This window comes from Litoribacter ruber (assembly GCF_018449405.1).
GTDB lineage: Bacteria > Bacteroidota > Bacteroidia > Cytophagales > Cyclobacteriaceae > Litoribacter > Litoribacter ruber.
Genome location: NZ_JAHCMY010000003.1, coordinates 343,677 through 395,385, shown reverse-complemented (window position 1 = coordinate 395,385; position 51,709 = coordinate 343,677). Strand labels below are relative to the sequence as shown.

51 protein-coding genes, 2 tRNA genes and 1 other RNA gene (1 of these 54 running past the window's edge) are annotated in these 51,709 nt (G+C 42.5%); 18 read left to right on the top strand and 36 right to left on the bottom strand.

The window, feature by feature from the left end; all coding sequences use genetic code 11:
* Window positions 1–245: 245 nt before the first annotated feature.
* Window positions 246–319 (bottom strand) — tRNA-Arg (locus tag KI659_RS08870).
* A 183-nt stretch (window positions 320–502) separates the two neighbouring features.
* On the opposite strand from KI659_RS08870, the gene KI659_RS08865 reads away from it, so the two are divergent.
* Window positions 503–1,240: a porin family protein gene (locus tag KI659_RS08865; protein WP_213944970.1), complete on the top strand. Its 738-nt coding sequence runs from the start codon at window positions 503–505 to the stop codon at window positions 1,238–1,240.
* A gap of 51 nt (window positions 1,241–1,291) precedes the next feature.
* Here the strand turns inward: KI659_RS08865 and KI659_RS08860 are convergent, their stop codons facing one another.
* Genes KI659_RS08860 through rpoN form a run of 3 tightly spaced genes read right to left on the bottom strand, consistent with a single transcriptional unit; the run spans window position 1,292 to window position 4,157 of the window.
* A complete protein-coding gene (locus tag KI659_RS08860; RefSeq protein ID WP_213944969.1) occupies window positions 1,292–2,077 on the bottom strand; it encodes an enoyl-CoA hydratase-related protein in 786 nt (261 codons plus the stop codon).
* 5 nt (window positions 2,078–2,082) lie between these two features.
* On the bottom strand, window positions 2,083–2,706 hold the full coding sequence (locus tag KI659_RS08855; RefSeq protein ID WP_213944968.1) for a phosphatase PAP2 family protein: 624 nt from the start codon (window positions 2,704–2,706) through the stop codon (window positions 2,083–2,085).
* A gap of 2 nt (window positions 2,707–2,708) precedes the next feature.
* The gene (rpoN, locus tag KI659_RS08850; protein ID WP_213944967.1) at window positions 2,709–4,157 is read right to left on the bottom strand and encodes an RNA polymerase factor sigma-54; all 1,449 of its coding nucleotides are present in this window, start codon (window positions 4,155–4,157) and stop codon (window positions 2,709–2,711) included.
* A 197-nt stretch (window positions 4,158–4,354) separates the two neighbouring features.
* On the opposite strand from rpoN, the gene asnS reads away from it, so the two are divergent.
* Complete coding sequence (gene asnS / locus KI659_RS08845) at window positions 4,355–5,806, top strand: asparagine--tRNA ligase (protein ID WP_213944966.1); 1,452 nt, start codon at window positions 4,355–4,357, stop codon at window positions 5,804–5,806.
* A gap of 72 nt (window positions 5,807–5,878) precedes the next feature.
* On the top strand, window positions 5,879–6,331 hold the full coding sequence (locus tag KI659_RS08840; protein WP_213944965.1) for a hypothetical protein: 453 nt from the start codon (window positions 5,879–5,881) through the stop codon (window positions 6,329–6,331).
* On the opposite strand, the gene KI659_RS18760 is transcribed toward KI659_RS08840, so the two are convergent.
* The 14 genes from KI659_RS18760 to KI659_RS08770 form a co-directional block, all read right to left on the bottom strand.
* A complete protein-coding gene (locus KI659_RS18760; RefSeq protein ID WP_213944964.1) occupies window positions 6,328–6,660 on the bottom strand; it encodes a T9SS type A sorting domain-containing protein in 333 nt (110 codons plus the stop codon). The genes KI659_RS08840 and KI659_RS18760 overlap by 4 nt on opposite strands.
* 59 nt (window positions 6,661–6,719) lie before the next feature.
* Window positions 6,720–8,219, bottom strand: coding sequence for an NAD(P)H-hydrate dehydratase (locus KI659_RS08830; protein ID WP_213944963.1), 1,500 nt, complete (start codon window positions 8,217–8,219; stop codon window positions 6,720–6,722).
* 113 nt (window positions 8,220–8,332) lie between these two features.
* Entirely contained in the window at window positions 8,333–8,794 is a 462-nt protein-coding gene (locus tag KI659_RS08825; RefSeq protein ID WP_213944962.1) for an ExbD/TolR family protein, read from the bottom strand.
* Window position 8,795: 1 nt separating this feature from the next.
* Entirely contained in the window at window positions 8,796–9,434 is a 639-nt protein-coding gene (locus KI659_RS08820; RefSeq protein WP_213944961.1) for an ExbD/TolR family protein, read from the bottom strand.
* Window positions 9,434–9,763, bottom strand: coding sequence for a hypothetical protein (locus tag KI659_RS08815; RefSeq protein WP_213944960.1), 330 nt, complete (start codon window positions 9,761–9,763; stop codon window positions 9,434–9,436). The genes KI659_RS08820 and KI659_RS08815 overlap by 1 nt, the downstream gene beginning before the upstream one ends.
* Before the next feature lie 56 nt (window positions 9,764–9,819).
* Complete coding sequence (locus tag KI659_RS08810) at window positions 9,820–10,638, bottom strand: MotA/TolQ/ExbB proton channel family protein (RefSeq protein ID WP_213944959.1); 819 nt, start codon at window positions 10,636–10,638, stop codon at window positions 9,820–9,822.
* A 302-nt stretch (window positions 10,639–10,940) separates the two neighbouring features.
* A tRNA-Ser gene (locus KI659_RS08805) sits at window positions 10,941–11,028 on the bottom strand.
* Between the two features lie 188 nt (window positions 11,029–11,216).
* Complete coding sequence (locus KI659_RS08800; protein ID WP_213944958.1) at window positions 11,217–12,293, bottom strand: asparaginase; 1,077 nt, start codon at window positions 12,291–12,293, stop codon at window positions 11,217–11,219.
* Complete coding sequence (locus tag KI659_RS08795) at window positions 12,290–13,066, bottom strand: TatD family hydrolase (protein ID WP_213944957.1); 777 nt, start codon at window positions 13,064–13,066, stop codon at window positions 12,290–12,292. The genes KI659_RS08800 and KI659_RS08795 overlap by 4 nt, the downstream gene beginning before the upstream one ends.
* Window positions 13,067–13,072: 6 nt before the next feature.
* Entirely contained in the window at window positions 13,073–14,194 is a 1,122-nt protein-coding gene (locus tag KI659_RS08790) for a glycosyltransferase (protein WP_213944956.1), read from the bottom strand.
* Window positions 14,191–14,832: a polysaccharide deacetylase family protein gene (locus tag KI659_RS08785; RefSeq protein WP_246535337.1), complete on the bottom strand. Its 642-nt coding sequence runs from the start codon at window positions 14,830–14,832 to the stop codon at window positions 14,191–14,193. The genes KI659_RS08790 and KI659_RS08785 overlap by 4 nt, the downstream gene beginning before the upstream one ends.
* Complete coding sequence (locus tag KI659_RS08780) at window positions 14,832–16,037, bottom strand: PP2C family protein-serine/threonine phosphatase (RefSeq protein ID WP_213944991.1); 1,206 nt, start codon at window positions 16,035–16,037, stop codon at window positions 14,832–14,834. The genes KI659_RS08785 and KI659_RS08780 overlap by 1 nt, the downstream gene beginning before the upstream one ends.
* 13 nt (window positions 16,038–16,050) lie before the next feature.
* Window positions 16,051–16,317: a hypothetical protein gene (locus tag KI659_RS08775; RefSeq protein ID WP_317194932.1), complete on the bottom strand. Its 267-nt coding sequence runs from the start codon at window positions 16,315–16,317 to the stop codon at window positions 16,051–16,053.
* Window positions 16,298–17,335, bottom strand: a complete 1,038-nt coding sequence (locus tag KI659_RS08770; RefSeq protein ID WP_213944955.1) for a glycosyltransferase — start codon at window positions 17,333–17,335, stop codon at window positions 16,298–16,300. The genes KI659_RS08775 and KI659_RS08770 overlap by 20 nt, the downstream gene beginning before the upstream one ends.
* 191 nt (window positions 17,336–17,526) lie before the next feature.
* Between KI659_RS08770 and ruvC the strand changes: the two genes are divergently transcribed.
* Window positions 17,527–18,099, top strand: coding sequence for a crossover junction endodeoxyribonuclease RuvC (ruvC, locus tag KI659_RS08765; RefSeq protein WP_213944954.1), 573 nt, complete (start codon window positions 17,527–17,529; stop codon window positions 18,097–18,099).
* A 78-nt stretch (window positions 18,100–18,177) separates the two neighbouring features.
* Here ruvC and KI659_RS08760 read toward each other — a convergent pair whose 3' ends face one another.
* The 12 genes from KI659_RS08760 to rsmA form a co-directional block, all read right to left on the bottom strand.
* Complete coding sequence (locus tag KI659_RS08760; protein ID WP_213944953.1) at window positions 18,178–18,549, bottom strand: GxxExxY protein; 372 nt, start codon at window positions 18,547–18,549, stop codon at window positions 18,178–18,180.
* 137 nt (window positions 18,550–18,686) lie between these two features.
* Window positions 18,687–19,079 carry an HIT family protein gene (locus KI659_RS08755; RefSeq protein WP_213944952.1) on the bottom strand — a complete coding sequence of 131 codons (393 nt, stop codon included), beginning with the start codon at window positions 19,077–19,079 and terminating at the stop codon, window positions 18,687–18,689.
* 48 nt (window positions 19,080–19,127) lie between these two features.
* Window positions 19,128–19,601: a transcription elongation factor GreA gene (greA, locus tag KI659_RS08750; RefSeq protein ID WP_213944951.1), complete on the bottom strand. Its 474-nt coding sequence runs from the start codon at window positions 19,599–19,601 to the stop codon at window positions 19,128–19,130.
* Between the two features lie 154 nt (window positions 19,602–19,755).
* On the bottom strand, window positions 19,756–20,226 hold the full coding sequence (locus tag KI659_RS08745) for a flavodoxin domain-containing protein (protein WP_213944950.1): 471 nt from the start codon (window positions 20,224–20,226) through the stop codon (window positions 19,756–19,758).
* Window positions 20,227–20,264: 38 nt separating this feature from the next.
* Window positions 20,265–22,931, bottom strand: a complete 2,667-nt coding sequence (locus KI659_RS08740; protein WP_213944949.1) for a peptidase associated/transthyretin-like domain-containing protein — start codon at window positions 22,929–22,931, stop codon at window positions 20,265–20,267.
* Between the two features lie 238 nt (window positions 22,932–23,169).
* A complete protein-coding gene (locus tag KI659_RS08735; RefSeq protein WP_213944948.1) occupies window positions 23,170–23,967 on the bottom strand; it encodes a GLPGLI family protein in 798 nt (265 codons plus the stop codon).
* Between the two features lie 63 nt (window positions 23,968–24,030).
* A complete protein-coding gene (locus KI659_RS08730) occupies window positions 24,031–24,252 on the bottom strand; it encodes a hypothetical protein (RefSeq protein WP_213944947.1) in 222 nt (73 codons plus the stop codon).
* A gap of 624 nt (window positions 24,253–24,876) precedes the next feature.
* On the bottom strand, window positions 24,877–26,718 hold the full coding sequence (locus KI659_RS08725; protein ID WP_213944946.1) for a gamma-glutamyltransferase family protein: 1,842 nt from the start codon (window positions 26,716–26,718) through the stop codon (window positions 24,877–24,879).
* 45 nt (window positions 26,719–26,763) lie between these two features.
* The gene (locus tag KI659_RS08720; RefSeq protein ID WP_213944945.1) at window positions 26,764–27,546 is read right to left on the bottom strand and encodes a hypothetical protein; all 783 of its coding nucleotides are present in this window, start codon (window positions 27,544–27,546) and stop codon (window positions 26,764–26,766) included.
* Window positions 27,547–27,947: 401 nt separating this feature from the next.
* Complete coding sequence (locus KI659_RS08715) at window positions 27,948–28,877, bottom strand: 2-hydroxyacid dehydrogenase (protein WP_213944944.1); 930 nt, start codon at window positions 28,875–28,877, stop codon at window positions 27,948–27,950.
* Window positions 28,878–29,007: 130 nt separating this feature from the next.
* Window positions 29,008–30,375 carry a magnesium transporter gene (gene mgtE / locus KI659_RS08710; protein ID WP_213944943.1) on the bottom strand — a complete coding sequence of 456 codons (1,368 nt, stop codon included), beginning with the start codon at window positions 30,373–30,375 and terminating at the stop codon, window positions 29,008–29,010.
* Window positions 30,363–31,145 (bottom strand): 16S rRNA (adenine(1518)-N(6)/adenine(1519)-N(6))-dimethyltransferase RsmA, encoded by a 783-nt coding sequence (rsmA, locus tag KI659_RS08705; RefSeq protein ID WP_213944942.1) that lies wholly within the window; start codon window positions 31,143–31,145, stop codon window positions 30,363–30,365. Before rsmA ends, mgtE begins: the two co-directional genes overlap by 13 nt.
* A 54-nt stretch (window positions 31,146–31,199) precedes the next feature.
* Between rsmA and KI659_RS08700 the strand changes: the two genes are divergently transcribed.
* From KI659_RS08700 to accC, 8 genes are all read left to right on the top strand, one after another.
* Window positions 31,200–32,639 (top strand): leucyl aminopeptidase family protein, encoded by a 1,440-nt coding sequence (locus tag KI659_RS08700; protein WP_213944941.1) that lies wholly within the window; start codon window positions 31,200–31,202, stop codon window positions 32,637–32,639.
* Window positions 32,636–33,658 carry a 4-hydroxythreonine-4-phosphate dehydrogenase PdxA gene (gene pdxA, locus KI659_RS08695; protein ID WP_213944940.1) on the top strand — a complete coding sequence of 341 codons (1,023 nt, stop codon included), beginning with the start codon at window positions 32,636–32,638 and terminating at the stop codon, window positions 33,656–33,658. The genes KI659_RS08700 and pdxA overlap by 4 nt, the downstream gene beginning before the upstream one ends.
* 73 nt (window positions 33,659–33,731) lie before the next feature.
* A complete protein-coding gene (locus tag KI659_RS08690; protein WP_213944939.1) occupies window positions 33,732–34,304 on the top strand; it encodes a YceD family protein in 573 nt (190 codons plus the stop codon).
* A gap of 18 nt (window positions 34,305–34,322) precedes the next feature.
* Complete coding sequence (rpmF, locus tag KI659_RS08685; RefSeq protein ID WP_143962228.1) at window positions 34,323–34,514, top strand: 50S ribosomal protein L32; 192 nt, start codon at window positions 34,323–34,325, stop codon at window positions 34,512–34,514.
* Window positions 34,515–34,847: 333 nt separating this feature from the next.
* Window positions 34,848–35,846, top strand: coding sequence for a beta-ketoacyl-ACP synthase III (locus KI659_RS08680; protein WP_213944938.1), 999 nt, complete (start codon window positions 34,848–34,850; stop codon window positions 35,844–35,846).
* A 26-nt stretch (window positions 35,847–35,872) separates the two neighbouring features.
* Window positions 35,873–36,436, top strand: coding sequence for an elongation factor P (gene efp / locus KI659_RS08675; RefSeq protein WP_213944937.1), 564 nt, complete (start codon window positions 35,873–35,875; stop codon window positions 36,434–36,436).
* A gap of 102 nt (window positions 36,437–36,538) precedes the next feature.
* Window positions 36,539–37,027, top strand: a complete 489-nt coding sequence (gene accB, locus KI659_RS08670) for an acetyl-CoA carboxylase biotin carboxyl carrier protein (protein WP_213944936.1) — start codon at window positions 36,539–36,541, stop codon at window positions 37,025–37,027.
* 33 nt (window positions 37,028–37,060) lie between these two features.
* On the top strand, window positions 37,061–38,410 hold the full coding sequence (gene accC, locus KI659_RS08665) for an acetyl-CoA carboxylase biotin carboxylase subunit (protein ID WP_213944935.1): 1,350 nt from the start codon (window positions 37,061–37,063) through the stop codon (window positions 38,408–38,410).
* Between the two features lie 59 nt (window positions 38,411–38,469).
* Here the strand turns inward: accC and KI659_RS08660 are convergent, their stop codons facing one another.
* Window positions 38,470–39,042 carry a DUF3109 family protein gene (locus tag KI659_RS08660; protein WP_213944934.1) on the bottom strand — a complete coding sequence of 191 codons (573 nt, stop codon included), beginning with the start codon at window positions 39,040–39,042 and terminating at the stop codon, window positions 38,470–38,472.
* Window positions 39,043–39,193: 151 nt separating this feature from the next.
* Complete coding sequence (locus KI659_RS08655; RefSeq protein ID WP_246535335.1) at window positions 39,194–41,596, bottom strand: TonB-dependent receptor; 2,403 nt, start codon at window positions 41,594–41,596, stop codon at window positions 39,194–39,196.
* Window positions 41,597–41,880: 284 nt separating this feature from the next.
* Between KI659_RS08655 and rnpB the strand changes: the two genes are divergently transcribed.
* The 3 genes from rnpB (at window position 41,881) to KI659_RS08640 (ending at window position 44,014) form a co-directional block, all read left to right on the top strand.
* An RNA gene (gene rnpB, locus KI659_RS08650) (RNase P RNA component class A) lies at window positions 41,881–42,294 on the top strand.
* Between the two features lie 28 nt (window positions 42,295–42,322).
* Entirely contained in the window at window positions 42,323–43,480 is a 1,158-nt protein-coding gene (locus KI659_RS08645; RefSeq protein WP_213944932.1) for a sigma-54-dependent transcriptional regulator, read from the top strand.
* A gap of 357 nt (window positions 43,481–43,837) precedes the next feature.
* Window positions 43,838–44,014, top strand: coding sequence for a Lacal_2735 family protein (locus KI659_RS08640; RefSeq protein ID WP_213944931.1), 177 nt, complete (start codon window positions 43,838–43,840; stop codon window positions 44,012–44,014).
* On the opposite strand, the gene KI659_RS08635 is transcribed toward KI659_RS08640, so the two are convergent.
* Window positions 44,011–44,994: an endonuclease/exonuclease/phosphatase family protein gene (locus tag KI659_RS08635; RefSeq protein WP_213944930.1), complete on the bottom strand. Its 984-nt coding sequence runs from the start codon at window positions 44,992–44,994 to the stop codon at window positions 44,011–44,013. The two genes, KI659_RS08640 and KI659_RS08635, sit on opposite strands and share 4 nt — an antisense overlap.
* A gap of 100 nt (window positions 44,995–45,094) precedes the next feature.
* Window positions 45,095–46,084, bottom strand: coding sequence for an endonuclease/exonuclease/phosphatase family protein (locus KI659_RS08630; RefSeq protein ID WP_213944929.1), 990 nt, complete (start codon window positions 46,082–46,084; stop codon window positions 45,095–45,097).
* Window positions 46,085–46,193: 109 nt separating this feature from the next.
* On the opposite strand from KI659_RS08630, the gene KI659_RS08625 reads away from it, so the two are divergent.
* Entirely contained in the window at window positions 46,194–46,586 is a 393-nt protein-coding gene (locus tag KI659_RS08625) for a Dabb family protein (protein ID WP_213944928.1), read from the top strand.
* On the opposite strand, the gene KI659_RS08620 is transcribed toward KI659_RS08625, so the two are convergent.
* Window positions 46,587–47,582 (bottom strand): acyl-CoA synthetase family protein, encoded by a 996-nt coding sequence (locus KI659_RS08620; RefSeq protein WP_213944927.1) that lies wholly within the window; start codon window positions 47,580–47,582, stop codon window positions 46,587–46,589.
* 76 nt (window positions 47,583–47,658) lie between these two features.
* Here KI659_RS08620 and KI659_RS08615 point away from each other — a divergent pair, with 76 nt between their 5' ends.
* Entirely contained in the window at window positions 47,659–48,336 is a 678-nt protein-coding gene (locus KI659_RS08615) for a hypothetical protein (RefSeq protein ID WP_213944926.1), read from the top strand.
* 107 nt (window positions 48,337–48,443) lie between these two features.
* Here KI659_RS08615 and KI659_RS08610 read toward each other — a convergent pair whose 3' ends face one another.
* Entirely contained in the window at window positions 48,444–50,858 is a 2,415-nt protein-coding gene (locus KI659_RS08610) for an alpha-ketoacid dehydrogenase subunit alpha/beta (protein WP_213944925.1), read from the bottom strand.
* A 444-nt stretch (window positions 50,859–51,302) separates the two neighbouring features.
* Here KI659_RS08610 and ald point away from each other — a divergent pair, with 444 nt between their 5' ends.
* On the top strand, window positions 51,303–51,709 hold the 5' end (the start) of the coding sequence (gene ald, locus KI659_RS08605) for an alanine dehydrogenase (RefSeq protein ID WP_213944924.1). It continues 727 nt past the right edge of the window; the window shows 407 of its 1,134 coding nt (coding positions 1–407); the start codon lies at window positions 51,303–51,305; its stop codon lies beyond the right edge, outside the window.

Sequence of the window (51,709 nt, the reverse complement as noted above, 5' to 3'; positions counted from 1 at the left end):
CTCTTCCGACACCCCTCTTTCCGATTGGGTTTGCAAAGGTGCAACTCTTTTCTGAATCCGCCAAATGTAAAGTGAAATTATTTTACAATTTCTTCATTCAAACTTAACAGTCATTACATTATCGTTATCTCTGTAGAGCTTTATTGTATATTCAACAATAAAGGAGACAATGCATCAGAATTTCAATAGAACGTTTTAGGGATAAAAAAACTCTTACACCATATATATGATGCAAGAGTCTTTTGTGACCTCGTCAGGATTCAAACCTGAAACCTCTTGAGCCGTAATCAAGTGCTCTATTCAGTTGAGCTACGAGGCCATTCCGTTGAATGGGAATGCAAATGTAGCTAATAAAATCATATCTGCAAACAGTGGAGACAAAGTATTGAGAAAAAAACTTGACTATATATAAGCGTTAAGAATAATTAAGATAAAAACAGACTGTTATCCATGAAGTTTTTCTAATTTAGCCCGCTGAAATTTATTAGACTTCAATTCTTTCATGAAAAGACTAACCTTTATTTTATTTGCCCTTCTTTTGACATCTTCTTCATTATATGCTCAGGAAAGAGCTCGTACCCCTATTGGAGGACGACCTGATGTCAGAGGCGATTTGTTTCTCGATTTTGGTTTTAACGTGCTAAATAACAGACCAAGTGATTTCAACACTCGGTTTTTAGCCTCCCGTACCTTTAATGTATATTATCAGAGACCTTTTAATATAGGAGAAAACACCGGCCTTACTTTCAACCCTGGTATAGGCCTAGGTTTGGAGAAGTTTTCCTTCCAAAGGAACAGAATGCTGATCAATGACCCGGAAAAAGGTCCAAATTCAAGCCAACTAGTTGATATCACCAGCGTATATGGCGAAAACATCAATATAAATGGTCATACCACAGCTGCCAACTATATAGATATCCCTATTGAATTCAGATACCATCTTAATAAGACGGACTATAGCAAGGGATTTAGATTTGCTGTAGGTGCCAAGGTAGGGGTTCTGTTTGATGCCCACTCAAAAGTTTCCTTTGAAACAGAAGAGGGCCTTTCAAGAACTGTAAAAGACAAGCAAAATCTAGGATTCAACCCAATTAGATACGGTGTCTATACAAGAGTTGGTTTTGGAGGATTTAACGTCTGGTCCTATTATGGTCTGAATTCCATTTGGAGAAACAACCAGGGCCCATTGAACACTGAGGCAAATCAGTTTAACTTTGGTATCTCAGTGGCACTGTTTTAACATCCACAAACACATTTAAATAAAAAAGGGAGCGAATAACCGCTCCCTTTTTTATTTACCCTGAAAATTAGGTCTTCTCTTCTCCAAAAAGGCCATCACCCCTTCTCTAAAGTCATGGGAATTGCCTGCCTTCTGCTGATAGACGCTTTCCATTTCCAAAACCTCTTCCAATTTCATCCCATTCGATTCATTTAGCATTTCTTTGATCAAGCCAATCGCATAGGTAGGTGCCGTGGTATAGTAGTTAACCATTTTTTGAACCTCATCATCCAGCTCAAGGGCAGGGACTGACTTATTGACCAAACCCAAGCTCTCGGCTTCTTTTCCGTATACCTTAGCCCCAGTGGTAGCAATTTCAAAAGCTTTGAACGATCCCAATGCTCTAGGCAAAAAGAAAGTGGAGCCCGCATCCATGATTAACCCGATGTTAACAAAAATCTCTGCCAGGTAAGCATCATCTGAACTGATGATCATGTCACATGCCAAAGCCAAAGAACAGCCTGCTCCCGCAGCCACCCCATTAAGCTTACAGATTATGGGTTTGTTGAGTGACCGCATTTTCAGTATGAGTGGATTATAAAAATCTTTGATAATGGACTCAAAAGGAACGTTGCTAAGATCCCCTCCTACCGATTTGAGATCCTGTCCACTGCTGAAAGCCTTGTCAGTACCAGTTAACACGACGCATCGGATGCGATCATCGCTTTCGATGGCTTTAAACGCTTCAAGCAATTCTGAAAGCATTTCTTGATTCAAGGCGTTGTAAACAGTCGGTCTATTAAGCTTTAACTCGACATATTGCTCAAATTCGGAAAATACGATGGTGTTGTAGTTCATATAGATCAGTTGAAAAGGTAGATATAATAGCCTATAAAACATATGGAGAAACCTAGCAGGAAACCTCCGGCCACCTCTGCAGGTTTGTGTGCATTTAAATATAAGCGGGAAGACATTACCGCCCCACAAAGCAAAATAGAAAATATAAGTGGATAAAGCAGCCCTCCTGAATTGTATTTCATATGAAGCACCACTACTATGGCTAGCAATCCTGCAAGCCCGGTAGTGTGCGCACTGATTTTCCAAAATGCTGTTATGATGGTCAAGATAAGGATACAAAGAGTAATCAAGCCTAAGGTATAACCTATCAACTCATCAAAATCCATTCGAAAATAAAAGAAATAAGTGGTTAACCCATAAAAAAGAGTAACCATTGAAAACGGGAATACCCTATCTTCAATGGTTTGCATATGGATGCTTTTGATAGCTTTGGTAAGTCTCATGCCTACCACACTGATGAGTGGAATTACCAATGTAGTAAGGGCTATAAGGTATAAAATTGTACTTTTAGCCTGTAAAGGGACGCTGGTGGCTTCTGGAATCAAATAAAACACACAAGCAAATACCACCGTAGGGACCAGCAAAGGCTGGAATACTACGGATAAAATTAACGCAAGAGTTCTAATCACTATTAAAGTTCTTTTCTTAATCTAGCCACAGGTATTTGCAACTGCTCTCTGTATTTGGCGACGGTTCTTCTTGCGATATTGTAACCTCTTTTGTTCAAAAGTTTGACAAGTTTATCATCTGAAAGCGGCTTTCTTTTATCCTCTTCACTTACCATCTTATTAAGCACACTCTTCACTTCACGGTTACTCACATCCTCGCCACCATCTGTAGCGATTCCTTCAGAGAAGAAATATTTTAAGGGGAACACACCAAATTCCGTTTGGATAGCCTTACTGTTAGCCACCCTAGAAACGGTAGAAATATCCATATCTATCTTTTCCGCAATGTCCTTTAGGATCATAGGCCTCAATTTGGCCTCATCTCCTTCAATGAAAAATTCATTTTGGTAATCCAATATGGCTTGCATGGTTCTTAGCAGAGTTTGTTGTCTCTGCTTGATAGCATCAATAAACCATTTGGCGGCATCAAGTTTTTGTTTGACGAAAGTGACGGTCTCCTTCAGTTTTTTATCCTTCTTATCACTCTTGTCATAGGCATCAAACATTTCCGTATAAGATCTACTCACTCGAAGGTCAGGCGCATTCTTGGAGTTCAGGCTGATCTCGAACTTACCATTGACATTATTTAAGATAAAATCAGGTATAATGTACTGGGTTTTCATTAAACCTTCAGATACCCCTCCTGGCTTGGGATTAAGCCGGGTGATCATCTGGATCACATCTTTGAGTTTCACCTCATCAATGCCACATTTTTTAAGGATTTTATCATAATGCTTTTTGGTAAATTCCTCAAAGCAGTTATTAATCACATTCAATGCATACTGCACGGTTTCATCTTCTGGATGTTCTTTTCGCTCCAGTTGAAGGGTAAGACATTCTTGAAGGCTTCTCGCTGCAATACCGGCAGGGTCAAAGGATTGGATTTTGCGCAATACCTGCTCCACTTCATCAAGGTCTGTTTCCACATTTTGGCTAAATGCCAAATCATTAATAATGGCTTCTAGATCTCGCCTAATGTAACCGTCATTTTCAATACTTCCAATTAATTGCTGACCAATTAATCTCTGGCGTTCGTCAAGCTTCAAAAAATTCAATTGAGAAATTAATTGCTCATGAAGGGAGGTGCCACTGGAGAGGGGAATTTCTCTATCCTCATCGTCGGGGCTGTAATTGCCATCCCCCTGCATTTTATATCCACCGTAATCATCACCCAGATAATCATCCAGATTCAAATCACCATCGTCTTTACTTACTTCATTATCGTAATTATCCTGCATATCGTCATTGGAAGTGTCGTCATCTTTTCCTTCTTCCAATGCAGGGTTAATCTCCAACTCCTCCTCTACCCTGGCTTCCAACTCCGCAGTTGGAACCTGCAACAATTTAATGAACTGTATTTGCTGTGGAGACAGCTTCTGAGATAATATCTGATTTAAATTCAGTTTTTGCATGTGCGTATGCTAATAGAAGTTAATAAAAATTGGTTACTCGATACAGATTATAACAGGGCTCTCAATTCCATATGTAAATTTAGGAAATTACCCCAAAATTTTGATAAAAAGCTTATTATATCGTTTTTTTGCATTCCTTTAATCACAAAGATAATCACTTAATCAGATTTGATTGGACACTTTAAATAAATTACCAAATGGCATTTAACAAGCGCATCAAAATTAAACATCTGCTAGACAGCGGAAAAGTCGGCGAACAGGTAACTCTCATGGGCTGGGTTAGAACCAAGAGAAGCAATAAAAATGTAGCTTTTATCGCTTTGAATGATGGCAGCACCATTCATAATTACCAAGTAGTAGCTGACCCCAATGCCATTTCAGAAGACCTTTTGAAAAAAGTTACCACTGGTGCTTGTATCAAAGTACAAGGTGAAATTGTAGCATCACAAGGATCAGGCCAATCAACAGAATTGACCGTAAATACACTCGAGATACTAGGCGAGGCAGACCCTGAAAAGTACCCTCTGCAGCCCAAAAAGCACAGTATGGAGTTTTTAAGGGAAAATGCACATTTACGCATGAGGACCAATACATTTGGGGCGGTCTTCAGAGTGAGGCACGCCCTAGCTTTTGCAGTCCACAAATATTTCAATGACAAAGGGTTTTTCTATATCCACACTCCAATCATCACTTCTTCGGATGCTGAAGGAGCAGGCGAAACATTTAAAGTGACCACACTGGACCTTAAAAACCCTCCTCTTAATGAAAATGGGGATATCAACTATAAGGAAGACTTCTTTGAAAGAGAGGCAAACCTGACGGTTTCAGGGCAGCTGGAAGGTGAATTAGCCGCCATGGCTTTGTCCGAGATTTACACCTTTGGACCTACTTTCAGAGCTGAGAACTCCAATACCACACGCCACCTGGCTGAGTTCTGGATGATTGAGCCAGAAATGGCCTTCTATGATGCTGAAGACAATCAAGACCTGGCTGAAGATTTCCTCCAATATGTGATTGCGTATGCTCTTGAAAACTGCAAAGAAGATTTGGAATTTCTCGACAAGAGAGCTGCCGAGGAAGAGGCTGCTAAAAAAGCCGATCAAAGGAGTGACATGGGGTTGTTGGAAAGATTACAGTTTGTCACTCAAAACAGTTTTGAAAGAATTACTTATACAGAGGCGATTGAAATTTTGAGAAATTCAAAGCCAAACAAAAAGAAGAAGTTTAGTTACTTAATTGAAGAATGGGGTGCTGATCTTCAGTCGGAGCATGAAAGATTCTTGGTAGAAAAGCATTTCAAAAAGCCGGTAATCCTGACCGATTACCCAAAGGAGATCAAGAGCTTCTACATGAGGCAAAACGAAGACGGAAAAACTGTCGCAGCTATGGACATACTTTTTCCCGGTATAGGGGAAATCGTGGGCGGAAGCCAAAGAGAGGAGCGACTTGATAAGCTTACCCAAAGGATGGATGAATTAGACATACCTCAGAAAGAAATGTGGTGGTACCTGGAAACAAGAAAGTTTGGAGCAACACCACATGCCGGATTCGGACTTGGATTTGAAAGGCTGGTACAATTTGTTACCGGCATGGGAAATATCAGAGATGTGATAGCTTTCCCAAGGACTCCTGGAAACGTTGAGTTTTAAGAATTAAAGGCCACAATTTATATTGTGGCTTATTTTTTGACCTTTTTCAAATTTTTATGAATAAATTCAATAATGGAAAAATTTTTAAAGTTTCTCAAAACTGAAGCTATTGGGGGATTGATCATCCGGTTTTCACTTGCCGGTTTATTGCTATTCGGAGGATTTACTAAGTTTACACTAATCGGTGCAGAAGGTTACAGCCTGCAGGGGGCCATTTTAATGGCCGGCATCGAGACCATCAGCAGCTTTTGCCTGATTTATCATTTCCGCAATCCTTTGATGGGGATAGTAGGTGGCATGCTTGCCCTACTCAGTGTCGTGGTGAGATTCATTTTCACACTTTATTGGATCCGAACCGAGGTATCCAGCATCAATTCCTTTTTTGAATCATTTAATATTATGACACTCATATTCAATAATGGGATGTTTCACATTTTCCTATTGATTGGAGCAGCTGTCTATTGTATTGGCAACAGTTACAAAACCTATATAGCCGAAAGAATCACCAAGCCTTGGCCTCATTAATTGTTTTTGTGGAAACGGAAAGTTTGTTTCTCCTGTGTCTCTCGATCCGTTACACTTAAGAAGTAAGGACCGGGTTGAAGTTGAACGATTTCAAAACGATACAATCCCTTTTCAGGTATTTGTATAAAATAGTTTTGCTTATTGCCAATTAGGCTATAGATCTCAAATTCAAATTTTCGATCCACCGAGTCAGTCTGGAAATAAATGTAATCAGAGGCTGGATTGGGATATACTTTATCAGGTAAGAAAGAATCCCCGCTAGACGATGCGGTAAGATTTGAAGATAAGGTGAAAATTAGAAGTAGGTTAAGGATGTAGATTTTTACCATAGAATATATTTTGCTCTAATGGTACAAAAAACCTACCAAAGGGAATAAAAACCCAATATTTATGACAAACCCAGATTTTTATATGTTTCCGGTATTTTTTCGATCACATCTGAGGCAATAGTCCCTCGTCGCTGGTCTTCACCTGCCAGTTGCCCAGCCAAACCGTGGTGATAAACTCCACATAATGCCGCATTTTCCACAGAATAACCCTGACCTAAGTAGGATGCCACAACACCTGTTAACACATCACCTGTACCGCCCGTAGCCAAAAACTGGGAACCAGTAGGATTGAAATATTGTATGCCTGCAGGAGTGGTGATCAAACTATGCAATCCTTTTAAAATAAGTACACATCCATAAGTCTGGCTAAACTCCAATGCTTTTTCGATTCTTCCCTCGGGATATTTGACATCATCCCCCACCATTCTTTCAAACTCCTTCAAATGTGGTGTCAAAATCATTTGGCTAGTAATCAACTCCTTCAAATCTTTCCTTTTGGCTATGATATTAAGCGCATCTGCATCAATTACCATTTTACCCTTATAGGACTCCAAAATGTTTTTAAGAGCTTCGGCTGTCTTCTCATCGGTCCCCATACCCGGACCAATAGCAATTGTGTCAAACCTGTCGAGATTCTCTGGAGCCGAATCCAAAATATCATTTCCTGTACAAGTCTCCACCATGACTTCATGAATACTGCTTTGCATAATAGGAAGCCCAAAACCGGGGACAAAGGTAGAAATTAACCCACTTCCAGTTCGAAGGGCAGCTTTGGCCGACAACATAATAGCACCCAATTTTCCTTTCGACCCCCCTACCAACAACACTTTCCCAAAATCACCCTTGTGGCTTGCCTTATGGAAAATTTTATGTCGCTCCAGAATATCTTTTTCTTCCACAAAATATCTGGAAGATTCATACCCATTAAAATACTTGCCATCAATTCCGATATCTTTCACTACCAAATCCCCAACATAGGCGGCATGTTCCGGAAATAATGCACTAAGTTTAGGCGTTTGAAAAGTAACGGTATAATGGGCCTGAAATGCCTCCCCATCCACCAACTTATCAGATGGCAGACCCGTAGGCATATCCACCGCAATCCTCATAGTTTTTTGGGAATTCAGCTTTTTGACCGCATCAAGATATTTCCCTTCCAAAGGTTTATTCAACCCTATTCCTAGCATGGCATCAATGATCACATGGCAACGGAACCTTTCCCAATCAATATTGGAAAACGGCTTATTCACGATATTGGTAGGTAAAATATTCAGATTGGAGTTATAGTCGGCAGTACCATCTTTAGCATCGCCAAGGGTATAAACACAGACTGGATAACCTTGCCTAGAAAGTAGCCTGGCAATGGCAATCCCGTCTCCCCCATTATTCCCTGTTCCACAAAAAATAGCGATATCTTGTCTCCTGCTGAAGTTCTGCATATACCATTGGCAAAAAGCCTCTGCAGCGGTCTCCATCAATTCAAGAGAAAGTATCCCCTTCTCCTCCAAATAAGATTCTTCAAGGCTTTTGATCTGCCTGGCAGATAAGATTTTTAACATCACGCAAAAAGTTTAGTTATAAAGGCCTCCTCCATAAATCAAAAAATGAACCAAACAAAAAAAAAAGCCGATTTCAACAATCGGCTTTTTTTATGCTAAGATAATATTAATCGCTATTGATCTACTCGACCTACAGCTGCATAAAGAACTCTTCTTGCGTCGACCTCTCTAAGTTCAAACTGAACATCCGAGATTGGACCCATTTTAACTTCTCTATCGGCTTTCATCGAAATAGTAATCTGATCTCTTTCAGCTTCAGATAATTTGTCTCTCTCCTGGTTTACCCAAAGTGCGATATCGTTTGTTCCGATAAGTACATCATTGGCTTGGATTCTTGGTTCAGTACCATATCTACCCGTATCTTTCGGCTTACCGACATATAGGTAGGAGATCAAACTTTTCTTTTCAAGTTTTTGAAGCTGAGTCGCCTGTGGGATTCTCTGCTCAACTAGGATCTCTTGTTCTCTTAGTACGGTGGTCACCATAAAGAAGAACAAAAGCATGAAAATAATATCCGGCAAAGCTGAGGTAGGAATACTTTCCGTTACCTTATTTTTCTTTTTAAACTTTGACATATTAACTTCCTATTTTATCTGGTTCAGCAATGGAGATCGCCATAGGGATTCCTTCCTTACCTCTGTCAATAAGCTCCTTCTCTGCGGCATTTCTACCAGATAGGGCTCTGTACTGATCAGCGGTAATACCTACTCGCTCTGCATAGATTTCAAAATAAGCTCTTTTGGCAATGTCAAGAACTTCAAGATAACGCTCATAGCTAGTACCTCTGTTGGTTTTAATGGAGATTACTGCTCCACCAGCCATTGGGTGATCTGAAGATCTACTGTCTCTTTCAGCTTGATTTCTTAAAGATGCAGGCAAGCTATTGAACAATGCTTGAGCCTCTTCATCCGGCGCTCCGAAATTCAGAAGAAAAGATTTGATTTCGTCTGACAAACCCACGGTGTTCTGTCTTACTTCACCCTCTACCAACAATTGGTCATTGGCATTCACAAGGATGTTGAAGATATTACGCTCGTTAAGTTTAATTTCTGGCGGCGGCTGATTCGGATCCTGCTTAGGAGGAAGGATGTTCAATACACCCTTGTCCGAAGCAATTGTCGTAGTGACCAGGAAGAAGATAAGGAGCAAGAAGGCGATATCCGCCATAGACCCTGCATTCACTTCCTGAGCCATTCTGCCTTTCTTTCTTGCCATTATTTAATGATTTTGTTGATTTCAGTCACTATGATCCCCAAGATTGCGAAGCCGAATAGGAAGTAAACTGTGATCAGAATTCCACCTACCAACTGAGACAATGCCGGAGTCAAGTTAAACGGTGCAGCTGCATATCTTGGTATTACTTCGTTGTCAGCAATGCTGTAAGCAATGAAGAACAATACAAGTAGAGCTACGACACCAATTCCTGTTTTGATTAGACTTCTTGGATTATCGAATGATTTGATCAAAGGCATGACAAGAGCCAATACCGCTCCAACCGCAATCAAAAGATAACCTACATATAAGAAAATATCCGTAGTATCCATATTGATTTGATTCTTAAGTTATTGATAATTTGAATAAGTTACAAGATTAACTAGGATTATCTAGTCAATTTGTACTTTACAAGGATATCTACCAAAGAGATAGAAGCATCCTCCATATCATTAACCAAAGAGTCGATTTTAGCTACGCAATAGTTGTAGAACAACTGAAGGATAATCGCAACGATCAAACCAGCTACTGTAGTCAAAAGGGCGATTTTGATACCACCAGCTACAAGAGATGGGGAGATATCACCAGCTGCCTCAATAGAATCAAATGCACCGATCATACCGATTACAGTACCCATGAAACCAAGCATTGGAGCCAAAGAGATGAAAAGTGAGATCCAAACAAGACCTTTTTCCAATCTACCCATTTCTACTGAACCGTAAGCGATGATGGATTTTTCAACCATATCGATACCTTCAGAGTATCTCATCAAGCCTTGAGTAAAGATAGAGGCAACAGGTCCTTTAGTGTTTCTTGTTACATCTTTAGCAGCTTCGATACCGCCTTGCTCCAAAGCCTCTTCTACTCTTGCCAACAATTTCTTGGTATTGGTAGTAGAAAGGTTCAAAGTGATGATTCTCTCAAGTGCCACAGCAAGACCCAAGATCAAACAGATCAATACTGGAGTCATGAAAGCAGGGTCACCTTCGATAAATTTGTCTTTGATGATTTGGTGAAATCCTCTTTCTTCTTCGACGATTTCATCATCTGTGATAGCTGGGCTGGTTTCTTCAACTTCAGCTTCTTCTTGTACTACTTCAGTAGTGTCGACTACAGCTGTATCTTGATCAACTGCGTCTTGAGCTTTCGAGATCACCGGATTCATAAGAATGCCGGATAGCATGAACAAAGCGATTAACTTTCTCATAATTTGGTTTTTAATAGACTTTAAATAAAGGTTAAACGGTTTCTAATTGTAATGATTTAATTTTAAAGTTATCATTTTTTCTATTCAAATAGCAAAATTTGCTACCATAAATTTCAAAAATAATATCTATTTCCTCCAGTTTGGATTCCTGGCACAAGCTAAAACATCTTTTCTAATATCTTTAAAGCTTTTTATGTAAAAGGAATCTTGGTCAGTTAAGCGGAGGATTTCATTTATGCTATTCTATCAACTTCAACAATGAAACTGGAATAAAGCTAGAAAACATCATTGGGGATAGGAAGCAGAGAGGAAGGGATTCGAACCCTCGATACCCTTTAGGGGTATACACGCTTTCCAGGCGTGCTCCTTCGACCGCTCGGACACCTCTCTGTGTTATTGATCTGCAATCGTGGCAACAAATAAATATATTAATTTGCCCCTATGCAACATTTTTTGAGCTTAATTATTGAAAAAAATGCCTTTAAACCGATTTAGACATTTTACACTAGAATACCTCCCTGATGATCAAGCCCTTAAACAAGCCCGCTATTCTTTGAAAATTCTACCGGTTTTCTTGCCTAATTACTCGTTAACGACATTTCGCCTGCCAGCGGCGTAACCAGCTTCCGACGGATTTCCTTTTCACTGGACTCATTTCCCAATAGGTACATCATTTTGGTCACTGCCGCCTCTGTGGTAATATCCCCTCCACTCAGTACACCCACCCTTTTGAGGTCCTTACTTGTCTCATACCTCCCTTGGATCACACGGCCGCCATTGCATTGGGAAACATTGAAAATGTGGATACCTTTGTCCATGGCCTTTTCAAGGGATTTGATAAACCAATTCTCGCTCGGGCTATTGCCTGAACCATAGGTTTCCAGAATCACCCCTCTCAGCCCCTCTATGTTAAAACAGCTATCCAATACTTTTTGGGTAATGCCTGGGAAAAGCTTTATAACCATAACATTGTTATCCATTTTACTGCTGTAGGTTAGACTCCCCCCTTCTTCAAAGGGTCGAATCGCCGCAAAGTTATAGTCAATCACGATCCCGGACTCGGCAAGGGCTGGATAGTTTTCTGATTCAAAGGCATCAAAGTGGACGCTCTGTACTTTTTTGGACCGGTTGCCCCTGAGCAGCATGTGATTAAAGTACAGGCAAACTTCTGGCACTATTGGATTGCCATTGGCTTTTGATGTGGCAATCTCCAAACTCGTCATCAGGTTTTCCCTGGCATCGGACCGCATGGCAGAGATAGGCAGCTGGGCACCGGTGAATATCACAGGCTTGCGAAGACCTTTTAGCATATAGCTAAGCATAGATGCCGAGTACGCCATGGTATCTGTTCCGTGAAGTACCACAAACCCATCATAAGAGTCGTAGTTTTCATATATAATATAGGCCATGTCCACCCAATGCTGCATGTTCACATTGGAGCTATCAATAGGCTCCGGGAAGGATATCACGGTGATGGCGATATTCATATGGGTGAGCGTAGGGATTTTTTCCAGGATCTGCCCAAAATTAAACGGAACCAAGGCTCCGCTTTCGTCATAGGCCATTCCCAAGGTGCCTCCCGTATATATAATCAGTACGGAGGATTCTATATCGCTTTTGGCTGCAGTATTGAGCCTTACTATCTTATAGTTCATGATTTGATTGGGCTAAAGAGTTTTTCAGTGTTTTTGGTGGTCACTTCAGCTACTTTTTCAAGCGTGTTTTCAGTAAGATCACCTACCCGCTGGGCAATTATGGGAATATATTCGGGCGAATTGCGTTTGCCCCTATACGGAACAGGCGCCAAATACGGCCCATCGGTTTCCAAAATTAAATGCTCTAAGCCAACCTCAGGCAAAACAGCATCCAGCCCCCCATTCTTGAAAGTAGCCACCCCCCCTATGCCCAACAAAAAACCCATGTCCAGGATTTCTTTGGCCTGCTGGAGGTTTCCTGAAAAACAATGGAAGACTCCTTTTAGCCCATCTTTGAACTCCTCCTTCACCACTTGGATCGTCTGGTCAATTGAGTCCCTGCAATGCAGAATTATGGGATAACCTTTCTCAATGGCCCACCTGATTTGAATTCTCAAAGCTTCTTTCTGATGTTCAAAAAATGTTTTGTCCCAATATAAATCCAACCCGATTTCGCCCACTGCGGCAAAAGGGCGCTTTTTAAGCCAATCCTCCATCACATAAAGCTGCTTATCAAAATCCTTATCCACATCACAGGGGTGCAGGCCCATAGTAGGAATGCAGACATCAGGATATTTGTGTTCGGCCTCCAACATGGCATCGATGCTTTCCACATCAATGTTCGGCATATAGATTTTATTTACGCCTTTTTCCAAGCAGCTCGCAATGATTGCGTCCCGGTCATCATCGTACTTTTTGGAATAAATATGGGCGTGGGAATCAACTAGGTACATATAGGTTTATTTTGGGTGATAGACTGGATAGGTTCTCCCCTTCCAGTTTATTTTTGCAGGCCAAAAATAGTACACTATTGTTGACCATGAAATGAATAAATAATAAAATTCAAATAGCAGCAAATTCCCAACGGCCAAATGCCTTTGCGTCTTTCCGGCAAAATGCCTTAAAAATAAGGATTGGATAAATATTTTCATTGCCCAAATACCAACTCCCAGCAGCGGATTGATCCATGTTAAAAAAATGATGGAAGGAAAAAACAGCACTTGAAGGGCTAGTAAAACTTTCCAAATTAAAGTCAACCCCATTGCCCCACGCATCCAGCGCTTCCGTTGTCTTAAAAGCCCCCAATAATCCGCAACCGGCTTGGTTTCCAATAAGCTATTTTGGGAAACCTGATGTATACTTCGGTATCCCAACTGGGACACCGCCTTGGCCAACTCAAAATCTTCCGTTACGGAAAAAGGCAGTTTCTCAAACCCGCCCAATTTTTCATATAAGGACTTTTTGATCAGCATGTTATTGCCCATGGAGGTCACCTTGGTATTTAAGTCAGCAAATACCTTCACCATTCCCAATGTCAGCCACCAATCCATGGCCTGAAGTTTGCCAAATAACTGCCTTCCCTCCACTGCTGTAATACCTGTCACCAAAGACGCGTCAGCTTGCACCGCCGCGCCTACCATCTCCTTGGCCCATCCTGCTCCCACTTTGCAATCAGCATCGGTAAAAAGCAAATACTCCCCATCCGCCAGTTTTGCCATCTGATTCAAGGCATTTGCTTTTCCGTTCATGGTGGAATTGGCTGGGGCTTCATTTATATTTAGAAATAAACAATGACTTTGGGTAGACTGCCACATTTTCATCAATTCCTCCGTGTGGTCTTCCGATCCATCATTACCCAAAATAACCTGAAGATTTTCTGAAGGATAATCCAATTGCTCCAATGCCTCTAGACATGCCTTAATATTGTCCTCCTCATTTCTGGCAGGGATCAGCACCGTTATGTTTGGCCAGCTTGCTGGGGTCTTCCCAAAATAATCTTTGAAATTAAATACCATGCATAGGTACAGCACTAAATCTTGGACAAGTAGAAAAAATACGATCACCTGGGTACCCCACATCATAAGCGATCAAATTCAAACCCTTTATCGCTCAATCGATAAAGCACCTGTTCTAAAATATACGGGGCTTTTTTTACCGTCTTTTCCTGATCATGAAATACCAATACGCTACCGTTTTGGGAGTATTTGACGGTCTTGAGAATACTATTTTCCACAGAAAGACTGGGCGAGTAATCACCCGAAAGCACATCCCACATCACTATCTCATGAAATTGGCCTACTGCCTTCCACTGCCCCTTCTTAATTTTACCGTAAGGAGGACGGAAAAACCTGATTTCCTGCCCCAACACATCTTCCAACACGGCTTTGCCTTGGCGGACGTTTTTCAAATACTTGGGAGTAGTGCACCAGAGCCCGTTGAGGTGGTTATAAGTGTGGTTACCTATTGTATGCCCCTGCGACAGGACCTCCCGTGCCAAAGCTGGATTCTTGTCTACATTATCCCCCACCATGAAAAAAGTTGCCTTGGCCTCAAACTTGTCCAAAACCTCCAAAACGGCATCAGTAGCCTGGGGCACAGGCCCATCATCAAAGGTCAGGTAGATCTTCTGGGTATTTTCATTCTTCCGCCAGATAAATTGGGGAAATGCTTTCTGCAATCTGCGGGGCACCTTGTGAATAAACATGCCGAATGAAATCATTATTTAAACCTCAAACTCATCAAGGTGATATCATCTTGTCGGTTCTTACCATTTGAAAAATTTTGAAGATGATCAAAAAACTGCTCATGGAATAAAACCGGATCCATGCAAAGATTTTCTCTCACATATTCTCCAAACCGCTCATCACCGTACTCCTCATCCTCATCATTGAAGGTCTCCGTAAGACCATCTGTGTATAAATGCAGGGTAAAGCCCTTGAGGTTCTCTCTTTTTCCAACGGTAAGAAAGGGCAGTTCTTCAAAAGCTCCCAAAATAGTAGTACCTGCCTCCAATTGCTCACTTCGGCTTTCGCCTTCCCAGCAGAGAAGAGGCGGATTATGGCCCGCGTTCACATAAGTGAGTTCTTGTGTCTTGTAATTATAATATCCCAAAAAGAAGGTGATAAACCGCTCCCCTTTGGTGTTTTCAAAAATCGTATAATTCAACTGGTGGACGATCATTTCCAAATCTGAGCTACTTCTCAGTAAAGTCCGAAGTGCTGCTTGGAAATTGGACATCAAAAGTGCTGCAGGCATACCCTTACCGCTCACGTCGGCTATACAGAAAAAGACCTCATCTTCTGATTTTTTGACAAAATCATAATAATCGCCACCCACCGTACTGTGCGGCACATAAGTAACCTTGGCCTTCAGTCTATCTGTTTCAGGTAATGATGCGGGAAAAAGCATGCGCTGCACATTGCTGGCGATCTCAATTTCTTTTTTCAATCTTTCCTGTTCCAGCTGCTTTCTTGCAAAACGCTTGTTTTCCAGGGCCACCACCAAAATATTGGTTAGAGCCTGGGTATAATCCATATCCAATTCTCCTCCCTTCCTTTTGAGAAGAAGAATTGCCAGCATTTTATCTTTGTGGTATACTGGAATATAAAAATCCAATTCCGAGAAAGAATACTCTTTCGGCATCACCAAACTTAACTTCCCCATCTCCTTGTTATCCTCTACATCCTTATAGGGGATGAGTTCGGGGATTTTCTCCTTCACCCCATGAGCCACCCTAGATTCAAAACCATCTTGGTTGGCTACATAAAGCACCAAGGATTTGATATTGAGATGTACGAGGGTGGTGAACTTGTAGATATTCAGCAGGACTGACTCAGACTTATTTTCATTAATAGCCTGGGTAATTTCCAACAGAGCTTTGAGTTCAAGCTCTTTTCTTTGAAATTTTACCGTTTCAGCAGTCAGTTCCATAAAAATGTTATTCTCTGGTATTGTGGTACATTAGGCCTTTTTTGGTAGCCAGATAGTAGTAATCACGACCGGCCTTTAAGATATCCGCCTTGTCAAAGATTTCACTGTCAGGCTCGGTCATGCATTTGATATAACCTTTCCCGTAAAGTTTCTGCAAGATAGCCAAAAGCTGTTCATCATCCCAACCCATGGCCTCCTTTAAATAGGCATACGATTGAACAAAATACAGCTCATCCATAAGGTCAAACTCAGCTTCAGACATGTTGTTTTTCATCTTTTACATGGGAAATTATTCTTCTCCCTTTCCAATATAGTGTAGTAAATAAAACCTTCCAAACAATCAGGAGGGTATAGACCGGATGAAATGCGCTTGCTATCAGCAGGGTGGCTTTGGGTAGGTAAGGCAGGTAGTGATTAAGCACCCTTCCTAAATAATAGCAATCAGCCAAGCCTTTGAATATCCAAATTACGAAAAAATATCTTGAATATTCAGACTTTGAGAAAAGTAAAGGAAAAGAAACCAGCAAAATTGCAGAAAAAACAGCCCAAATCATTGGTGGCAATTTTTCTCCCCACGTCTTGCCGACCCCCCATTTGCTGGCCCACCTGGCCCGCTGATTCAGTAAGGCCCCCAGGGATGGGACCGGATTGGTTCTTACCAAAAACTCCTTCTCAGGCTTCCAGCAAATGGCCTCAGCACCGTATTTTTCAGTGATTTTTTTCAATAAAAACTCATCATCTCCACTTAGATAATTTTCATTACCTTCGTACCCCCCCACCTCTTGAAATACGCTTTTCCTATAGCCCATATTTGCAGCACTGCACATGATGGGCCTGCTTTCCGAAAAGCCATAGTTGGTCACCATCAAAATACTGCACCATTCGCCAAGTTCAAACCGCCCAAGCAAGCCCTTGGAGTCGCAAGACAAAACTGGCCCGCAAACCATTTTGACTAGGGGATTCTGAAATTGAGCAGTCATTCTCTCTGCCCAACCTTTTGGTAATTGGCAATCTGCATCCGTAACCAAAATAATCTCGTTACTAGCCAATGTAACGCCTAAGCTAACAGCTGCCTTCTTACCAACACCCTCACTTTTCAAAACCCTCCAGTTGGCAAGTTTTCGCCTTTTTATCTCATCTAGGATAAATTCGGGACCACCGTCGATACTTCCATCGTCGACAAACAAAACCTCGCTTGGGTCATTTTGCTCCAAGCTTTGCAGCAATCCAGGTAGATTTGACCATTCATCGCGAATCGGGATGATGAGGGTTTGCTTTTGCCTAGCAGCCACATCATTCAATTTTGTTGATGGTTTTGGCCACCTGGAAGCCAATAAGGCCAGAATTATTATATAAATACAGATTAAGGCAAAGTAAGAGGCAAGCATGAATTAAAAAATAAGGTTGACCTGAACCGGGTTTGGAATAGATAAAAACATGCATTTATGAAGCGACATCATAGGAATTGCATTAAATTGCGACGATGGCCAAATTAGCGAAATTAAAACCGAAAGAAAAAATCATCCTAGGCATAGATCCCGGCACCAATGTTATGGGGTATGGATTGCTATTGGTTGAAGGAAATAGCTATAAGATTTTGCAGTATGGGGTTATTCACCTGAAGAAGTACGGCACCCATGAACTGAAGCTAAAAAAGATATTTGAGCGGATAACAGGGATCATTGATGAGTTTAATCCTGACACGGTGGCACTAGAAGCACCCTTTTTTGGCCAGAACGTACAGTCTATGTTAAAACTGGGCCGGGCTCAGGGTGTGGCGATGGCCGCGGCCTTGGCCAGGGACATCCCTATCACGGAATATTCCCCTAAAAAAGTAAAGCAATCCGTCACCGGCAATGGTAATGCTTCCAAAGAACAGGTGGCCCAAATGCTGCAAACGCTTCTGAAGATTGAGGAGTTGCCCAAGTTGCTGGACGCCACCGATGCCTTGGGCGTAGCCCTCTGCCACCACTTCCACGAAGGCCGCCTCCAATCCCGCGGCCGCACCGCCGGCTGGAAGTCGTTCCTGGAGGAAAACCCGGATAGAGTGAAGTAAAGGAGAGTTTTTTTCACAGAGTAGCACGGAGTATTTGCACAGAGTTCCACAGTGTTTATACCTGCTTTACTTATTTTTTTATAATGCCACCCGTTTTATCCCGTGCTTCAAAGACTTCACATTAAAATTGAGTAATAATCCTATTTTGCACTCCGTAAGTCTAAGATAGGTCAGGACTTGAGCCAAATGCACATCTTTGAATGCATCGGTTGCTTTGATTTCCACTATCACCTTTCCCTCCACAAGTAGGTCTAGCCGATATCCAGTTTCAATTAGGATATCTCTGTATTTAAGTGGCAAGAGTTTCTGAGCCTCCACCTGAAGTCCTTGCAAGGTAAGCTCGTACAGGAGGCAATCTTCATAAGCCTTTTCCAAGAGTCCCGGTCCTAACTCTGAATGAACCCTATATGCACAGAACAAAACCTTTTCTGTAATTTCATTAATATCCATAAAAAATAGGTTTAGAAAAATTGTAAAAAAAAACTCAGTGTTACTCTGTGCTCCTACTCTGTGTCACTCTGTGAAAAAGAATCCGCAAAGGAGCTCTGTGAAACTCTTGGCTGAACTCAGCGAAACTCTCCGTCCCTTTAAACAGCTCCCTTAATCCGCTCAGCAATCTCGGCTAACTCCTCTTGCTCGAGCTTGAGCTTCGGCCTGGTGAAGTTGATATCGTCCATGGTGCGCAAGGGGACTAGGTGAATATGGACGTGGGGGACCTCAAGACCGATCACAGCTACCCCCACACGGGTACACCTGATGGACTTGTCTATCGCCTTGGCCACCTTCTTGGCAAAAAGGTTGAGTCCGGCAAGCATGTCATCTTCCAGATCAAAGATATAATCAACCTCCTGCTTAGGGACCACGAGTACATGACCTCTTACAAGAGGCTGGATGTCCAAAAATGCGATGTAGTTTTCATCCTCAGCTACAATATGGCCGGGGATCTCTCTGTTTATGATTTTGGTGAATATAGATGCCATAGTTTTTCACAAAAAAATCCCGATTGGGACACAACCGGGATAGGATTTTTAATAATTGATTTCCAATACCTCAAATTCAACCACACCGGCAGGCGCGTTGATCTGGGCGATTTCCCCAACCTTTTTTCCCATCAGGCCTTTTCCAAAAGGAGAAGCCAGTGAGATTTTATTAGCTTTTAGGTCAGCTTCTTCTTCCGACACAAGCGTGTAGGTTACAGTCATACCATTTTTGACATTCTTTATTTTGACAGTGCTCAAGATGCCGACCTTGGAAGTATCCATTTTCGAATTGTCCAATACCCGGGCATTTCCTACTACTTCCTCGAGCTTGGAGATTTTTAGCTCCAAAAGCCCCTGGGCATCTTTGGCGGCATCATACTCCGCATTTTCACTCAAGTCACCCTTGTCGCGGGCCTCGGCGATCTGCTTGGCGATATCCTGCCTGCCTTTGGTCTTCAACTCGTGAAGTTCATCCTTGAGCTTTTTCAAGCCTTCTTCAGTGTAGTATTGTATTTTTCCCATGTCTTTATTTAAGTTACTATGGCTATGAAAAACAAAAAGAACGGTCTCATTGCTGAAACCGCCTTTCCCTAAATTTCTTATTATTTGTATTACAAAGGTATGGTATTAGTAACGTATAAGCAATTTTAAGGTTTAAAAAGAAATATATGCCTTCTCAGGCCCTTATCAAATCCTGAATGACCGGCTGCAGCGCCGCCCGGTCCATCTTGTCCTCGCTCCTTCGGATACCTTTAAACCAAAGCATCAATTTATGAATAAAACTCAGTTTTTGAAAATCTATTTTACCAGGCAGCTTATAATAACCGTTCAAGCCCTCCCTGATCTCCCGGGGAATAAGCATGTAAGCCTGCTTGGATTCCTCTGAACCAGGCTCAGCGCTTCCCACCACCAGGAGGTAGGTTTGCTTTTCGAGCAGCTCACCCCAATGATGCACCATGAAATCCATCGCTCCGACTTTCCCTATATAAATGGAGCTCACTATCACGATCTGTCCGAAATCCCGCAGCCCTGTAGCATCAAAACCCCGAAGATCCCGTATCTCTCCCCTACCTAGGTCCTCCCTTAGCCATTCTGCATAAAGCTTTGAGCTTCCGTATTTGGTATGGTATAAAATTAATGGCTGCATAAATGCTAAAAATAATAAGATAAGCTCAATTTACGATTTTAGAAAGAAAAATTCAAATTCACCAAAACCTGCCTGGGGCGAAGCATGAAACTTTGCTCTCGGATCATAAAGGAGTCCGCAGTAAAGGTCCCGAAATTATTGTTATTGAGGATATTTTGAGCATGCAGGCTCACATCCCACTTGCTTTGGGGGATCCTATATCTATAACGCAAATCCAAAAAACCAGTCAAATCCTTGTTCTCTCCAAACCTGTTGTCATAAACTTCCATTATGACACTCAATAAATGGTTTTCAACAGGAAAGACATCAAGCTCGGCAGTCTGCTTTAATTGTTGTATGCGCCCTAAGCTATTTTCCCCCACAGTGGAATTGATAAAATTAAAATTTGCCTTATATGAAAGATTGACGACAGACTTTGGATTGATATGTAGCTCTAACCCAGGCCCGACTACCTGATAGGCTACCACGGCAAGATCACCATTGATAATCTGTTCTCTTGTGCGGTGTTGAAAAAGTCCCGTGAGGATAATGTTGGTAAATAACAAAGGCATGTACTTACTACTCCGAAGGTTTAAGGAATGAGTCTCACCACTGTTTTGCAAATCCAAAGTGCGGTAGACAATCTCCCCAGAGGCCCCCACCTGATTTTCCGTGATGGTATTGAAATCCATAAATGCATAAGTGTAGTTAAAGTTAGCGAAAAATGAATTTATGGGATCTCTATAGTTTAAATGGTAGGCCAGACTATGATCCACTACTTCAGGAACGGCTGTAGCCTGCTGTCGGAAAGTTCTAAAATTCCGTAGGATAAAACCATAATGCAAATCCTGAACACCCTTGAAGTCATTTTTCCTTTTAAGCCTCACTACCGAATTCCACTTTCCGGTAAAATCATATTTCATAAAAAGCTGGGGCTCGAAGATCATCCTTCCCATCTGAAGGCCCTGATGGGCTACTGGATCCTTCACCTGAACATTGAGATAGCTCATCGGGATATCAAATGAAAAGTTAAATGACTCCTGCTTCAGGGTAAATTTCGATTTGAGGTAAGTCCTGACCTGTTGATAGCTAATATCATTTACGTATGGAAAGGGCTGCACCGCCTCTTCGCTTCCCTCCCTAGTACTCAAACTGCTTTCCATCACATCCAGCTGGTATAACAGGCCCGCATTTCCACTATAGGTCCAGCCTTTTCCCAAACCTTTGGTCAGGCCTATGGAATTATTGAGGAAGAAAGTTTGGGATTCAAGATTTTGAACCAGCCTTTCAAATGAAACGCCCTCTGTCAATTGCTGCTCAAAGCCTCCAGGGGAAATCGACAGACTTTGGTTTGCCCGTCTAAAGGTGACGTCAGATCTGACGTCCACAAGTTGTCTTCCCACAGGTTTTAGGGTGTGAAACTTATTGGAAATAGACACCAATGGGAGGTTGGCTTTTTGGTTTCGCTTAATTTCATTTAAATGGGTCAGTCCTAATTCCACATTATTTTGGACATTTAATTGAAGTCTATTTTTTATATAGCCTTTCTTTTCATTTTTGATCCAGGACAGTTCAGCCTCCAGATCCCTTCTCACGTACCGGTTATGATGATCCTCTTGGATACTAACAGTATCCATAGGAAGGAAGAATGCCGTACGGACTTGACCGTTCTGCCGCTGACTGTCATGCAAATAAGAGACATTCGTCCTGAACTCTATCTTGTTTGCATTACGTTTAAGCACATTGGCAGAAAACAGATGGCTTTCATTGAATAGGAACCTTTCTTTATGAAGATTTGGAACAAACAGGTCAGGGATCCCAAACCAAGGCTTAAAACCAGCTAGACTTCCCACGTTTTCCTTCAAATCATCCAAAGTCAATACTTCCAATTCCTCAGCGATATCCTTACCGGAATTGTTGGATTGCACCGTATTGATCATTTGCAGGTTATTTCGGAACACCATGGGGCTGAATTTACCCTCCCACAATAGAGGGGAGGCCCCTACTCCCACATCCCCTGTCCCTACCCATACATTTTTTCTCTTCAGTTTTAAGTTTAAAGACGCCCTATCAGAAAATACCAGACTGTCAAGCACCCGCAAAGGTTGATGGTTCTCCAGCACCTGCACAGACTCTACGGCATCTGCAGGCAGGTTTTTGTTAGCAAGATTATATTTCCCCTCCAGCAGGTCCATTCCATCTATGTAGAACTTGTGAATACCCCTTCCTTCATACAATATCCTTCCATTATCCAGCACTTCAATTCCTGGAAGCCGTTTCAGGATATCGGCTATCACCCGGTCATTTGGTGTAGCAAATCCTTCTACGGAATAACTAATCGTGTCATTTTTTGCGGTGATAGGATTTTTAATAGATTTCAGGGTGAATTCAGGAATTTCCTGCATAGCTTCCTCTACTTCTACCAAAATCTGTTGGGACACATTGGAAACCACCATCTGATACTCTTGAATCGTTAAAGATCTAAATTCAATTAAAAGACTATCTGACTCCGATTGTATCTGAATTAAAAATTGCCCCTTATCATCAGTCACCCCAAAAGTCATGGTGTTTTTGCCTTCAGGATCCTTAACTAAAACATTGACACCAAATACAGGTATATTTTGTTGTTTGTATAAGACCTTTCCCGATAAAATTGCCTGTCCATAAATTTGTGGTATGAACCCTAAGATAAAAATTACAGATATAATAACGGTTCTTATAATCATATTATTAAACAATCAGGGTGAACCCGGTCTAAATATCTATATTGATTTTTCTTTCACTTTTTAGTAATTAAAAAAATTACTCAGCGTGGACCCCTATTATTAACTCATAAAATCACTAAAAACAGAATACTTCGTCGCAACTAATTTATGGTCTTACTATCTGTCTTAAATTTTAGATATTAATTTTGTTAGAATTTTTTAGCCAAGAATCTATTTACTCTAAAACTTTTTTCATAACTTAATTTACTTCAATAAAATTACTCTTTCTCCGGAACCTCTCATCAACCTGCCTAGCAAGTTCAATATCTCGAACCTCCATATTTGATTGTGATAATTTCTGAGAAGCCTGTAAATGAAACTCCTTTCTTAATCTTAAAAATTGTTTTTCTGAGGCAACAATTGGTTTTTTAACTAAATAAGGTTCTAAGGAAGACTTAATCCCTTTCTTAATCTTGTAAAGATTAAAGGCATAATGTCCTTGAGAATCTTTAACCTCAATAACTAACCCTGGCAAACCTCCAAAAACATATGGTCCATCATTTAAAGGTAAATCTTCTGAAAACCACGCCTCCCATACCCTACCACCATAGAGAGCCTTGGCTTTCTGAACAGTAAAACCCATTAAGGTTTTCTTATCTCCAGTTATTTCCCACTCCAAACCAGACATATCCTTTTCATATACGTAATGGTCAGGTATAATTTTATCATAAACCTTTATCGACCTTGTATTTTTAACTATTTGAAAATCAAAATTAGAATTTGGATATTGTTTTTTTAATTCAAAAAATTCTTTTGGAGTAGTCCCACTAGATGAATGTGCTTGAATTAATGAGTCTTGCAAATATTTATTATAACTTTTAAACAATGATTGCTGTTCTCCTACCAAAAGCACCATAAATTCTGTTTTCGGGCTTTCCATACTCAAGGTATCATCAACATAAACCAACTGATAATAAACAGCCATATTTGATGAAGAAAGAGTCGGCTCCACAGCAAAATAAGCTAACAATAAATGAATTATAAATGTAAACATCATAAAAACCTTCAATTATGGTGAAAACCTAACAGCACAGAGTGCTGCTAGGTTAAATAGCAAAATTTATGGAGCTGGATCTATTGATGAATCTCCTCCACAGCCAAGAATTTGCTCCCACTCACCGTGTTGCTCATTCATCTCCTCTAAAGTATCACCGCAGACCATGACATTTACGCCACAAGCTGTCGCATCCACACAGGATTGAAACTCATCTTCATAAGAAGAAGCATAAGTTAAGCCGATACCCAAAAATAAACAAAGGTAAAACATGATTGACTTTTTCATTTTTTTAAAGAATTATATGGTTAAAATTATTAAAGGCTAAAAAGCGGCCACCTATAACCTATNTAAGCCGATACCCAAAAATAAACAAAGGTAAAACATGATTGACTTTTTCATTTTTTTAAAGAATTATATGGTTAAAATTATTAAAGGCTAAAAAGCGGCCACCTATAACCTATGCCCAAGAAAGAAAGAAAGAAAGAAAGAAAGAAAGAAAGAAAGAAGCAAACATTTCGTTAAAAAAAATTAAAATTAGTTTAAATAAAAAGGTACAATTATTACTTACCCTCTAAATGATAATCATAACAAACTATCCCCAAAACCCAAAAAACACCGAATTTAAACGTTCATCCCCATCTTACCATAATATTCCAAAATCACTCTATTGAGATGACTCCCTAAAAGTACCTAATTGCTTGTCAATTCAAATGACACAGATCAGTCCGCTGTCCCCTTACCGCCCGTCCTTCTTCCATGCAATCCCATAACCCTCCCTCTAATTAATGATGCTTCCAACCAGGGGGCAGAAAGGCGAAAATAAATTCTAAAGCATTTCTTCTCTGCGACGAGGCTCTGTGAAACTCCTTTTAAACCTCTATCTTAACTCTGTGTACCCTTTCTCTTTTTTTACCAAGCTATCCCATAATCCTCCCCGTGGTTGCTGCTGCCTCCCCAGAAGGTGCCGTGCTTCCAGTCAAACCATATTGCGTTGATTGGCCCGCTGGTCCTTTCTTGGAAATCCATCTTGTAGCCCCGCTTCTTTAGCTCGTTCCTTACCCATGGAGGTGTTTGGGTGCTGAGGGAAATGGCTCCAGGTTTGCTTTCATGTGCGCCGAAAGAGGACTGCATCTGGTAACTGTTGATGTTGGCAGCCTCGGCGGCTTCCTGTACAGTCATGTCAAACTCCACCACGTTGAGGAAAAACTGCAACAGGTTCTGGTCCTGCGTATCGCCACCCTGAACGGCAAAGGACAAAAACGGCCTGCCGTCCTTTAAGGCCATGCTTGGCGTAAGGGTCACCCGTGGACGCTTGCCAGGCTCCAGCACATTAAAAGGATTCAGCTTCTCGTTCAGCACAAAGCTCTGCATCCTCTGGCTCAAGCCTATGCCGGTCTCACCGGCGATGACAGCCGGCACCCAGCCCCCACTCGGCGTGATGGAAACTACCCAACCCTCTGCATCGGCTGCCTGTACGGTAGTCGTGCCCAATAAGAATTCTTCCAAAAACGGATCTTCTAATCCCGAAATGGGATTTTCTGGCTCGAAATAACTCAATGCATCTTTTCTTTTTTCCAATAAGTCCTTAAATGGATTGGTTCCACCTTGGAAAGGATAAGGATCACCTGGCCCAATATCCTCCACATTTCTTTCCTGAATCAGTTTGGCTCTTTCTTTGGCATATTGCTTTGAAAGAAGCCCCTCCATAGGGCTAGCCTGTCCAAAATCAGGGTCTCCATAATAAAAATCCCTATCGGCAAAAGCCAGGCTCATGGTCTGATAGATTGTGTTAATATAATTGGCGGAGTTGTAACCCATTTTCTTTAGGTCAAAATTCTCCAGAATATTTAATGACTGCAGTAAAGCCGGCCCTTGCGTCCACTCTCTCAATTTGAAAACATCAATACCTTTGTAATTCACATGCAGAGGATCCTCGATTTTGACCTGCCAGTTGGCCAGGTCTTCCATCTCGAACAATCCTCCCTGCTCCTTCACGCTTCGCACGATTTCCTCTGCAATGTCGCCGGTATAAAACCTATCATAGGCCAACTGCAGGGCTTCCTTGCGGCTCTTGCCTTCAGACAAGGCCTTTTGCTCCGTATCTACCAGTTTTTTGAGTGTATTGTAAAGGTCTTCCTGCACGAATATTTCCCCGGCATGCGGCGCCTCCCGCTCCTCTCCCATATGCGGAAGAAAAACCGCTTTGGAATAAGGCCATTCCTTTACCTTATCCTTGTTGGACTCGATCTGGTTGGCCGTTTGCGCCTCGATGGGGTAGCCTTGGGCCATCTGCATGGCTGGTTCTAAAACATCCTTAAGGCTCAACGTCCCATATTCCGCCAGCATGGTGATTATTCCTCCAAAGGTTCCGGGCGTGGTTGCCGCCAATGGGCCAAAGGCAGGCGGATACTCCATGTCGTTATCCTTGAAATAATCAACCGTTGCTCCGGAAGGAGCCACACCAAGGGCATTGATACCGAATACCTTTTTCTGGCCCGGATGGTAGATCAGCGCCTGGGTCTCCCCTCCCCAGCTGAGCACATCCCACATCGTGCAGGTCGCCGCCAGCATGGCACAGGCCGCATCCACGGCGTTACCCCCCTTCTGGAAGGTCATGGCCCCAGCGGTGGCTGCCAAAGGTTTGCCCGTGATGGCCACCCAGTTTTTACCGTGCAAAACAGGCTTTTGGGTGGTTTGGGCTAATACATTTTGAGAAACAACAATTAAGAGTGCAGCTAAAATTTTCTTCATAATCCTATTTTAGGAAAGGTGATTGATATAAATAAAACAAGCTATCTATTCGGTAGCCTCCGGCCAAAGGGGCTCATAGCCCTCATACAATGAATTATAAAAGCTAAATACCTTATAGAGGCCATTGTTTTCGCCAAGGTTTATCCGGTTAGCATCGATAAAGCCCTCCACCTCCTGCTCTTTATCATCAAAAATCTTCAAAAGTTTTTTCTTCTTTCGGGGCACTTCCAAAACCTGCTTGTCTTTGACAAAATAGTAAATGTTTTTCTTTTTGATCTCATCATCCTTATTCCCAATCATCAGCGCGGTATTATAATTGGCCCTTTTCAAGGTAGTCACCGTGCGCCGAACCAGGGGCAATTCACCATCTACCAAGATTTCAAAAAAGCCGGAAATAGGTACCCCTTGGTCCAAAAACTCCATCCCATTCACAAAATATCTGGGCACCTGATGCACGGAATCAATCCAAACCAAATTGTGGACGCGTAGGCCCGGAATGGTTTTTACCTGATCGCTATTGGGGGCAATGGCTTCAAATTGATGGCTCTCGATATTATAGCGAACCAAGTGGTCGGTTAAAATCTGATCATTTTTATAAAGCATGAGCGTGGATTTGTTCCACTTGGGGTCCAGGTAAAAATTGCCCAGTACTCGCTTAGGCTCATCTGGAATACCATACACCATATTTCCCCCTACAAAATTGGGACGATTGATTAACGTTTCTTGAATATTGGTGGCCCGGATGGTTTTCTGCAAGCCTTCAGTCTGGCAAAATGCCTGGGTGACAAAACTTATAAAAATCAAGAAACTGAATAAAGCCTTTTTCATATCTCATTCATTTTCATCTAAATATAAGACTTCTGTGTAAAAAGTAATAATTCAACTTTTAATATATAGTGAACTAATGACAGATAGCTTATTAGTTCCTTCTTGTATAACACCCCTTCACCAACACGAATCACCAACAACACAATCCTTTGTTAATCAAAACTTTAAAGCAACACCCAAACTTAGCCACTCCGTATCCACTCCGATTCCACTTTGTACCCTCTCCGTACCCACTCCGTATTTTGACGGAGAGGATGCAGTGGGGATTTGGAGTAAAAATGGGATGGAAACGGAAAGGTTTGCTATCTGAGTAAAGTTGATATTAGGTAGGAATTACTTAAAAAATCTATGTATCAGAAATGGGACTAGCTCCATTGTAGGCTAATGGATAAAGCAAAAGCTTAGGGGAAGGCTTTGGCTATCTTTTCAACTAGCACTTTGTTGATTTTTTCGTAAGATTGGTGGGTCCAGCCTGCCACATGAGGTGAAAAAATGACGTTGTCACGCTCGGCAAGTTTATCAAAGGACAGTTTCTGGGCGTGAGTCATGTTGCCAAATTTTTCGTTTTCCAATACATCTAGTACGGCTCCTTTGAATATTTTCTCCTGAAGGGCCTCATTCAAAGTATCAAAACTGATTAGTTCTCCCCTAGCCGTATTGATGAAATAGATGGGTTTTTGAAATCTGCCCAAAAAGGTGATATCCAAGAAACCCCTAGTCTCGGAAGTTAAAGGGATATGCAGACTTAAAATGTCGGCTTTTTCGAAAATCGCCTCCCAACCCGCTTCAGCAGCATATTGATCGCCATAATCGGTTCTATATTTATCATAGGCCAGCACATGTACTCCAAATCCACTTAGACGCTTTGCAAAAGACTGGCCCATGTTGCCGTATCCGATGATGCCGACTGTTTTGCCGGCCAATTCTTCCCCTCTATTTTCTTCCCTCCGCCAGATTCCTTTGCGGACCTGCTGGTCAGACCGGTTGTAATGGTTAAAAAGGGCCAAAAGCATACCCACGGCATGCTCCCCTACCGCATCCCGGTTGCCTTCGGGTGCATGGAATAACTGAATGCCTCGGGCTTCTAAAAAATCAATGTCAATATTATCAAGGCCGGCTCCTGCCCTGGCTATAAATTTAAGGTTGCCCCCCTTTTCCAGCAGCTCTCGATCCATTTTTGTTTTTGATCTAATGATCAATCCTTCATAGCCACCCACAACTTCCATTATGCCCTTGCGGTCTATTTCTGGCTTATAATCCACTGCATGCCCCAATTTTTCCAAAAGGGGCACAATACTATTGTGCATTTCGTCTATGATCAAAATCCTCATAACAGATCGTTTTATTTTAAACCTCCCTCATCTTGCCGTTAAAAAGCCTTGTTCGACCTCTTTTTTACTTTGTGCCCTTCGTGGCCAATTTTATCCTGATACCCTCATCGGACATCCGACATCTGTCATCCTACAAATTCAACAACAACATCGCCACTCCAAAATACACTGCCAAGCCAAGCAGGTCATTTGCCGTAGTAATAAAAGGGCCTGAGGCAATGGCTGGGTTTACTCCAAATCGATTTAACAAAATGGGAGTTACGGTCCCCATAAAGGATGCCAGCAAAACCACGCAGAACATGGCCAGCCCAATGGTAACTCCAAAAATAAACTCATGTTTGTAGACAAAAACCACCACAGCCAGCACAAAACCTCCCAACACTACACCGTTGACCAAGGCTATTAGAAAGCCCTTGATGAATCTTTGCCAAGGGGTATCGCTGAACACCGATTTTGCGGCAAGCGTCTGGACTACCAGGGAGGAGGACTGAATGCCCACGTTACCGCCGGTAGCTGCCACCAAAGGAATGAATGAAGCCAATGCGATGACTTTCTGAAGACCATCTTCGAAGAAATCTATTATTCCGGCCCCCATCAGCCCACCTACCACACCGATAAGCAACCAAGGAAGCCGAGCTTTGGCGATCCTGAAAATACTATCGCTTTCCTCCACATCATCCGAAAGACCCGTCATGGCCTGAATATCTTCCTCTGATTGCTCCCGGATCACATCGAGGATATCATCAATGGTAATCCTTCCAACAAGCTTATTCTTGACATTTACCACAGGAATGGATTCCAAATCGTATTTTCTCATAATTTCCGCCACCTCTTCCTGCCTCATATGGGTAGGCACAGATATTTGGTCATCCTCAAAAATATCCGCAATCTTGGTATCGGCTGCCGAAAGAATGATCCTCTTCAGGCTGACCCTTCCCAAAAGCCTTTCTTTATTATCCACTACATATATGGAGTAGATTTTCTCAACATTTTCAGCCTGGCGTCGGATCTCATTGATCGTCTGCACCACCGTCCAATTTTGGTTGGCCTTGATAAATTCCTTGGCCATGAGTCCCCCTGCGCTATCCTCATCATAGCGCAAAAGGTCCAGAATGTGGGCAGACTTCTCCTTCTCCTGAAGGTGGCTGATTACATCCTCCCGCTCATTAACCCCGAGTTGGTTGAGTATATCTACCGCATCATCGGAGTCCATGTGGTCGATAAGAGCAGCGAGCTCGGTATGCTCCATGGATGTAATGATCTTGAATTGATCATCTTCATCAAGCTCAATTAAGATATCAGCGGCAAGCTCATCATCAAGCACCCGAAGCACGTACAAAGCCTCCTGCATGTCAAGCTCATCCAGCAAGGCCGCCACATCGGCCTCGTTGGCGCCTTCCATGGATTCCTTGATGAACACCTTGTCTTCGGCTTCTATAGCCTGGCGGAGTTGCTCCAGGTATTCTTTTGAGAGCTCGAATAGTTTTATTTGTTCCAAGTTGCTTGAATTTGGTTCGTTAAAAATACAAAGTCCTGCACGCCTAGTTGCTCAGCGCGCTTGTCCAGCAAGGACATCTCCCTCACTTCTTCGGCCAGTCCCATTGATTTGAGGGCATTCCGCAGGGTTTTTCGGCGAGTGGAAAACGCCTGTTTAACCACCCTGAAAAACATCTTCTCGTCACAATCCAACTTTTTGGTTTCATTCCTTTTTAGCCTAATTACCCCGCTGTTCACTTTTGGCGGAGGATTAAAGACCCCGGGAGGCACCGAAAAAAGATATTCTATATCATAAAAGGCCTGCAACAGCACGCTTAAAATCCCATAATCCTTATTTCCAGGAGGGGAAGCAATCCGCTGGGCCACCTCTTTTTGAAGCATACACACCACCTCAGGCACCTTGTGGCGGTCCTCCAGTACTTTGAAAAATATCTGTGAAGAAATGTTGTAAGGGAAATTCCCCACTACTGCATAGTCCCCTTCAATTACCTTTCCAAAATCATGTTTTAAGAAATCTGCCTCAATAATCTTTTCTCCCAACTGGGGATATTTTTTGTGCAGATAGGCAATGGACTCGGTATCCACATCGACCAGGTACAGGTCCCAAGGCTCCTGCAGCAGAAAATCCGTCAGAACCCCCATCCCGGGACCGATTTCGAGCACTTTTTTCACTCCCCTGTGACCGGTCATGCCTTTGGCTATTTTTTCGGCAATCCCCAAGTCGGTAAGGAAATGTTGGCCCAGGTGCTTTTTAGGTTTGACTTTATCCATCTTAATTTCTCTGATAAAAATTCGTTAAATTGCGTGTCAAAATTAAGATATTATATGTTAACTGCCATAAGTTTAAAAAAGAGCCTTGATAATCCCACTGCTCTCCAAGGTGTAATTTACCTTTCAAAGGAGGGAGATCTGGAACATTATGCCTTTAAAGAAAAGGAAAAAGCCTTCCTCAAAGACATGCTATTTTCCAAAAACAAGGAACAGTTAACTTTCACAAACGGGACCCATCAACTATTAATTTTTAAGCAGAAAGAAAGCTCTTCTGAAACCTACAAGGCAGAATATGCCAGAAGAGCTGGTGCTAAAGCTTGGGGGTTTTTGAAGGACCTGGATGCGGCAGTGGCATACGGTCTGGGAGAAAATGTCAGCCTTGCGCCCTTTCTGGAAGGCTGCATGCTTGCCTCCTATTCTTTTCAAAAGTATAAGACCGAAAAAAAGACTTTCCCCTCCACTCTTGAGGTAGTCGCTAACGGACTCTCCCAACAGGAGGCCGATTTTCTACAGTTATCCATCAACGCAACTTTTGTAGCCCGTACCTTGGTCAATGAGCCAGCCATATTTTTAACGGCTCCCCAGCTTTCTGAGGAGATTGAAGCCTTGGGAAAAGAATATGGGTTCGAAACGGAGATTTTCGACGAAACCCGGATCGCCTCACTAAAAATGGCCGGACTGCTTGCTGTCAATGCAGGAAGTGAATTGCCTCCTACTTTCAGCATCATGTGCCACCGCCCCGATAAGCCTATAAATGACAAACCCATAGTATTGGTGGGCAAAGGGGTGGTTTACGACACAGGTGGATTGAGCTTGAAACCCACGGCAAATTCAATGGACCTGATGAAGTCCGACATGGCTGGAGCCGCCACGGTGGTGGGCACCATGTGTGCTGTTGCCAAACTTAACCTCCCCATAGAAGTTATCGGACTGATCCCCGCTACGGACAACCGCCCCGGATACAATGCCGTCACCCCTGGAGATGTAATTGAGTATCCCAATGGCAAAACCGTAGAAATTCTCAATACAGATGCCGAAGGCAGGTTAATTTTGGCTGATGCCCTTATCTTTGCGCAGAAATACAATCCGGGACTGGTTATAGATGTGGCCACACTTACCGGAGCGGCCATGGCTGCAATTGGCAAGGAAGGTGCGGTGATGATGGGTACGGCATCGCAGGAATGGAAATCCCAGCTTCAGCAGGCCGGAGAAACCACTTGCGAAAGATTGGTGGAATTCCCGATTTGGGAAGAGTACGATGAGCAATTAAAATCAAACATTGCCGACATTACAAACCTTGGCGGTCCGACCGGCGGGGCGATCACTGCCGGGAAGTTTTTACAACATTTTATAGATTTTGAATGGATACACTTGGATATAGCCGGCCCCGCCTATTCCAAATCCTCCGACAGCTACAAGCCGGCGGGTGGAAGCGGATTTGGCGTGAGGCTGCTGACCAGGTTTTTATCAAATTATACCCAAAGCACTAAATGAGCAACAGGAAAAACAAGCCCATCATTGGGATTACGATAGGAGATATTAACGGCATCAGTGCCGAAGTGACCATGAAAGCCCTTTTGGACAACAGGCTTCAAAAGCTCATTACGCCTGTAATTTATGCTCACGGCAAGGCCATCACCTATTACCGCAAGCAATTGCAGCTGGATGATTTTAATTTCATGCAGATCAAGAGCGTGGACGAAATCCACCACAAGAAAATCAACGTGATCAACGTCGTGGAAGAATGCCCCGAGGTAATTCCAGGCGTGGAAACCATGGAAGCGGGCAAAATGGCCATTGCCGCTATAGACCAAGCCATTGAGGATATGAAGGCCAACAAAATCCAGGCGATGGTAACTGCCCCACTGAACAAAAACAACATTAACAGCGAGGAGTTGAGCTTTGTGGGCCATACGGAATACCTTACACAGGCTTTTGAGGCGAAAGACAGCATGATGTTTATGGTGTCGGACGACTTGAGGGTTGGACTTGTTTCTGGTCATGTCGCTCTAAAAGATGTGCCGGCACAGATTACACAGAAGAGAATCCAAGAGAAGCTTCAGATCATGATCAAGTCCCTTCAGGATGATTATGGTATCAATAAGCCAAAAATTGCCGTACTGGGACTTAACCCGCATGCAGGGGAAGATGGTTTGTTGGGTGCTGAAGAGGAAGAAATCATCAAACCCGCCATTCGTGCATTTAAGGACAAAGGCGAAATGGTATTTGGACCCTATCCATCTGATGGATTTTTTGGAATGATGCATTTCAAGAAGTTTGACGGGATTTTGGCCATGTACCATGATCAAGGCTTGATTCCTTTCAAGACCCTAGCGTTTGAGACCGGCGTCAACTTTACGGCTGGCCTGCCTTTTGTGCGAACTTCTCCCGATCATGGCACTGCCTATAACATCGCCGGGAAGAACGTAGCCGATGAAGGCTCCATGCGTTCAGCCATCTTTTGTGCCTATGATATTATCAGACAGAAGGGTGACTGGGAAGAGGAGGACTAAAATAAATACGGTTCAGTTTTAGTTTTTAAAAATACTTCACTAAATTTGCGGTCTTAAATTAGAAGGAGGAAGCGTGAAATTCTTTAAAGATTACGATATTGAAGTCATCAAACTTAAAGAAGGGAAGCATGAATTCTCTTTTCCAGTTACCGATGAGTTCTTCAAGCACTTTGAGGAAAACGAAATTGTAAGCAAGGGGAATTTGACTGCTTTGGTTACTTTATCCAAGGAAGCTAATTTAATAGACGCGATATTTGACATTAAGGGAAGCGTGGAGCTTACCTGCGACCGGAGTCTAGAGCTCTTTGACCATCCACTGGAAACTACCCAGCGAGTAAGGTACAAATACGGTCCAGAGGAAGCGGAAATCAATGAAGAGATTTTCATGATTACCCGCGACACCCCCAAAATCAATGTTGCGCAATTGATATATGAATTTATAATATTAGCGATCCCGGCCAAGAAAGTCCATCCGGACCATGTGTATGAAATGGATGAAGATGATTTTGAAGCAGAGGGTGAGCTGGTATACAGTTCCGGCGATGTTGAAGACGAGCCGTCTGAGCAAGACGAGGAGTCATCGGAATCCGAGGAAAATACAGATCCCAGATGGGAAGCGCTTAAAAATTTAAAGAAAAAAGATTAATCTAAAAATTGCATAGAGATGGCACATCCTAAACGAAAAATTTCGAAAACCAGAAGAGATAAGCGAAGAACGCATTACAAGTTGACCGCTCCTGGATTGGCACAATGCCCAACCACTGGTGAATTCCACCTTCCTCACAGAGCTTACTGGTTGGACGGCAAGCTTTATCACAAAGGTCAAGTGATCATGGAAAAAGAAGTATTGGCATAAGCCATATACACAACATACTACAAAAACCATCTGAATTCCAGGTGGTTTTTTTTCTTTTATATAGCTTCATGAATAGTTGTTTCTGGCCTCCAAAAAGCATTTTTCACTATGCCAGATAAGGGGTACAGGACTTTATATCATAGCTTTACAATTCTAGTGCTTAAAATCCTTGGTGGTAAAGCACTTTTTAAATAATTTTGAAGGCCGTAAAGTAAAGTACCCATGTATTAAAACCTACAATCGGTACTTTACCACAATTACAAGGGAATTACTAAGTAGAAATAACATATTAATCATCCAGTGTTTCTAGGTAACTCCCCAAACCAAATTTAAATGGAAAAAACTAGAGCTGTAATAGCCGGAGTACATGGTTGGGTCCCCGAATATGTGTTGACCAACAAGGAATTGGAAACCATGGTCGATACCAATGATGAATGGATTGTGTCCCGTACTGGTATTAAAGAAAGAAGAGTACTAAAAGGAGAGAATCAGGGTACTTCGGTAATTGGCACCCACGCTGTAAAAGGCCTATTGGAAAAAACCAACACCAATCCTGAAGATATTGATTTGATAATTTGTGCCACGGTAACGCCTGACATGGTTTTCCCGGCCACAGCAAATATTATCGCCGACAATGTAGGAGCTAAGAACAGCTTCAGCTTTGATATCTCAGCGGCTTGTTCGGGTTTTCTGTATGCTTTGACAATCGGAAGCCAATTCATTGAAACTGGCAAGCATAAAAAGGTCATCATTGTAGGCGCGGATAAGATGTCTGCAATTGTGGATTACACTGACAGGTCTACCTGCATCATCTTCGGTGATGGCGGTGGAGCGGTTCTTTTGGAGCCAACCACTGAAGAAAGAGGGATTATGGACTCTATCCTTCATTCCGACGGATCCGGAGCGCCATACCTGCACATGAAAGCCGGTGGCAGTGCCAGACCAGCTACCATGGAAACAGTAGCCGCACGTGAGCACTTTGCGTACCAGGAAGGCTCTACGGTGTTCAAGTTTGCCGTAACCAACATGGCTGAGGTGAGCGCCAACATCATGGCCAAAAACAACCTTACTGCCGAAGATGTAGCCTGGCTGGTGCCTCATCAGGCCAACAAGCGTATCATCGATGCCACAGCCAATAGAATGGGTGTGGGACCAGAGAAAGTAATGATGAACATTGAAAAGTACGGCAACACGACAGCAGGAACGTTGCCATTGTGCCTTTGGGATTACGAATCGCAAATGAAGAAAGGTGACAACATCATCTTGGCAGCCTTTGGCGGTGGGTTTACATGGGGTTCCATGTACCTAAAATGGGGATACGACCCTAAATAATTGAGAAACTAAATAACCTTAAATAAATGGCAAGTACTGCAGATTTCAAAAATGGTCTTTGCTTGGAATTTAACCACGATATCTTTACAATAGTGGAATTCCAGCACGTAAAGCCTGGGAAAGGCGCTGCGTTTGTAAGGACCAAGCTAAAAAGTCTCACAACCGGAAAAGTCTTGGACAAGACTTTTAATGCCGGCGAGAAAGTGACCACTGCCAGAGTGGAAAAAAGACAGCACCAGTTCATCTATGCCGATGACATGGGCTATCACTTTATGGACACCGAAACTTTCGAGCAGATTCCTATCGAGGAAAAGCTTATCGAAAGACCTAAACTCCTCAAGGAAGGTCAGATGGTGGATATTTTGATCCATGCAGAAAACGAAACCCCTCTAGGAGTAGAATTGCCTCCGTTTGTGGAATTGATGATTACCTATACCGAACCTGGTATAAAAGGCGATACGGCTACCAACACCCTAAAACCTGCGACTCTTGAAACGGGAGCTACTGTGATGGTCCCCCTTTTCGTCGACCAAGATACCATGATCAAGGTCGACACCAGGGATGGTTCTTATTCAGAAAGAGTCAAATAAATAATCTATTAGCCATGCCAACCTCCATTTGCATGGCTTCAATGTATTTATACAAACCCGAAACTGACAATCAAAACTCAAGTTTCCTAACATCAAAAAAATATGAAAGCGCAAGAAATTCAAGAATTAATAGATTTCATTTCTAAGTCAGGTTTGGCTGAGGTAAAAATCGAAACGGATGAGTTCAAACTTTCGATCAAGAAGAACTCTGAGGTTGTACACGTGAAAGCTGCTGAACCTGCTGCTGCACCTGCCCCTTCCAACACAACTCCAGCTCCATTAAATCCAGCTCCTGTGGCGCCAACTGAAGCGGCAGCACCTGCTGCCCCGGCTTCTGACAACTCCAAATACATCGAGGTAAAGTCGCCAATGATTGGGACCTTCTATAGAACGCCAAACCCTGATTCCCCTTCATTTGTAAATGTAGGCGACACCATAAAGGCTGGCCAGACGGTTTGCATCATTGAAGCGATGAAATTGTTTAACGAAATTGAATCTGAGGTATCAGGTAAAATCGTAAAGGTGTTGGTAGAAAATGCCCAGCCTGTAGAATACGATCAGCCATTGTTCCTAGTAGATCCGGCAGGATAAGTTTCAATTTTGTTACAACTAACTTAATCAACTGTGTTTAAGAAAATACTTATTGCCAATAGAGGAGAAATCGCCCTAAGGGTAATCCGTACCTGTAAAGAGATGGGCATCAAGACAGTGGCTGTATATTCCACTGCCGACAAGGACAGTCTTCACGTTCGTTTTGCTGACGAAGCTGTATGTATTGGTGCGGCTCCTTCTAGAGACTCCTATCTTAATATCCCAAGAATCATTGCTGCAGCAGAAATCACCAATGCTGACGCTATCCACCCCGGATACGGCTTCTTGTCTGAAAACGCCGAGTTTTCAAGGATTTGTGATGAATACAATATCAAGTTCATCGGAGCCAGCCCCGAAATGATCAATAAAATGGGTGACAAGGCTACTGCCAAAGCTACCATGGAAGAAGCGGGCGTACCTACCGTACCTGGATCAAAAGGATTGCTCAAATCAATGGAGGAGGGTAAACAGATAGCTGCCGAAATGGGCTACCCTGTAATCGTAAAAGCTACAGCCGGTGGTGGTGGTAAGGGTATGCGAATCATCAAATCAGAAGCTGACTTCAAAAAAGGCTGGGATGATGCCAGACAGGAATCAGCCGCTGCTTTCGGTAATGATGCCCTTTACTTGGAAAAATTTGTGGAGGAGCCTCGACATATTGAAATCCAGATCATTGGTGATAGCAATGGAAGGGCTTGCCACCTTTCGGAAAGAGATTGCTCTATCCAAAGACGCCATCAAAAATTGGTGGAGGAGACCCCTTCTCCTTTCATTACAGATGAACTTAGAGATGCGATGGGTAAAGCTGCTATTAAAGGCGCTGAAGCCATTGGGTACGAAGGTGCCGGTACCATCGAGTTTTTGGTGGACAAACATCGCAACTTCTACTTCATGGAAATGAATACCCGTATCCAAGTGGAGCATCCGATTACCGAAGAGGTAACCGACTTCGACTTGATTAAGGAGCAAATAAAGGTTGCTGCTGGGGAGAAAATAAGCGGAAAGAACTATTATCCCAAGTTATACTCTATGGAGTGTAGAATCAACGCAGAAGACCCTACCAAGGACTTTAGACCTAGCCCTGGTAGAATCGTGAATCTACACCTTCCAGGTGGACGTGGTGTCAGGATAGATAGCCATGTGTATGCTGGCTATGTCATTCCTCCTAACTATGACTCCATGATTGCTAAGCTGATTGTTAGCGGCCAGTCTAGAGAAGAGGTTATAGTACGAATGAAGCGAGCCTTAGAGGAATTTGTAATTGATGGCATCAAAACCACCATTCCTTTCCATTTGGCTTTGTTGGACGATCCTGAATTTAAAACTGGAAACTTCACCACCAAGTTCTTGGATACCTTTGACTTTTCACGCATTAAAGGTTGAAAATATAAAAGGCTGCTTTTCGATAAAGCAGCCTTTTTTTCTTATTTGGCGCAAAACTATTAAAGCTTTTCTCCTTCTATTTCTCTTACCAGTTCTTCGTACCAAGCCTCCCCGTATTTCCTAATTAGAGGTTCTTTTAGGAATTTATAGATGGGCACCCCAAGCTTTTTCCCCAGCGAACAGGCAGGATTGCATATCTCCCATCTGTCGTAATTCAAAGCATCAAAGTCATCGTATTTCTTCACCCTTATCGGGTACAGATGGCAACTTATGGGTTTTTTGAAATTAGTTTTCCCATCCAAGTAAGCCTGTTCCATCCCGCATTTCAAAATCCCCTTTTCATCATATAGGGCATAGGCACATTCACGGTTGTCACCTATGGTTGGAGTACCTTTTTCACCTTCCTGATCATATACCCATACCCCCTGCTTTTTGATAGCAGCCTTCCCTTCTTCGCTAAGGTAGGGTTCTATAGCTGGGTAGGCTTTCTCAAGTATCTCAATCTCCTCATCTTCCAATGGTGCCCCGGCGTCTCCCTCTACACAGCAGGCGCCTTTACATTTTTCGAGATCACACACGAAAAAGTGATCCTTTATATCGTCGCTCAGCACGGCTTTCCCCACTAATATCATATTATTACTCTTTAATTATTTTGCAAAGGTAAGGATAATTGTCGACTGGCCGAACAAAAAAATAGCCGCCCCCTAAGGAGCGGCATAACCCTGCACTATGAAGTAAAAGCATTGAATGCTTTGTAATTTAACCCTTAAAGAGGTTGAATGTTTAAAACCTGAATTCAAAACCAGCTGTAATGAATCTTGGAATTCCTACTCGGATACCTTGAGGCCTTCTGTTCGCAATGTAACGCTCATCAGTAAGGTTCTTTACAGTCAAGTTGAAATTGGTGTTCCACTTGGCCACGGTATAATTTACAACTGCATCCACGGTAAAATAGCTTGGAAGCTGACCAGTTCGACCATCTGCTGATGCGGCGATGCTGTTTTCAATATCCGTGAATTGCTGACCTACATAGTTTCCTACCAATCTTGCTCCCCATCCGGATTCTGTTTCCAATGTTAAAGCAGAGTTGATAAACCACTCAGGGGCGTATGGCGTTCTATTTCCAGAAATATTCACTTCATTTACGAACCTGTCTTCAGAGAAAGTTGCTTTCACATACGTAGCATTTATATCATACACCAACTTAGTCCTGCTCAATCCCAACGCTTGGCTGATATCCATCACAATAGCTGTTTCCAGACCTGAATGACGGGTAGCACCTCCATTGACTACTCCAAAACCTACTCCACCGGAAGATTCAGACACTGGGATGATCTGGTTGGAGAAATCCATGTGGAATGCTGTCATCTCCAAAAAGATCCAGTTTACCAAATCGGTTCTGAAACCCAGCTCATAATTCCAGCTGTGTTCAGCGTCTAATTCGTAAACATCTGCCAAGTTGGAGATGGCATCCTTTATTCTTGGCGGCGCAAACCCCTTATGCACCCCACCAAACATGTTTATCTTTTGGGTAGGTCTGTAATTGAACCCCATGCCTGGGATAACTTCTACTACCTGGTTGCCGGCTACTAGGGAAGTATCCCTGATTCCCACACCCGGGAAGCTTCTTCTGTTGATGTCCCTTACGTAATCAAAGCTTTCCATTCTAACCCCTCCACTGAAGCTAAACTTGTCGTTAAGATGGATTTTGTTTTGGGCGTAAGCACTGATTGCATGACCGGTTCTGATTTCATCTTCTACCAAGTCACCACTTCTCACCCCAGCCTGCGTGCCATTGACTCTTTGCTCAAATGCTCTTTCATAAAGGAACCTGGTACCGACGATCAACTCATTCTTCTTGGCAAAAAGGTTGTGATCCACTTCCAATCTAGGCTCAACTCCAGCCACTTCAAACTGCCTATTTCTGTTCCCAGTAGAGTTTCTCATATAAAGCGCACCACCCACTACATCGGTATCCCCCCAAACAGTGCCTGTCCAATTGGATGGAGGCGTATAACCCTCTCCCCCACCTACAGCGAAGTCTTGTCTATTCCAGTTTCTTGTGGTAGTATAACCGTAGGCGATGGTTCTCAACCTTACTTTATCTGAAATCTTGTATTTATGGCTAAAGCTTAAAGAATATCGGCGAACATCAAGCTGGTCATCAGGGGCAATTCTTACATAATCCTGCCCACCAGCGTCAAACATGGTCTGGGTAAGACCCACATATGTCGAATTGGAAACCTCATTATACACCCCCAGCTTTACCCCTAGGGTTGACCTTTCATTGAGGTCAAAAAGAAACTTGGTATTAAAATCCGTGATATCGAATTGCGTTGGGCCAACATTATCAGCTCTTTTCTTCAAGAGATTAACCTGCACGCCAGTATTCCCAAAAGTATTTCCATAGCTCAACATGCCCGTGAACAATCCTCCTTGGCCACCTTGGATTTTTACTGCACCTTCCTGCTCTTGCGGAGGAGTAGCCGTGATATAATTTACAACCCCACCGATGGTCTGAGGACCGTAAAGAATCTGTCCAGAACCTTTCAAGATTTCTACACCGCTCATACGGTCAATTGCAGGCGTATAATATAATTCAGGCTCTCCATAAGGGGAAAGCGCGACAGGAATACCGTCTTCCATCACTAAAACCGAGCGGCTTCTATCCGGGTCTAAACCACGAATACCGATATTGGCTCTCATTCCTATTCCCTCTTCGTCTACCACGTGTACACCCGGCGACCTTCTCAAGGCTTCATTGCCACTGATAGGGCTCAAGGCTTTCAATTCTCTATTATCTATAAATGTAACCGCTCCAGGCACCTTGCTGAACATCCTGTCTTTTTCCGAAATAATAGTAATTTCGGGCATGTCAACCCCAATTTCTGCAAAAATCAAATCCAATTGCTTAATTACCCCGTTCTTAACCTCCACATCACGAGTAATGGCTTTGAATCCCATAGCTGAAACTTTAACGGTATAAACCCCATCTTCAAGGTCAAATATTTCAAAAGAGCCATCAAGATTAGTCAGGGTACCTTTCACCGTTCCCAGCACTTGGATATTAGCATAGGGAATAGGTTCTCCTTCCTGCGACTTCACTTTTCCTGTAAGGGCCAATTCTTTATCTTCATTTGAATCTTTGGCAAAAGATTGTTGGGCCGTTCCTAATAGAGAAATCAAAGCTACCAAACAAATTCCGAGTAATTTTGGAATGCGATTCATATATCGGTCAATCCTTATTTAGATTTAATTTTAATAACGATGCAAATGTATTTCCTATTTAAACTTAATCCAAATAAGGGTTGTGAATTCTTAATAGATTTTCTTTATTAAACCTTGCAATCAATACAAGGAGATAAAAATGGAATTATTTATGGAACAATTATTGTTATCTTTGGCGCAACCCTAGTCAGGAAAATTCCTTTTTACTTAGGGTATATCACCAAAAACATTGTAATTTGCAGGATGCAAGCCGATTTGTCGCCGTCCCGATAAAAGCGGGAAGGAGGAAAGTCCGGGCAACATAGAGCGCCATACTTCCTAACGGGAAGGGTCTTGATCCGTAAGGATCGGGATACAGAAAGTGCCACAGAAAACAGACCGCCCGGGTCCCGATTCTATCGGAAACCGGGTAAGGGTGAAAAGGCGGGGTAAGAGCCCACCGCTCCGGCAGTGATGCAGGAGGCATGGAAAACCTTATGGGTTGAAAGATCAAATAGGCTCCGGTCCAAGGGCTGCTCGTCCAATCCCGACTTGTCGGGAAACCGGAGTGGGTAGATCGATAGATCTTGCCAGTGATGGCAAGGCTAGATAAATGACAAATGGCCTTTGCTTTTGGGCAAAGGTTACAGAACCCGGCTTATAGGCTTGCATTTTTTCTTTTATTATTAATAACACATACACATTATGCCTAAAATTTTGATCGTTGATGACGAGCGCGTCATCAGGGCTACACTGAAGGAAATCCTAGAGTATGAGAAGTATGACATCTCTGAGGCTGCAGATGGAGAAGAAGGCCTAAAAAGAATCCAAAACGAAGAATTCGACCTAGTACTTTGCGATATCAAGATGCCTAAAATGGATGGGCTGGAGGTTTTGGAGAAAGCCTCAAAGATGGAGCGTCAGCCCCAGTTCATCATGATTTCAGCGCATGGCTCGATTGAGTCAGCAGTGGAAGCCACCAAAATGGGGGCATTTGATTTTATCCCAAAGCCGCCGGATTTGAACAGGCTACTCCTTACTGTTAGGAATGCCCTTGAGAAAAAGAACTTGGTGACCGAAACCAAGGTGCTCAAGAAAAAGCTTTCCAAGAAACTTGATATGGTGGGTGCCTCTACGGCTATTCAGACCGTGAAGGACACTATAGAAAAAGTAGCCCCTACCGAGGCCAGGGTACTGATCACTGGACCAAACGGTACGGGTAAGGAGTTGGTAGCCCATTGGCTTCACCAAAAGAGCAATCGCTCAGCCGCCCCATTCATTGCTGTCAACTGCGCCGCCATTCCGGCAGAGTTGATTGAAAGTGAGCTTTTCGGCCATGAAAAAGGAGCCTTTACTTCTGCCAACAAGCAGCGTCAGGGTAAATTTGAGCAAGCGACAGGCGGCACCTTGTTTTTGGATGAAATAGGGGACATGAGCCTTTCGGCCCAGGCAAAAGTACTTAGAGCTCTACAAGAGCATAAAATCACCCGAGTAGGTGGGGACAAAGATATCAAAGTAGACGTGCGTGTTTTAGCGGCTACTAATAAGGATTTGAAGAAAGAGATCGAAGAAGGAAACTTCAGAGAGGATCTTTACCACAGATTGAGTGTGATCCTTATCCAAGTGCCTGCATTGAAAGATAGAAAAGAAGACATTCCGCTGTTGGTAGACAAGTTTTTGGGCGACATTGCCCAGGAGTATGGCACTGCCAAAAAAGTGGCGGATCCAGCTGCTATATCCAAGCTTCAGGAATTCCCCTGGACGGGAAATATAAGGGAGCTTCGCAATGTGGTGGAAAGGCTAGTAATCCTGGGAGGCCAGACCATTTCGGAAGAAGACATAAAAAAATATGCTGACTATTAAGTCAGCATATTTTTTTTATCCTTTTACTTCTTCGGCAATCTCAGCCTTAGCGTAAGCCGGACAAGGTTTGCTAGAGGCACATGCACCTAGGCCCAAAAAGCCAAGCGCCAAAATAACAGCTAATAATCTTTTCATATCTTAAATATTTTTTCAGAAACCCAAATATGTTTATTTCTCAAGGGAATACAAAATTAAATTGAAAACTTTTCATTCCCTGAACAGTTAACGACGGGATAATCTAATCAAATACCCGGCCTACCTTAAATAAGATCAGTTATTTTTTTTAACTGTCTAATCAAACAAAAACCTTAAACAAGATATTTCTAATCCAAGGTTAACCAAAACACGATTAGAACTATGCTGAGTATATTCAAAAAGAAATCCAAAATCGAAGTATTACGCCAAAAGCATAAAAGCCTGTTAGAGGAAGCTTTTAAGCTCTCGAAAATTGACCGTCAAAAGAGTGATGAAAAATATGCAGAAGCCGACGCAGTGGCTTCTGAACTGGAGTCTATGAAAGGGAAAACCAATTAATCTATTTTAGTTCTTGCCTTAGGGTCAAATTCCAGCTTGATCAATATTGGAAAATGATCGGATCCAAACTTCGCCAACTTGGAAAGGCTAATAAGTAAGAAATCTTTGGTATAAAAGAAATGATCCAATGGGTAGCGGAAGAATGGCACAAACACATTGTAGGTGTTAAAAAAGCCTCTTCCCTCCCTAGGATCCCAAAGCCCTGACCTTTTTTGAAACAATTCTGAAGTAGCCGACCAAGCTACATCATTTAGATCTCCGGCCAAAATAGCTGGCTCATCTTCATTTTTAATCCTTTTCCCCACTATCAGTAATTCTGTATCCCTTTCGTAAGTTGAACTACCAGGTTTGGGTGGCTCAGGGTGAAGCCCGTGGAAGTTAATAATTTTGCCTGATCTCAACTCCACTTTGGTATGAATTGAAGGGATGGTGTTATCCACCAAAAAATTCACCTTGGTATCGATGAGCTTGAGTTTTGAATAAAGCGTCATCCCATAGGTATTGTCCTGCGGATATTTAATGCTATATCTAAAATCTCTATCTAGCTCTTGAAGCTCACGCAGCCATTTATCGTCCACCTCATTTAGCAAAACCAAGTCTGGATCATTCTTCCTGATGATTTCCTTTAACTCCCCATATTGATCATTATCCATTTTAACATTCGCCAGTAGAACACTAAAGGAGTTATCAGGAATAGGAAGATTGGCCTTTGGTGATCGGATAGGGTAAAATGGCGTATACCTAATCATTTTTATAGATTGATAACTGATCACGCCTATCGACAAAGGAATCAAAGTGTAAAGAAGCAAAGGACTATCTATACAAAAGATAAGCGTAAGGATAATGGAAAGAAAAGCAATTACCGTCACCTGGGCCCTGGGAAAATCAAAGATCCTAATCCACCACTTATATGAAGGGATCATGGGCAGTGCGGTAGCTATTACTGAAAGGAAAACTAAAAATATTATAAAGTATGGCATCAAATGGGGTTTTTAACTGATCAAAATCACCAGTTATATTTATAAATATAAAATAATCCGTAGAAATAACTAATCAAGATAGAAAAGGGTTTGCTCCTTTCTACTTTGATTTGTCAAACCTCTCCTCCAATGGAACATATTCAACGGTCATCTTGATTGGAAAATGGTCCGAACCAATGTGGGGCAACCGCTCAAAATTGACCAAATTAAAATGTTTGGAATAGAAGAAATGATCAAGAGGGTACCTAAAAAGAGGGACAAAGGTATTGTAAGTACTAAAAAGCCCCCTACCCTCTCTGGGGTCAAGCATATAGGTCCTTTTCTGAAACAGCTCGGATGTTCTGGACCAGGCTACATCATTTAAATCCCCGGCAATTACCGTTGGACTTTCATCTTGTATAACCCGATCAGAAATTATCAAAATCTCAGTATCACGCTCGTATGTTGGTGTACCTGGCTTTGGAGGCTCTGGATGAAGGCAGTGAAGATTAACCAAAACTCCAGAGGGAAGTTTTACCTTAGTGAAAATAGAGGGAATGCTATCCTTGACCAAAAAATTCAACTCCGTATCCTCAAGCCCCAACCGGGAATAAAGGATCATCCCGTAAGTATTGTCCAAAGGATGCTTGATATGATGAGGATAATCTTGATCAAGACCTTCGACAGCATCAACCCAAGCCTGATCTGGCTCTGTAAGCAAAATAATGTCGGGATCTCGTTCTCTCGCCAAATTTAGGAAATCCGCATACCTGTCATTCGTCAACCGAACATTATACATCAGGATACTGAAGGTATTTTCCTCCACCGGCTCGAAAGCCCCTGGTGCCTGAACGGGGTAAATTGGCGTATATTTAATCATCAATCTGCCCTGATAGGCTATGGCTGCCAGCAGGAACACGGAAATCCCAAGGAATTTAACCATGTCGTGCCGGAAATAAACGAAAGTTAAAGCTTGAGCCAAAATAGCAATAACTGCAATTTGGGCTCGCGGATAATCGAATATTCTAATCCACCAATGGGTGGTTTGGATCAAGGGTAATGCCGTGGTGATTACCGCAACAAAAATCAGAATATAGGTAACTATTCTCATTCAGGTAGTAATTTTAAATAGCTAGGATAAAAACAATGCCATTTCGTAAGCAATTGGCTAATTTTATTTCTATATTTTGAATAACTTTTAACTAAAAATAAACTACCCTATGAAATCAAGAAGAAAATTTTTAAACCGGCTGATTTTGGCACTCCCCCTAAGCTATTTACCTTTTGTAGGAACTGCTCAACTCAAGGCTAAATCTCGAATGATCCATCAGGTGTTCTTTTGGTTAAATGATGATACCAGCTTCGAGGAATTTAAAGCGGCCACAAAAAAGTTGGGGTCTATTGGCAGCGTTAAGGAGTTTAAAATGGGAACCCCTGCCCCGACTGAAGCAAGAGATGTGGTGGACAGCAGTTACGATTTGGCTTTGAATATGGTTTTCGACTCCCTTGAGGATCAAAACGCCTATCAAGTGGACCCTATTCACCTGAAGTTTATCGAACAGCATGCCGACAAATGGAAGGAAGTTAAAGTTTATGACTTTGTACTGGAATAGTTAAACCACCAGTAGGTTGCAGCCTCTGACATCCGAATTATCAAACCTGCCTAAAATCTCCAACCTGCCCTCTTCATCATAACGGCCCATATCCTGGGTTTCTATGAATGCGCAGCTGTGGAAATTGGCCAAATCTATCACATTTATCCCACCTTGCCTTTTCCTTGCAGGTGAAAAGGGGTCATTTACATCCCTTAGCAGGATCTTCATGGTATGGGGAAGGCTGTATCTTCCTCCTCCCCTGGAATAAGCCTGGGACATGAGTTCGGTCATGCCATACTCGGAGTGGATTTGGTTAACCTTGAAAAAACCTGTTAGAATTTCATGAACTTCTTCCCTAATCATTTCTTTTCTTCTACCTTTCATCCCACCGGTCTCCATCACTATGAGGTTATCCATCGGTTCAAAATGTCCCATCTGCTCGGCAAAGTCCAGTAAGGCAAATGTCACTCCCAGTAAAAGCACTTTCTTGGGGCTAGCCGCGAGCTCGTTCAGCTTTGCCAATAGTTCTTCTTGGTTGTAAAGATAAAATCCGGAATGGGGGGACCCAGACTGTTTGATAAAATCATCCGCCATAGTCACCAGGGAGCTGCCTGGTCTTTCCAGATAAGCTGGCAAAAGCGCAAGCACATGATAATCGGTTAAAGGCCCATATTCCGATTCGAAAATCCTTCGGGCATTCTCTAGGTAAAACATCTGGGACCATATAAAATGCCGGCTGGTAATATTGCCCGTAGTCCCACTGCTGGAGTAAAAATCTGTGAAATCCTCTTGGGGACCCGTGACTACTTTGTGGGACTTAAAAAAGGAAATAGGAAGAAATGGAATTGCATCTAGGCTATTGACCTTTCCGACTTTTACTTTTCGGTATTTGAGATAGCTATTATAAATGGGGTTGTGTAATGCCTGAAACTTAAACAATGCAAGAGCTACTTTTTCAAAATTAACTTCATTGACTTGATCTAAATCGGCTGAAAAACTTTTGAAATAATTCATCGTTCTATATTTGTGAATGGCATTTTTTTACCAACTTTATAAAAACCAATATTATCCGTAAATTTAGGCTTACAAGATGAAGGTGAAAAACTATCTAGGCATATTATTTTTAGCCACGGCTGCGATAGGCTGTGTGTCTCCTCCGGAAAATTTCCCCTCCGCCCCTGAGATATCCTTCAGCAGAGTGGAGTTTGTCCCTATACAAGGAGCGCCTGACTCACTCATTGTCAGCGTGGATTTCAAGGATGCAGAAGGTGACTTGGGTTTGGGACCAAGGGATTTCAACCCGCCTTTTCAGCCCTTTGACTACGTATTAACCGAAACCGGGTCCCGCATCTCTTACTCCAACAGGCCACCCGACGCACCCAGTTACAACCCAAGAGACTGGAGAATTTTGGACCCTGTGTTGGATAATGTCACAGTTCGGGATACGCTTTGGATAAGACCCAATCCAGATCACAACAACATTTTCGTGCGCTTTTTCATTAAACGAGGAGGGGATTACCAAGAGTTCGTCTGGGAAGGGCCTCCCTATTACACCACATTCAATGGGCGATTCCCCCGTATCTTAACCGACGATAGGGAAAGGGCAATAGAAGGCAACATTTCTTACGGGATGCTATCCTCAGGTTGGCAGGCGATCTTTAGGAATGACACCATCAGATTGGATGTACAGATCCAAGACCGTCAGTTAAATCGAAGCAATACGGTATCAACTCCGGATTTTACGCTTAATCAAGTGACGAGGAGATAGGAAAGAAAAAAAGAATTATTGAAATTTGGATATATTGAAATATTAAAATAGAAAAAGGCCTCCGGAGAATGATCTTCAGAGGCCTTTTATATTTGCTTAATTTCTACTTATAATTCAGGGAAGGTATTTGGATCTACTTCATGCATCATTTCATAAACTTTCTCAACTACATCATCCACGCTTGGCTTGGAGAAATAATCTCCATCAGATGAATAAGCAGGTCGGTGTGCTTTTGCGGCAATAGTTGCCGGCTCAGAATCCAAATGATAATAAGCACCCTGCTCCTCGATCACCTGCTGCATCATGTATGCAGAAGCACCTCCTGGTACATCTTCGTCGGCAAAGATCACCCTGTTGGTTTTCTTGATTGAGTCTGCAATGACATGGTGCGTATCAAATGGCAATAATGTCTGCACATCGATCACTTCCACGGAAATTCCCATCTCATCCAACACCAAGGCCGCATCCATTATGATTCGGCACATAGAACCGTAAGTTACGATGGTAAGATCGGAGCCTTCACGCAAAATTTCAGGCTTACCCAAAGGAACCGTAAACTCACCAATATTGGCAGGCATTTTTTCTTTCAACCTGTAACCGTTCAGGCACTCGATCACCAAAGCTGGCTCATCGGCTTTCACCAAAGTGTTATACATACCGGCCGCTTGGGTCATATCCCTAGGCACACACACCAACATTCCTCTCAAGCTATGCAAGATCATGCCGATAGGTGAACCTGAATGCCATACGCCTTCCAATCTATGTCCTCTGGTTCTAACGATTATTGGCGCTTTCTGACCGCCTTTGGTTCTGTATTGCAAGCATGCCACATCATCCGATAAGATTTGTATAGCATATAAAAGATAATCCAAATATTGAATCTCAGCAATTGGCCTCAACCCTCTCATGGAAGCACCAATGCCCTGCCCGATAATTGTACATTCACGTATACCGGTATCAGTAACCCTGAGTTCTCCGTATTTATCCTGAAGGCCGGCAAAAGCCTGGTTCACATCTCCTATCTTCCCCACATCTTCGCCAAAAGCAAAAACCCTTGGGTCATTGCTCAATAGGTGGTCAAAGCAGGCTTGTAGAACCTCCCGTCCATCTACCAATTGGGCATCATCGCCGTATTGAGCAGGAACTTCATCAATATTACCTACACGAAAATCTGACTGGCTATATAAGTGGCTGTTATACCTGTCCTCGTTCAGTTTCTTTTGCTGCTCATACCACAGCTTCAAATTCTGCTTTACATCCGCCCCATCAAATCTCATCAATAGCAAGGCTTTTCTTACCGCACTAATAACATCCTTTCGTATTGGGTTCATGGTTTTGGCCAATTCATCAGCCAATACTACCAGCTTTTCTTTCTGTCTGCTATTAGGAGCGGCCTGCTCTATTAAAGAAACAGCATCCTGTAATTCAGATTTAATCTCGCCTGCAAATGCTTTCCAAGCAGCCTCTCTTTGCGCTTTGGCAAATGCTTTTGCTTCGGCATCTATTTCAGCTAGCTCCTCTTCAGTAGCCATGCCCTGTTCAATTATATATTCTTGGAACTGGCGCACACAGTCGTAATCAGCTTCCCACTCTAGCCTCTCCTTGGACTTGTATCGCTCATGGGAACCAGAAGTAGAGTGACCTTGGGGCTGAGTGAGTTCAATCACATGCACCAGCACCGGCACATGTTCTTCGCGTGCGATTCTGGCGGCATTTTGATATGTACTCATCAAGGCCTCATAATCCCAACCTTTCACCACAAGGATTTCATATCCTTTTTGATCATCAGTCCTTTGAAAACCTTTCAGGACCTCTGAAATACTTCCTTTGGTGGTATGGTACTCTTTGGGCACTGAAATACCATATTCATCATCCCAAACCGAAACCACCATAGGGACTTGAAGTACACCACCAGCATTGATGGTTTCATAGAACATCCCTTCTGATGTAGAAGCATTCCCTATAGTACCCCAAGCGACCTCATTTCCTTCAATACTGAAGTTTGAAAGCTCCTTTAAAAGGTTGTTGTTTTGACGATAAAGCTTGGATGCATAAGCAAGACCTAAAAGTTTTGGCATCTGGGAAGCGGTGGGAGAAATATCAGAAGCTGAATTCTTCATCTCCGTCAAGTTTTTCCACTCTCCGTTTTGCTCCAAAGCCCGGGTACCGAAGTGGCCATTCATCAATCGGCCGCCTGAGGCAGGCTCAGCATCTACATCCGCGTGAGCATACAGCTGGGCAAAATATTCCTGAATGGTAAGCTCGCCAATGGCAAACATAAAAGTCTGGTCACGGTAATAGCCGGCACGGAAATCCCCGTTTTTGAAATACTTGGCCATCGCGATCTGGGCCAGTTCTTTACCGTCTCCAAAAATCCCGAATTTGGCTTTCCCCATAAAAACCTCTTTTCGGCCCATAAGGGATGCTTGGCGGCTTTGCTGGGCAAGCCTATAATCATTAAGAATTTCGTCTTTCGACAAGCTTAATGACTTATTTTTTTTATTCACAGCAACTTCTTCCATAAAATTATTCTTTAAAGCTATTTTGGGTTTGGCAGGCATTCTCTGCAAGTATTTCAAAAATACAATAAAATGTCAGTCCTGCAAAAAAAACTGACAACTAATTAAAAGCGATATCCAATATTTATTCTGACGAAATAGTAAAAAGACGCCCAAATCATAAATAAAATTCTGATTAAATCAAAAAAACCATTCAAACCCCCTAAACTCTCCTTAACCACTGATTAGATGCTTTTCTTATCAAATGCTAGTAAAAAAAGGTCAGAAGAATCGATTTTAAAAACCCCATAAACAGAACTTCCTGAGGTTTTGAAATTTTAAACATAACAATGTTTTAATTTAACTATATTTAAATAATAACATCAAAATATATGATAGGGTTTTGTTTTTCTTAAGGCTTAGGATGCTATATTTGCGCTCAAATCACAACCCAAATACTAGAATATCATGATAATAGGTGTTCCAAAGGAAATCAAAAACAACGAGAACCGCGTGGCTTTAAACCCGGCGGGAGCTAAAGAACTCGTTAAAAGAGGTCACACTGTGTATGTTCAGCATACTGCCGGAGAAGGCAGCGGATTTACCGATGCTATGTATGAAGAAGCAGGCGCTACTATCCTTCCTACCATTGAGGGTACTTATGCAGCTGCGGAAATGATCATCAAAGTTAAGGAGCCTATTGAACCTGAATATAAACTTATCAAAGAAGATCAATTGATCTTTACTTACTTCCATTTTGCTTCTCACGAGCCGCTTACAAAGGCAATGGTGGACAGTAAGGCTGTTTGCTTGGCTTACGAAACTGTTGAAAAAACGGATAGAAGTCTTCCTTTGCTAGTACCTATGTCGGAAGT

What these genes read in the sequence shown, in the direction of transcription:
- KI659_RS08865 (WP_213944970.1), top strand. Translation starts at nt 503, where the DNA reads ATGAAAAGACTAACCTTTATTTTATTTGCCCTTCTTTTGACATCTTCT.
- KI659_RS08860 (WP_213944969.1), bottom strand. Translation starts at nt 2,077, where the DNA reads ATGAACTACAACACCATCGTATTTTCCGAATTTGAGCAATATGTCGAG.
- rpoN (WP_213944967.1), bottom strand. Translation starts at nt 4,157, where the DNA reads ATGCAAAAACTGAATTTAAATCAGATATTATCTCAGAAGCTGTCTCCA.
- asnS (WP_213944966.1), top strand. Translation starts at nt 4,355, where the DNA reads ATGGCATTTAACAAGCGCATCAAAATTAAACATCTGCTAGACAGCGGA.
- KI659_RS08840 (WP_213944965.1), top strand. Translation starts at nt 5,879, where the DNA reads ATGGAAAAATTTTTAAAGTTTCTCAAAACTGAAGCTATTGGGGGATTG.
- KI659_RS18760 (WP_213944964.1), bottom strand. Translation starts at nt 6,660, where the DNA reads ATGGTAAAAATCTACATCCTTAACCTACTTCTAATTTTCACCTTATCT.
- KI659_RS08830 (WP_213944963.1), bottom strand. Translation starts at nt 8,219, where the DNA reads ATGTTAAAAATCTTATCTGCCAGGCAGATCAAAAGCCTTGAAGAATCT.
- KI659_RS08825 (WP_213944962.1), bottom strand. Translation starts at nt 8,794, where the DNA reads ATGTCAAAGTTTAAAAAGAAAAATAAGGTAACGGAAAGTATTCCTACC.
- KI659_RS08820 (WP_213944961.1), bottom strand. Translation starts at nt 9,434, where the DNA reads ATGGCAAGAAAGAAAGGCAGAATGGCTCAGGAAGTGAATGCAGGGTCT.
- KI659_RS08815 (WP_213944960.1), bottom strand. Translation starts at nt 9,763, where the DNA reads ATGGATACTACGGATATTTTCTTATATGTAGGTTATCTTTTGATTGCG.
- KI659_RS08810 (WP_213944959.1), bottom strand. Translation starts at nt 10,638, where the DNA reads ATGAGAAAGTTAATCGCTTTGTTCATGCTATCCGGCATTCTTATGAAT.
- KI659_RS08800 (WP_213944958.1), bottom strand. Translation starts at nt 12,293, where the DNA reads ATGAACTATAAGATAGTAAGGCTCAATACTGCAGCCAAAAGCGATATA.
- KI659_RS08795 (WP_213944957.1), bottom strand. Translation starts at nt 13,066, where the DNA reads ATGTACCTAGTTGATTCCCACGCCCATATTTATTCCAAAAAGTACGAT.
- KI659_RS08790 (WP_213944956.1), bottom strand. Translation starts at nt 14,194, where the DNA reads ATGATGTGGGGTACCCAGGTGATCGTATTTTTTCTACTTGTCCAAGAT.
- KI659_RS08785 (WP_246535337.1), bottom strand. Translation starts at nt 14,832, where the DNA reads ATGATTTCATTCGGCATGTTTATTCACAAGGTGCCCCGCAGATTGCAG.
- KI659_RS08775 (WP_317194932.1), bottom strand. Translation starts at nt 16,317, where the DNA reads ATGAAAAACAACATGTCTGAAGCTGAGTTTGACCTTATGGATGAGCTG.
- ruvC (WP_213944954.1), top strand. Translation starts at nt 17,527, where the DNA reads ATGGCCAAATTAGCGAAATTAAAACCGAAAGAAAAAATCATCCTAGGC.
- KI659_RS08760 (WP_213944953.1), bottom strand. Translation starts at nt 18,549, where the DNA reads ATGGATATTAATGAAATTACAGAAAAGGTTTTGTTCTGTGCATATAGG.
- KI659_RS08755 (WP_213944952.1), bottom strand. Translation starts at nt 19,079, where the DNA reads ATGGCATCTATATTCACCAAAATCATAAACAGAGAGATCCCCGGCCAT.
- greA (WP_213944951.1), bottom strand. Translation starts at nt 19,601, where the DNA reads ATGGGAAAAATACAATACTACACTGAAGAAGGCTTGAAAAAGCTCAAG.
- KI659_RS08745 (WP_213944950.1), bottom strand. Translation starts at nt 20,226, where the DNA reads ATGCAGCCATTAATTTTATACCATACCAAATACGGAAGCTCAAAGCTT.
- KI659_RS08740 (WP_213944949.1), bottom strand. Translation starts at nt 22,931, where the DNA reads ATGATTATAAGAACCGTTATTATATCTGTAATTTTTATCTTAGGGTTC.
- KI659_RS08735 (WP_213944948.1), bottom strand. Translation starts at nt 23,967, where the DNA reads ATGATGTTTACATTTATAATTCATTTATTGTTAGCTTATTTTGCTGTG.
- KI659_RS08730 (WP_213944947.1), bottom strand. Translation starts at nt 24,252, where the DNA reads ATGAAAAAGTCAATCATGTTTTACCTTTGTTTATTTTTGGGTATCGGC.
- KI659_RS08725 (WP_213944946.1), bottom strand. Translation starts at nt 26,718, where the DNA reads ATGAAGAAAATTTTAGCTGCACTCTTAATTGTTGTTTCTCAAAATGTA.
- KI659_RS08720 (WP_213944945.1), bottom strand. Translation starts at nt 27,546, where the DNA reads ATGAAAAAGGCTTTATTCAGTTTCTTGATTTTTATAAGTTTTGTCACC.
- KI659_RS08715 (WP_213944944.1), bottom strand. Translation starts at nt 28,877, where the DNA reads ATGAGGATTTTGATCATAGACGAAATGCACAATAGTATTGTGCCCCTT.
- rsmA (WP_213944942.1), bottom strand. Translation starts at nt 31,145, where the DNA reads ATGGATAAAGTCAAACCTAAAAAGCACCTGGGCCAACATTTCCTTACC.
- KI659_RS08700 (WP_213944941.1), top strand. Translation starts at nt 31,200, where the DNA reads ATGTTAACTGCCATAAGTTTAAAAAAGAGCCTTGATAATCCCACTGCT.
- pdxA (WP_213944940.1), top strand. Translation starts at nt 32,636, where the DNA reads ATGAGCAACAGGAAAAACAAGCCCATCATTGGGATTACGATAGGAGAT.
- rpmF (WP_143962228.1), top strand. Translation starts at nt 34,323, where the DNA reads ATGGCACATCCTAAACGAAAAATTTCGAAAACCAGAAGAGATAAGCGA.
- KI659_RS08680 (WP_213944938.1), top strand. Translation starts at nt 34,848, where the DNA reads ATGGAAAAAACTAGAGCTGTAATAGCCGGAGTACATGGTTGGGTCCCC.
- efp (WP_213944937.1), top strand. Translation starts at nt 35,873, where the DNA reads ATGGCAAGTACTGCAGATTTCAAAAATGGTCTTTGCTTGGAATTTAAC.
- accB (WP_213944936.1), top strand. Translation starts at nt 36,539, where the DNA reads ATGAAAGCGCAAGAAATTCAAGAATTAATAGATTTCATTTCTAAGTCA.
- KI659_RS08660 (WP_213944934.1), bottom strand. Translation starts at nt 39,042, where the DNA reads ATGATATTAGTGGGGAAAGCCGTGCTGAGCGACGATATAAAGGATCAC.
- KI659_RS08645 (WP_213944932.1), top strand. Translation starts at nt 42,323, where the DNA reads ATGCCTAAAATTTTGATCGTTGATGACGAGCGCGTCATCAGGGCTACA.
- KI659_RS08640 (WP_213944931.1), top strand. Translation starts at nt 43,838, where the DNA reads ATGCTGAGTATATTCAAAAAGAAATCCAAAATCGAAGTATTACGCCAA.
- KI659_RS08635 (WP_213944930.1), bottom strand. Translation starts at nt 44,994, where the DNA reads ATGCCATACTTTATAATATTTTTAGTTTTCCTTTCAGTAATAGCTACC.
- KI659_RS08630 (WP_213944929.1), bottom strand. Translation starts at nt 46,084, where the DNA reads ATGAGAATAGTTACCTATATTCTGATTTTTGTTGCGGTAATCACCACG.
- KI659_RS08625 (WP_213944928.1), top strand. Translation starts at nt 46,194, where the DNA reads ATGAAATCAAGAAGAAAATTTTTAAACCGGCTGATTTTGGCACTCCCC.
- KI659_RS08620 (WP_213944927.1), bottom strand. Translation starts at nt 47,582, where the DNA reads ATGAATTATTTCAAAAGTTTTTCAGCCGATTTAGATCAAGTCAATGAA.
- KI659_RS08615 (WP_213944926.1), top strand. Translation starts at nt 47,659, where the DNA reads ATGAAGGTGAAAAACTATCTAGGCATATTATTTTTAGCCACGGCTGCG.
- KI659_RS08610 (WP_213944925.1), bottom strand. Translation starts at nt 50,858, where the DNA reads ATGGAAGAAGTTGCTGTGAATAAAAAAAATAAGTCATTAAGCTTGTCG.